This window comes from Saccharopolyspora oryzae, assembly GCF_027853915.1.
Lineage (GTDB): Bacteria > Actinomycetota > Actinomycetes > Mycobacteriales > Pseudonocardiaceae > Saccharopolyspora > Saccharopolyspora oryzae.
The window spans coordinates 1-57,671 of the sequence record NZ_JAQGLA010000005.1; the positions used below are offsets into that span (position 1 = coordinate 1).

Sequence of the window (57,671 nt, forward strand, 5' to 3'; positions counted from 1 at the left end):
ACCGGCTCCGCTGCCAACGCGTTCCAGCACACGCCCGCGACTGCCCAGGTGCGACCGTTGCACCAGGTTGCACGGCTGCTTCATCAACGACGTTTGCCGTTCTCGTCGTGGTGGGTGCGCACCTGGGCATCGGTGCTGCGGGCACGGCGGTCGGCGTCGGTCTGCGGCGCGTCGACCAGCGCGCGAGGGTGCAGGCGTTCCTTGAGCACCACGTTCAGCTGTGCACCCAGCAGGGTGATGACGCTTTGCAGGTAGAACCACCACAGCATGGTGATCACGGTGGCGAAGGGGCCGTAAGTGCTCTGAGCGGTGTGCAAGAACCGGCTGATGATCAGCGACGACGCGGTTTGCAGCACGAAGAACAGCACCCCGCACAGCGCCGCGCCGGGCAGGACGTCGCGGGTGGTGACCTGCCGGTGGGTGAGGAGCCGGAACGCGGCCACGAACAACCCCAGGTCCAGAACGATCGCGATCGCGTAACCGAGCACGCGACCGACCCAGCCCAGATCGATCCCCTCCGCAGCGCCGGAGACGAATCCGTTGACCAGGGTGCTCACCACCAGTCCCACGCCGATGGTGGCCAACACGGCCAAACCGCGCACGGTCTGCTGGACGATCGTGGGATGCCGGGTGAACGGCAGTCCCCAGACCGAGTTGAGCGCTGCTTGGGCGACGCGAACCACCCGCAGACCGCTCCACAGCGCGGTGACCGCACCTAGGCCCAGCGCCCACCATTCGCCGCTGAGCCCCTGGACCGTTGCGGGGTCCAGCAGCGGCAACATCGTCGCCACGTTGCTGAGCACCTGGTCCTTCATGCTGACCGGCAGCAGGAAGCCGAGCAGCGTGACCAGCACCAGAAGCAGGGGGAAGATCGAGAAGAACGCCCAGAAGGCGAGCATGCTCGCCAAGTTCGCGGACCGGTCCTCGGCGAACTTCCGGAACACGGCCACCGCCACGCCCAACGAACGGTGGTGCTGCTGGAAGCTGTCCACCCGTTGCACCGGAATCTTCAGCGCTCTCCGGCGCCGAGTGCCGGACGTGCGGTCACGGGTGTGCTCACGCATGGCGGAACTCCGAACCGGCAGTGCATGCCATGGGTCGGCCTGAGCATCGAATACCCAGCGGCGGGATCGATGATGCGCAGGTCGGTGCGGCGGCTCACAGCTGCGGTCGTGATTCCTTTCGCCGCGCCCGCATCTCGGGAATCCCGGTCAGAGCGGGCCACACTACGACGGCACCGATGGTCAGGTACCCGACGTAGCCCGGCATCCTGGTGAGCAACGCGCACAGGCCCCACGCCGCCGCGATGACCAGGGAGCCCAGCAGCCGAACTCGAGTCCAGCGCTTCGAAGGCGGCAGCTCACTCCAGGGTTGCATGATCCTCTTCCCCACGAGGGCAGCGTGGCAGAGGCTAAGCCGACCGCGGTCCGGTTTCGGAAAACCCAGACGGCCTGCCCCCTCAGAACTGGTAGTAGAGGAACGGGCTGAAGGAGCCGGTGGCGACGAGGAGGCCGGAGTAGCCGAGGCCGAGGGTCAGGACGCCGATGCGCAGTGCGTAGGCCTGGCGGGTGCGGACCGACTCCAGGAACGGGCCGGTGCCCGAGTTCGCCGGGAGGAACAGCACGACCAGCGCCAGCAGCAGGAACACCAGGCGCTGGTTGGTCACCGAGGCCGACACGATGTCGGTGACGCCGGAGAAGTCCGGCAGCAGCATGTGGCCCAGCATCACGAACGCGCTGCCCAGGTCCGGCGAGCGGAAGAACACCCAGCCGATCACCACCAGCAGCAACGTCAGCGCGCGCCGGGCGATCCGGGCGCGGGTGCCGGCCGGCGAGTGGGCCCAGCCGAAGGCGCGCTCGACCACCAGCAGCAGGCCGTGGAACAAGCCCCACACCAGGTAGGTCCAGGCCGCGCCGTGCCAGAAACCGGTCAGCACGAAGATGATCGCCAGGTTCCGGTAGGTGCGGACCTGCCCGTGCCGGTTGCCGCCGAGCGGGATGTAGACGTAGTCGCGGAACCAGCGCGACAGCGACATGTGCCAGCGCCGCCAGAACTCCGTGACGGTCACCGACGAGTAGGGCCGCGCGAAGTTCTCCGGCAGCCGGAACCCCAGCATCCGCCCCAGACCGATGGCCATGTCCGAGTAGCCGGAGAAGTCGAAGTACAGCTGCACCGCGTAGCCGATCGCGCCGAGCCAGGCGATCGCGAACGTCATGTCCTCGTCCGGCGTCGCGAAGCACGCGTCCACCATCGGCGCCAGGGTGTCGGCGATGACGACCTTCTTCGTCAGCCCCCAGGCGAAGCGCGGGAAACCGGCCGCGATGTCGTCCAGCCGGTGCGTGCGCTGCTGCGGCAGCTGGTCGGCGATCTCCCGGTAGCGCACGATCGGACCGGCCACGAGCTGCGGGAACATCGCGATGTAGGTGACGAACGAGACCGGGTCGCGCAGCGCCGGGCGCTCACCGCGGTAGATGTCCACCACGTAGGAGATGTGGTGGAACGTGTAGAAGGAGATGCCGATCGGCAGCGCCAGGTGCAGCACCGGGAAGTCGCCGCCGAACCAGCTGCTGAGCACCGCCAGCTGCTCGGTGGCGAACCCGGCGTACTTCCACACCGCCAGGATCGCCAGGTTGAACGACACGGCGCCGATCAGCACCCACCGCCGCCGGTTCTGCTCGAAACCCCACTCCACCGGCTCCAGCCGCAGCCCGGCCAGGTAGTTCACCACGATGCACGCCAGCAGCAGCAACGTCGTGCCGCCCGCGCCGCTGGCGTAGAACAGCAGGCTCGCCACCGCGATCACCGCGTTGCGCCCGCGGCGCGGCGCGATCAGCACTGCCGCCAGCACAACCGGCAGGAAGTACCACAGGAACAGGGGGCTTGCGAACGACATCGGGGCCTCGGGTCGCGGGAGGCCCTCGCCTCCCCTTGGAGCACGGCGGGATTGCTGTCCGGACTTTAGCCGAGCCCGGAACGCCACCGAGCCGAAACGCATCGGGTTCACCGCCTGCCGTTTGATCCGCTTTGTCCTGACCAGGCAAAACGAGTTCGCGAACAGGCTCCGGAAATGGCGGACAGCCCCCGCGCCGATCACTTAGCCTGGGCCCCATGAACGCTCCCGCGCCAGGCTGGTACCCCGACCAGGCGGACCCGCGCTACGTCCGCTGGTGGGACGGCCGCCAGTGGACGCAACACGTGCAGCCGGCCCAGGCCCCGGCCCCGCAGCCGCAAGGCGACGCCAACGCCGCGGAGCTGTCCGTGGGCGGGACCGGCAACGCCGCGTCGATCCAGCAGCAGGTGCAGCAGCGCGCCGGAGTCGGCGGGCCGGTCGCCGGCGGCGGGGGCACCCTGTTCACCGAACCGGTGCTGGTGATCAACCAGCAGGCCAAGCTGATCGAGATGTCGAACCAGTACGCCATCTACGACCAGCACGGGCGGCAGCTCGGTTCGGTCGTGCAGGTCGGGCAGAACGGCGCGCAGAAGGCGCTGCGCGCGTTCACCAAGCTCGACTCGCTGATGACGGTCAAGCTCGAGATCCGGGACATCACCGGTCGCCCGGTCCTGCTGCTGACCCGTCCCGCGACGCTCTGGAAGGGCACGGTCCACGTGCAGCGCCCGGACCAGTCGCTGATCGGCGAGATCCGGTTGGCGAACTTCTGGGGCAAGGCGCGCTTCAACTTCGAGATCGGCGGCCAGCGCATCGGCGGTCTGCAGGCCGAGAACCTGCGAGCCTGGGACATCAAGGTCCTCGACCAGGCGGACCAGCCGGTCGGCCAGATCAGCAAGACCTGGCAGGGCCTGGCGAAGGCGGCGTTCACCACGGCGGACAACTACGTCCTGCAGCTCCACCGGCCCCTCCAGGACCCCCTCCTCAGCATGGTCCTGGCCTCGTCCCTGGCCTTCGACACGATCTTCAGCCAGCACCAGTGACGACCCCACCCGACGCGGTGGACCACAGTTTCAATTGAAACTGCGCTCCGCCGTGCCTGGGTTTTACAGTTTCAATTGAAACTGCACACCCGGGCGTGTCGGGACCCCGGCGTGTCGGGACCTGCGGACCCCGACACGCCGACACCTGTGGACAAGTCGTCCTGGCTGTGGAGAACTTCCGCAAATTCAATGGAAATCGGACCTTCGATTTCCATTGAATTTGCGTCAGGTCGGGAGCCCGGGCGCCGTCAGCGGGTACGGCGACGGCGGGCGACCTCGGAGAGGACCACGCCGGCCGCCACCGAGGCGTTGAGGGACTCGACGCCACCGGCCATCGGGATCGAGACCGTCTGGTCGCAGGTCTCCCGGACCAGGCGGGACAGGCCGCGGCCCTCGGAGCCCACGACGACGACCAGCGGACCGGTCGCCAGTTCCAGCTCGTCCGAGGTGACGTCGGCGTCGGCGTCGAGGCCGATCACCATCAGGCCCTCGTTCTTGAGGTCCTTGAGCGTGCGGGTCAGGTTGACCGCCTTCGCCACCGGCAGCTTGGCCGCCGTGCCTGCGCTGGTCCGCCAGGCCACCGCCGTGATCCCGGCGCTGCGGCGCTGCGGCACGATCACGCCGTGCGCGCCGAAGGCCGCCGCCGAGCGGATGACCGCACCGAGGTTGCGCGGGTCGGTGACGCCGTCGAGCGCCACGATCAGCGGCGGCATGCCGGAGTCGTGCGCCGCCTTCAGCACGTCCTCCGGGTGCGCGTACTTGAACTGCGGCACCTGCAGCGCGAGGCCCTGGTGCATCGCGTTGTTCGTCAACCGGTCCAGCTCGAAGCGCGGGATGTCGACCACCGAGATGCCGCGCGACTTCGCCTCGCGGACCGCCTCGTTGACCCGGTCGTCGATGTCGATGCCCTGCGCGACGTACAGCCCGCTCGCGGGCACGCCGGCGCGGATGCACTCCACCACCGGGTTCCGCCCGCACACCAGCTCGGGCTGCGAATCCGCCGCCGCCTGGCGCTTCGCGCGTTGCTGGTCGGCCTTCGCGCGCTGGTCGGCGCGCTTCTTCGCGGGGTGGCTGACGCGCTCCTCCGCCTTCGGCGTCGGGCCCTTGCCCTTCAGACCCCTGCGTCGCTGCCCGCCGGATCCGACGACCATGCCCTTCTTGTTGGTCTTGCGCATGCCGCCGCGGCGCTTGTCGTTGCCAGCCACGTGTTACCCGTCTTTCAATGTCCACATCGGACCGTCGGGGGTGTCCTCGACGGCAATCCCGCTGGCCTGCAACCGGTCGCGCAGCAGGTCTGCGGTGGCGAAGTCGCGCTCCGCGCGGGCCTGCTTGCGCTGCTCCAGCATGGCCTCGACCAGATCGCCGAGCGCGCGCTGCGCGGCGTCGTCCGCGCCGGAGTCCTCGGCCCACTGCTCGGACAGCGGGTCCAGCCCGAGCACATCGGTCATCGCCCGCACCGACGCCGCAGCGCCGCGGGCGGCTTCGTCGTCACCGCGGTCCAGGGCGGCGTTGCCCTCGCGGACCACGTTGTGCACGACCGCGATCGCCTGCGGCGTCGACAGGTCGTCGTCCATCGCCGCGGCGAACTCCGCGCACACCTCACCGTGCCCGACGGCACCGGCGCGCTGGCCGACCCGCCGCACGAACGACTCGATGCGGCGGTAGGTGGCCACCGCCTCGGCCAGCCCGGCCTCGGAGAACTCGAGGGTGGACCGGTAGTGCGGGGTGACCAGGTAGTACCGCAGCTCGGCCGCGCGGGCCCGCTTCAGCACCTCCGGGATGGACAGCACGTTGCCGAGCGACTTCGACATCTTCTCGCCGCTCATCGTCACCCAGGCGTTGTGCATCCAGTACTGGGCGAACCCGTCGCCGGCCGCGTTGGACTGCGCCATCTCGTTCTCGTGGTGCGGGAAGACCAGGTCCAGCCCGCCGCCGTGGATGTCGAACTCGCTGCCCAGGTAGAAGGTGGCCATCGCCGAGCACTCCAGGTGCCAGCCCGGCCGGCCGCTGCCCCACGGCGTCGGCCAGCTCGGCTCGCCCGGCTTGGCGGCCTTCCACAGCGTGAAGTCGCGCGGGTCGCGCTTGCCGCTGGCCAGCGTCTCGCCCTGCTGCACCTCGTCGAGGCGCTGCCCGGACAGCTTGCCGTACTGGTCGGCGTAGGAGTCGACGGAGAAGTAGACGTCGCCGCCCGCAGCGTAGGCGTGGCCCTTGTCGATCAGGCGCTGGATGAGGTCGACCATCTGCGTGACGTGCCCGGTCGCGCGGGGCAGCACCGACGGCGGCAGGCAGCCGAGCTGGTCGTAGGCCCGTTCGAAGGCGCGCTCGTGCGTGGCGGCCCACTCCCACCAGGGCCGGCCGGCCTCGGCCGCCTTGGTGAGGATCTTGTCGTCGATGTCGGTGACGTTGCGGACCAGGCGCGCGTCGTAGCCGTGGTGCTGCAACCAGCGGCGGAGCACGTCGAAGTTGAGGCCGCTGCGGACGTGGCCGACGTGGGGGACGCCCTGCACGGTGGCACCACACACGTAGATCGACGCCACTCCGTCGCAGCGCGGGTGGAATTCGCGCGTCGTTCGGGTCGCGGTGTCATGCAGGTGCAGGCTCACAACCCCGATGGTACGGGGGCCGGTCCGCGCCCAATCACGACAGGGGCGGTCACGTCAAGGCCGTAGTGACGGTCAGCGCAGCAGATCGGCCACGGCCGCCAGCAGCGCGTCCGGTCGCTGCGCGGTGGGCACCGGTTCGACGATCGCGACCTGGCATCCGACCACCGCAGCGGCACCGTCGGCTTCCTCGCTGTCGCCGATCATCAGCGCTTCCTCCGGCGCAACGCCGAGGCGTTCGCAGGCGCGCAGGAAGATCTTCGCGTCCGGCTTGATCACGCCTTCCAGGTAGGACAGCAGGAACTCGTCCACGTATCGGGCGATGCCGATCCGCTCGAAAGCGGGACGGATGTCGAAGGCGATGTTGCTGATCACGCCGATCTTCACCCCGGACTCGTGCAGCCGGCGCATCGTCTCGGCGGCGTCCGGGTACGCGGTCCAGTAGTCGGGATCGACCACGCGCGCGTAGAGCGACTCGGCCTGACCGTCGCGCACGCCGGAGCTGCGCAGCACCTCCGTGTAGACCTTGCGGTGCAGCTCGGGGTCGAGGTCGCGGTTGTCCCACGCGTGCTGGTACTCGGCACCGAGCTCCACGACCTGCGTGGTCGGCGCGGTCATCCGCCGCATGATCTCAGCCTGGGCGGCCAGGTCGAACGGGGCGCCGTCGGCATCGGTGAGATCGGCGTACCAGGACGGATCTTCCTCAAGCCGGAACAGCGTGCCGGAGAAGTCGAAGAGCACCGCGCGCAGAGTCACGAGCCTCAAGGTATGCGCGCGGAACGGCCCCAGCACCGACATGCGGCCAAGCTCACCCGAGGAGCGGACCGCGTTGAATTGCCAGTTCTGCCGGGAACCGCGCCCGGAATGCCCTGGTCGGGCTCACCTGATCCCGCCCGGGACCAGGGCACAGTTCAACACCGGGAACGGTGCTGAATTCCGGGAACGCCTCAGCAGCGAGAGCTCTGCTGACCGCGCATCGGGACGACGATGCCCGCGACGCAGATCGCCGCGCTCATCCACAACAGGAACACCGCCAGCGCCAGGCCGAGCCCGCCGCCCCCGGACCACAGCACGAAGGACACTGGCCACACCACGACCGGCTGCGCAACGAGCAGCCGACGCATCCACCGGTTCCGCTCGACCTCCATGCTTCGAATATCGCGCGCACCGGCCCTGACGTTAAAGACCGCGGACCCTGAGTTTTCCCGGACTCCGCCAGCCCGTAACCCCAGCCACCCGCCCGTTACCGGGCTCGGGTTCAGGCCGTCGGGAAGACGAGGGCGGTGGCGATGGCGGCGATGCCTTCGCCGCGGCCGGTGAGGCCGAGGCCGTCGGAGGTGGTGCCGGAGACCGACACCGGCGCTCCGATCGCTTCCGCGAGCACCTGCTGGGCCTCTTCGCGGCGCTTGCCGATGCGCGGCGCATTGCCGATGACCTGCACCGTCGCATTGCCGATGCGGAATCCGGCCGCCGCGACGCGGTCCCGGACCTCGGCCAGGAAGTCGACGCCGTGCGCACCCGCCCAGCGGTCGTCGTCGGTGCCGAACACGGCTCCGAGGTCGCCCAGCCCGGCCGCCGACAGCAGCGCGTCGCACAGCGCGTGCGAGGCGACGTCACCGTCGGAGTGACCGGCGCAGCCGTCCGCGCCCTCCCAGAGCAGGCCGGCGACCCAGCAGTCGCGGCCGGATTCCACGGGGTGGACGTCGACGCCCTGCCCGACGCGGGGAAGCAGCTCGGTCACGCGAGTTCTCCAGTGTTCTGCGGCGCGCCCTCGACCAGCACCGATTCGGCGATGGCCAGGTCGAACGCCGTGGTGATCTTCAGCGCGTTCGGGTGACCGGCCACGGTCCGCACCTTGCCGCCGATCCGCTCCACGAGCCCGGCGTCGTCCGTGGCGATGTCGCCAGCGGCCGCGTACGCCTCGCGCAGCACCTCGATGGCGAAGCCCTGCGGGGTCTGGACCGCCCTGAGCTCGGACCGGTCCACGGTCGCCACGACGTCACCGGCCTCGTCGACGCGCTTGATCGTGTCCGAGACCGGCAGCACCGGGATCACCGCGGGAGCGCCCTCCTCGACCGCGCGCACGACGTCCTGGATCACCGAGGAAGGCGTGAAGGCACGCGCGGCGTCGTGCACGAGGACGACCCGCGCATCCGGCGCGACCTGCTCGACGGCGTCGAGCGCGATGCGCACCGAGTCCGTTCGCTCCGCTCCCCCTGGCACCACGTGCGCAGCCGGGAGCTCGGCCAATTCCGCGGCCACCAGCTCGACCTGGTCGGGCGGGGCCGCTACGACGACGTGCTGCACGCAGCCCGCGGCCAACAGGCCGCGGACCGCGCGCAACAACAACGATTCACCGTTCACCGGAACCAGCGCCTTGGGCATCCCCAACCCCAAGCGCACCCCGCGACCAGCCGCGGGGACCAGCGCGACAACGCTCACGCTCGATCGTTCCCGATGATCAAACCGCAGTGGCGAGGACTTCGTCCAAGAGCGTTTCCGCCTTGCCCTCGTCAGTGCCCTCGGCCAGCGCCAACTCGCTCACCAGGATCTGACGGGCCTTCGCCAGCATTCGCTTCTCGCCTGCGGACAGGCCACGATCCTTCTCGCGTCGCCAGAGGTCGCGCACCACTTCGGCCACCTTGTTCACATCGCCGGAGGCGAGCTTCTCCAGGTTGGCCTTGTACCGTCGAGACCAGTTCGTCGGCTCTTCGGTGTGCGGGGCTCGCAGCACGTCGAAGACCCGATCGAGACCCTCCTGGCCGACCACGTCCCGGACACCGACGATCTCGGCGTTGTCCGCGGGAACGCGCACGGTCAGGTCGCCCTGCGCGACCTTGAGGACGAGGTACTGCTTCTCCTCGCCCTTGATCACACGAGTCTCGATTGCTTCGATGAGCGCGGCACCGTGATGCGGGTAGACGACGGTCTCTCCGACCTTGAAAACCATGTGTCCTCTGCCCCTTTCGCTATGCCCACTTTACCACGCCGGGCAACTCGCCTTCGACGGCCCATCAGCCGTATTCGCAGGTCAAGCCATGGACTGGGGTTGACAAAGGGCACCCGAACGTGCAAGGAAGAACCTTTCGGCCCACTGAAATCGTCCACAGTGGACGGCCATTTCGAGCGAATGTTCGGCACCTCGGCGCCCCTCGATGCGTAGCTCGGCAAGACCCTGGGACACCTCCGCGCAGGCGGGGCATTAAGCTCCACGTGGTTGTCCGGCAATCAGGAAGGACGCTGCAACCGTGAGCCGCTCTCAGCACCACAAGGCCCTCCGCCTGCGGTTGATTCCGGCCGCACTCGGGATCGGCGCCATCGTCGCCCTCGGCGGGTGCAGCGCCGGTCAGGTGACCGAGACCGACACGCAGGTCGCCGCCGTGAACGGTGGCAACGGCGAGGTCCAGCAGGTCTCCGTCCGCAACGCGATGTTCACCTTCCCGACCGCTGGCACGTCGTACCCGGCCGGCTCGTCCGCCCCGCTCGAGGCCGTGCTGGCCAACGAGGGCCCGGCCGACAAGCTCGTCCAGGTCACCAGCCCGTACACCACGGCGCCGGCCACCATCGGCGGCGTCACCGACCTGCCGAGCCACACCGCGCTGCACGCCGTCGGCGCCTCCCCGGAGCTGACCAAGAACAGCGGTGAGCGCCGGGTCGAGATCACGCTGAACGGGTTCAAGCAGGACATCACCGCTGGGGTGACCGTCCCGGTGACCTTCGTGTTCGAGAAGGCCGGCCCGGTGACCGTCCAGGTCCCGATCGGCACCGACCACGCGGAGCGCCCGGACCACGGTGGCGACCACGGCAGCGAGCACTGACCCAGAGCTTCACCAGATCGGGCCGTCCGCTTGGAGCGGGCGGCCCGATTCGCATTCCGGCCCCAAGGGCGCGCAGTAGCGGCGTCCGCCTGGGCGGATAGCCTCGGCCTCGTGCCGCCGAAGAACGCCAAAGCCGCTCGTCCTGCTTACCGCTGCGCCGACTGCGGCCACGAGGTCGCCAAGTGGGTCGGGCGCTGCCCGGGCTGCCAGGCGTGGGGCACCATCGAGGAGGCCGCCCCGGCCAGACCCGCGTTGGCCAAGGTCAGCGCCGGTGCGCCGGCCACTCCGGCGCGTCCGATCGCCGAGGTCGACCTGGACTCGGCCCGCGCGGTGTCCACCGGCATCGGCGAGCTGGACCGGGTGCTCGGCGGCGGCATCGTGCCCGGCGCGGTCGTGCTGCTGGCCGGCGAGCCGGGTGTGGGCAAGTCCACACTCCTGCTGGAGGTCGCCCACCGCTGGGCCACCAACTCCGCGCGCGGCCCGTCGCTGTACGTCACGGGCGAGGAATCCGCAGGTCAGGTGCGCCTTCGAGCGGAGCGGACGGATTCGGTGCACCCGCAGCTGTTCCTCGGCGCGGAAAGCGACCTGTCCGCCGTGCTCGGGCACGTCGACGCCGTGCGGCCCGGGCTGCTGATCGTCGACTCGGTGCAGACCGTGCAGTCCCCGGACGCCGAGGGCACGCCCGGCGGCGTCACCCAGGTCCGGGCGGTCACCACCGCGCTGGTGGCGCTGGCCAAGGAGCGCGGGCTGCCGGTGGTGCTGGTCGGGCACGTCACGAAGGACGGCGCGGTCGCCGGTCCGCGCGTGCTCGAGCACCTGGTCGACGTGGTGCTGCACTTCGAGGGCGACCGGCACTCGGCGCTGCGGATGCTGCGCGGTGTGAAGAACCGGTTCGGCCCCGCCGACGAGGTCGGCTGCTTCGAGCAGCGCGACGACGGCATCGCCGAGGTGCCCGACCCGTCCGGGCTGTTCATCAACCGGCAGGAGTCGGTGGTCGACGGCACCGCGGTGACCGTCATGGTCGAGGGCAAGCGGCCGCTGCTGGTCGAGGTCCAGGCGCTGCTGATGCACACCCAGATGGCGATGCCGAGGCGGTCGGTCAGCGGGCTGGACTCGGCGCGGGTGTCGATGACGCTCGCCGTGCTGGGCAAGCACGGCAAGATCCCCACCAGCGAGTACGACGTGTTCGCCGCGACGGTCGGGGGCCAGAAGGTCGGCGAACCCGCCGCGGACCTCGCGGTGGCGCTGGCGATCGCCTCCTCGCGCAAGAGCAAACCGCTGCCGCCGAACCTGGTCGTGGTCGGCGAGGTCGGCCTGGCGGGCGAGATCCGCCGGGTCAACGGGGTCGGGCGGCGGCTGGCCGAGGCCGCGCGGCTCGGCTTCGACCGGGCCCTGGTGCCCCCGGACTCGGGTCCGCTGCCGAAGGGCGTGCGGGCCACGGTCGTGTCGAACATCGGCGACGCGCTCAAGATCGTGAGGTGACGATGAGCCACGAGGCGCTGCGCGCCACGCTGGCCCGGCTAGCTCCCGGCACCGACCTGCGCGACGGCCTGGAGCGCATCCTGCGCGGCCGCACGGGCGGGCTGATCGTGCTCGGCTACGACCCGGCCGTGGAAGCGCTCTGCGACGGCGGTTTCCACCTGGACATCGAGTTCAGCGCCACCCGGCTGCGCGAGCTGTCCAAGATGGACGGTGCGGTGGTGCTGTCCACCGACGCCCGGCGGATCATGCGCGCGAACGTGCACCTGGTGCCCGATGCGAGCACGCCCACCGACGAGTCCGGCACCCGCCACCGCACGGCGGAGCGCACCGCGATCCAGACCGGTTACCCGGTGGTGTCGGTCAGCCAGTCGATGAGCATCATCAGCGTCTACACGCAGGGCCACCGGCACGTGCTGATCGGCTCGCCGGAGATCCTGTCCCGCGCCAACCAGGCCCTGTCCACGCTGGAGCGCTACACCGCGCGCCTGGCCGAGGTCGCGCAGTCGCTGTCGGCGCTGGAGATCGAGGACTACGTGACGCTGCGGGACGCGATGACCGTCGTGCAGCGGATGGAGATGGTGCGGCGGATCGCCGACGAGATCGAGGGCGACGTGATCGAGCTCGGCGGCGACGGTCGGCTGATCCAGCTGCAGCTGGACGAGCTGGTCGGCCCGCTGCGCGATGCCCGCACCAAGCACGGCACGCGCGACGGCGTCGACCTGGACCGCGAGCTGATCGTGCACGAGTACCTGCCGACCAGCGGCGCGATGCCGACGTCGGAGCAGGCGAAGCGGGCTCTGCGCAAGCTGGACGCGACCGAGCTGCTGGACCTGACGGCGATCGCCGGCGCCTTCGGCTACCCGGACACGCCGGAGGCCCTGGACCAGCACCTGAGCCCGCGCGGTTACCGGCTCCTGGCCAGGATCCCCCGCCTGCCCGCAACGGCCCGCCACCAGCTGGTGGAGCACTTCGGCTCCCTGCAACGGCTTCTCGCCGCGACGGTGGAGGAACTCCGCGAGGTGTGCGGGGTCAGCGACGCGCAAGCCCGCATGGTGCGGGAAGGTCTGTCCCGCCTGGCCGAATCGTCCATCGTGGACCCGTTCGCCTGACGCCGGGGGCTCAGGGGGTCAGGCGGAACTCGGCCGGGGCGCTGTTGAGGGACGCGAGCCTGGCCACCACCTGGTACTGGCCCTCCGCCGCCTTGGGCTGGTCGGGGGCGCAGTCCTGGGTGGACGTCAGGCCGGACCACTCGACGTCGTTGCGGACCGACTGGCCGGGCTGGAGCAGCGGCTGCTCGTTGGTCGACTCGGCGTAGCAGTCGTTGCTGGACCACACGTGCTTGCCTGCCTGGGAGGTCACGGTCAGCTCGCGCAGCGTTCGGTTGGTGTCGCGCACGCACGGCCGGTCGCCCGCGTTGGTGATCACCATGCTCATCGGAACCCGGTCACCGGCCTTGAACTCCGGGCGGGGCAGCTCCGCGACCACCCGGATCACTTCGTCCGGGCACTGCGGCGGCGGTTCGTCCGCGGCCACCGCGACCGGCGGCCCCGGCGGCGGTGCCGCCTGCGGCTGGGGTTCCGAACCGCCGAGGAGCGCGATCGCTCCCCAGACGAGCAGGACGAGCGCGAGCAGGGCAGCAGCGATCGCCACCACGCGGCGACGCCAGTACACCGCAGGCGACAACGGCCCGTTCGGATCAAGCACGGATCGACAGTAGCGCGACGACTACTCCATGCAGCCCTATCGACGATCACCCGATAAGGTGCAACTCGCCAAATCCTCCCCCTCCAACGTCGTCACTCGGTAGAGGGAGTTGCGCCAATTTCGTGCGAAATCGGCGTTCACCCGGGTGACGGTCAATTTCGTACGAAATTGGCGCCCGCTCCTTGCTCCCAGCGGGATTTGGGCTGGTCGTCGAGGTTGTTCCGGGTGGAGTTCCGAGCTGAGGCTTTGGTGACTGCGCGTGGTTGGGACGGGCGTGGTTTTTCGCCGGATCCGGGGCCTGGCAGGATCGGTCGTGCCATGAAGACCTCCGCCGCGAACCCCGTTGCCCCGCCGCTGAACCCGATCGAGCTGATCGACTGGTTCGCCGCCACCGCCCGACCGCTGCCGTGGCGCGCCCCCGGCATCACCGGATGGGGCGTGCTGGTCAGCGAGACGATGCTGCAGCAGACGCCGGTCAACCGGGTCCAGCCGATCTGGGAGGAGTGGATGCGCCGCTGGCCGCTCCCCTCCGACCTGGCCGCCGAACCGCAGGGCGAGGTCGTGCGCGCCTGGGGCAAGCTCGGCTACCCGCGCCGGGCGCTGCGCCTGCACGAAGCCGCCGGGATCATCGCGGCCGAGCACGGCGACGTCGTCCCCTCGGACGTCAACACCCTGCTGGCGCTGCCGGGCATCGGCGCCTACACCGCGCGTGCGGTGGCCGCCTTCGCCTACGGCAAGCGCGCTCCGGTGGTCGACACGAACGTCCGGCGCGTGGTGGCCCGAGCCGTGCACGGCGCCGGTGACGCGGGGCCGCCGTCGACCAAGCGCGACCTCGACGACGTCGACGCCCTCCTCCCCGACGACGACGCGTCCGCCGCGCGGCTCTCCGCGGCCCTGATGGAGCTCGGACAGGTGGTGTGCACGGTGCGCTCGCCGCTGTGCGAGTCGTGCCCGATCGCGCACGACTGCGCCTGGCAGCACGCCGGACGACCGGCCTACGCGGGCCCACCGAAGAAGGTGCAGAAGTTCGCGGGCACCGACCGCCAGGTGCGCGGCAAGCTGCTCGACGTGCTGCGCGGGGCCACCGGTCCGGTGCAGCGCGAGCAGCTGGACGCGGTGTGGTCCGACGCCGGGCAGCGCGACCGCTGCCTGGACTCGCTGCTGGTGGACGGGCTCGTCGAGCAGACCGACGACGGCCGCTTCGCGCTGCCGGGAGAGCACTGATGGCGCACGCGCTGGTGTTCTTCTTCGACGACCGCACGGAGTCGGAGATCCGCGGCCTGTGGCAGCGGCTGGACGCCGCGGGTGTGCCGAGCCCGAACGGCAAGCAGCGTCCGCACGTGACCTTGGCGGCGGCCGGGAGCATCCCGCCTGCCGCGCGCAAGGCGGTCCGCTCCGAGCTGGACCTGCTGTCCATCCCGGACCTCTGGCTGCACACCCTCGGCACGTTCCCCGGCGAGGACCGGACGCTGCTGCTGGGCGCCGTGGTGGACGCCGAGCTGCTCGCGGTGCACTCCGCGGTCCACGACGCCCTGGCCGGCCGGGTCCAGAACCCCTCGGCGTACTACTTCCCGGGCGGCTGGATCCCGCACTGCACCCTCGCCCAGGGCCTCACCGAGGACCAACTCTCCGCGGGCTTCCGCACCCTGCAACCCCCGGAGGCGGTGCGCGCCGCGATCAGCGAAGTCGCCATCGTCGACACCCGCACCGGAGACGCCGAAACCGTCCTCACCCGCTGACCCGAACCCGCAGTTTCAATTGAAACTGCGCTCCGCCGTGCCTGGGTTTTACAGTTTCAATTGAAACTGCACACCCGGGCGTGTCGGGACCCCGGCGTGTCGGGACTTGTGGACAAGTTCCGGGTCCTGTGGACAACTTCCGCAATTTCAATGGAAATCAGAGGTCCGATTTCCATTGAAATTGCGTGTCGCGCGGGGAGCGGGGGACTTCTGGTCCATAGTGGACGCTGTTTGGCTGATCACGAGTTGCCGAGCGGTGGGCGAGGCACCAGGTTGGTGATCGGCAGTCCGCGCGTGGCAGGAGGACGCATGTACGTCGACGGCGTGAGCATCGTCGGCCGCGGGATCGCCGCCAAGGGGCCGGAAGGCGTCGTGTTCGCCAACCTCGACCTGGAGGTCTCCTCCGGATCCCTCGCCGTGGTGGCCGGTCCCGGCGGAACCGGTCGGACCTCGTTGCTGCTCGCGCTGTCCGGTCGTCTCCCGCTGATCACCGGGTACCTCGACGTCTCCGGGCACGTGCTGCCCGCGCAGGCCAAGGCGGTGCGGCAGCTGGTCAGACCGGCGCGGCTGCGACCCGGCTACGAGCTCGAGGAGCAGCACCGGGTGCGCGAGGCCATCCGGGAGCGCCACCTGATCAGCGGCGCATCCCTCCGCGACATCGACGCCGCGCTCTCCCTCGTCGGACTCGCCCCCGACCGGTCCGCGCTGGTCGGCGAACTGCACGCCGCCGACCAGCTGCTGCTCGCGATCGCGCTGACCGTCGCGTCCTTCCCCGCCGGGATCCTCGTCGACGACGTCGACGTCGGCCTGCCGATGGCGTCGCGGGCGCAGGTGTGGGCCGCGCTGCACGAGGTCACCCGGACCGGGATGACCGTGCTGGCCAGCGCCACCGACGCGCCGTCCGGGGACGTCGAGGTGATCCACCTCCCCGCGCGCGAGCCGGAGGAACTGCCCACCGATGTGTTCGACCTGCTGGAGGAGGACACGCAGTGAAAGCGTTCAACCTGGCCTGGCTGGAGCTGCGCCGCTTCCGCGGACCGCTGCGCCGCCTGGTTCCGCTGGTGCTGGTGCTGGTCCCCCTGCTGTACGGCTCGCTGTACCTGTGGTCGAACTGGGATCCCTACGGCAAGTTGGGCCAGGTCCCGGTCGCGGTGGTGAACTCCGACCGGCCGGTGGACAGCCGCGGCGAGCACATCAACGCCGGTGAGCAGTTCGTCCAGCAGATCAAGGCGACCGACACCTTCGACTGGCACTTCGTGGACGCCGCCGACGCCCGGCGCGGCCTGGTGGAGGGCACCTACTACTTCACCATCGAGGTGCCCGCGGACTTCAGCGCCAGGCTGGCCACCGCGGCGGACCGCAACCCGCAGCGGGCCGGGCTCAACATCGTCAAGAACGACGCGAACGGCTTCATCGTCGGGATCATGGCCGACACGGTGAAGACCGAGCTGCAGAACCAGATCAACGCCGCCGCGCACGCCACCTACGCCCGCGCGCTCTACGGCGAGCTGGACCAGGCGCGGGAGAAGCTGCAGCTGGCGTCGGAGGCGTCCAAGCAGCTGGTCGAGGGCACCGAGCTGAGCAAGCAGGGCACGGAGGCGCTGACCACCGGTCTCGGCGGGGTGCGGGACGGAACCGGCGAGATCGCGCGCGGTGTGCAGAGCATCGCGGACGCCAGCGCCCAGCTGGACCAGCAGCTCAACGCCGTCACCGACTTCACCGCCGAGCGGCTGCCCGGCGCGGTGAACGCGCTGGTCAACGCGAGCAACACGGCGGTCAGCAACCTGAGCGCGATCAAGACCACCACCGGATTCCTCAGCCAGCGGGCCGGTGAGGGGCGCGCGGCCGTCGAGGAGCTCGGCCAGCGGCACCCCGACCTCTCGCAGGACCCCGTCTACCAGCGGGCGTTGGACACCTCCCGCAAGATCGCCGACTCCGCGTCCACCGCCGACGGCGATGCTCAGAAGGCGCTGACGACCGCGCAGGACGCCAACCGGCAGGCGCTCGACCTGCAGAACAACCTCGGTCCGCTGCAGAGCAAGGTCCGCGCGATCACCGCGCCGGCCGACACGCTGCGCGCGGGCACGTCGGAGCTGTCCGGTGGCACCAACGGCGTCACCAACGGGTTGAACACGCTGGTCGCCAGCAGCGGCGTGCTGCACACCGGCGCTGGGCAGCTCAACGACGGCGCCAAGTCCTTGCAGGGGCTGGTCGACGACACGCTGGGCAAGATCCCGCCGACCAACCCGACCGAGGTCGCCCAGGCCGCCGACGTGCTGGGCTCGCCGACCGAGATCCACGACGAGAACATCAACCCGGCGCACGTCTACGGGCGCGGGCTGGCGCCGTTCTTCTTCGCGATCGCGCTGTGGGTGTTCGGCCTGTTCGCGTACCTGCTGCTCAAGCCGGTGAACCAGCGGGCGATGGCGGACCGGGTGAACGCGTGGACGATCGCGCTGGCCGGGTTCCTGCCCGCCGCCGGGCTGGGCGTGATCGGCGGGTTCGTGCTGTACGCGGTGGTCGACTTCGGGCTCGGGCTGGATCCGGTGCACCTGGGGTTGACGCTCGGGCTGATCTCGCTGGCCGCGCTGGCGTTCGTGGCGATCGACCACTTCCTGCGCACCGCGCTGGGCGCGGTCGGCGACCTGCTGTCGCTGGTGCTGCTGATCATCCAGCTCACCGCCTCCGGCGGCCTGTACCCGATGGAGACCGCGCCGGTGCCGTTCCAGGCGGTGCACCCGTTCCTGCCGATGAGCTACCTGGTCGACGGGCTGCGCGTGACGATCTCCGGCGGCGAGATGGAGCACCTGCTCAAGGACGCCGTGGTGCTCGCCGGATTCCTGGTGATCTTCCTGCTGCTGACCACCTTGGTCGTCCAGCGCCAGCGCACCTGGTCGGTGGCCCGCCTGCACCCCCAGATCGAGCTGTAGCGCGCGGTCGCCGATCACCCTGTTGGGCTCGTAGGCTGGCTACATGGCTGTTGTGAAGATCAATGCGATCGAGGTTCCTGAAGGTGCCGGCCCGGAGCTGGAGAAGCGGTTCGCTTCGCGGCACGGTTCGGTGGACAGCGCGCCGGGCTTCCTCGGGTTCGAGCTGCTGCGCCCGGTGAAGGGCGACAACCGCTACTTCGTCTACACGAAGTGGGAGTCCGAGGAGGCGTTCCAGGCGTGGGCGTCGGGCCCGGCGAAGGCCGCGCACGCCGGCGAGGCGAAGAACCCGGTCGCCTCCGGCTCCAGCCTGCTGGAGTTCGAGCTGGTCCAGGAGTCCTACCCGGAGAAGTGACGGACCCGTGAGTCCTTTGGGCTGCTCCAGCGACCCGAAGGACTCACGGGCTCACTTGACCACGAGGGTCGCGAGGATCGCGCGGTGGTCCGCGCCGCTCACCGGGAAGACGTCGAAGGACTGCGGAGCGATCTCCGGCGTGGTGAGGACGTGGTCGAGCGCCACCGGCGGCGGGAACCAGCCCGCCGGCCAGGTGGCGCGCAGGCCCGAGCCGGTGGCCGCTGCGGCGTCGGTGTAGCCGGTGCCGATCAGGGAGCGGAGCCGGGCGTGGTCGAGCGTCGCGTTGAAGTCGCCCGCGAGCACGCGGGGTGTACCGGTCAGCCGCAGCTGCCCCAGGTCGATCATCTCCTGCCGCCACCTGCTGTAGGTGTCGGCGCCCATCGGGTACAGCGTGTGCACCGCGGCGATCTCGACCGGCGGGCTGCCCGGGCGCTGCAGCAGCGCCGTCGGCTGGGCGAGCGTCGACTTCGGCAGCAGGTCCAACTCGCGCAGCGGGTAGCGCGCCGCGATCCCGGAACCGTCCGCCATCGGGCCCGCGTGGAACACCCGGTGCGGCAGCTCCGCGCCCAGCCCGGCGGCGTCGAGCCGACCGACCAGTTCCGGGGTGAGCTCCTGCAGGCTGAGCACGTCGACCTCGTGCTGGCGCACCAGATCCACGATCGCCGCCGCGTCCGCCTGGCCGAAGTAGGTGTTGATCGACAGCACGCGCAGCGCGACGCCCTGCGCCGGTGCCGTGCTCGAAACGGCCCGCGGCACGACGGAGAACGCCAGCGCCACCGTCACCAGACCGACGATCAGCAGCGTCAACCAGCGGCGCAGCAGGAGCGCGAGCAGCGCGATCACCGCACCGGTCAGCAGCGCGTACGGGGTCAGCGCCACCAGCGCCACGGTGTAGCGGTCGAACTCCATCCCGGCCAGCCGCAGCGCGGCCCAGGCGAGGAAACCGAGGCTCACCAGCGCCAGCAGCGCGGTGACCACCCCGCCACCGGGCTTGCGCCGTTCCAGCCGCTCTTCTTCCGGCTCGGCCAAGGTCCGGGTCACTGAGACCTCCTGTCGTTCAGCTCCCCAAGCCTGTCAGCGAGCTGTGCGCGTCCTGTCAGCGCCCTCGCGGACATTCGGACTCGCAAGCCCTCTGGGAGGTTCCATGTCATACGCGATCCAGGCAGAAGGCCTGGTCAAACGCTTCGGCTCCACCACCGCGCTGGCCGGGGTCGACCTCGCCGCGCCCGCCGGGACGATTCTCGGCGTGCTCGGCCCGAACGGCGCGGGCAAGACCACCGCGGTGCGCGTCCTGGCCACCCTGCTGCGGCCGGACGCCGGGACCGCCACCGTCGCGGGCTACGACGTGCTCCGCCAACCGGTGGCGGTGCGCAGCCGCATCGGGTTGACCGGCCAGTACGCCTCGGTCGACGAGGAGCTGACCGGGGTGGAGAACCTGGTGCTGATCGGCCGCCTGCTGGAGATGCCGCGAGGCGACGCGAAGGCGCGCGCCGCCGAACTGCTGGAGCGCTTCGACCTGACCGACGCGGGCGGACGCGCGATCAAGACCTACTCCGGCGGGATGCGCCGCCGCCTGGACCTGGCGGCCAGCCTGGTGGGCCGTCCCGAAATCCTCTACCTGGACGAGCCGACCACCGGGCTGGACCCGCGCAGCCGCAACCAGGTCTGGGACATGGTCCGCGGCCTGACCGGCGAAGGCGTGACGGTGCTGCTGACCACCCAGTACCTGGAGGAGGCCGATCAGCTGGCGGACCGGATCAGCGTGATCGACCACGGCCGGGTCGTGGCGGACGGCCGCGCCGACGAGCTCAAGCGCCGGACCGGCGGGCAGACCCTCCAGGTGCGCCCGACCGACCTGGCGGACGTGCCCGCGGTGCGCCGGATCCTGGCCGAGCTGACCGGCGCCGAACCGGCCACGAACGACGAGAGCGGCCTGCTCACCGCGCCGGTGGACGACCCGGTGCTGCTGTCCACCCTGGTGCGCCGCCTGGACGACGCGTCGATCACCGCCGACGAGCTCGCGCTCCGGCTACCGAGCCTGGACGAGGTCTTCCTGGCCATCACCGGCAAACCCACCGAGGAGGCGGCGTGACTGCAACGTTGGAACGTACGCCCGCCGCGCCGGCGGCGGCGCCGGAGCACATCGGCCCGGTCCGGGCGATTCGGCAGGGGTTGACGCTGGCCGGGCGGAGCGTCCTGAAGATCCGGAAGTCGCCCGAGGGCCTGGTCGACGTCACCATCCAGCCGATCCTGTTCCTGGTCATGTTCGTGTACCTCTTCGGCGGCGCGATCGCCGGGGACACCGCCTCCTACCTGCAGGTCACGCTGCCCGGGGTGATGGCCATGAACATGGTCTTCGCCAGCCTCGGCACCGGGATCGCGCTCAACACCGACATCAACAAGGGCGTCTTCGACCGGTTCCGCAGCTTGCCGGTGGCGCGGTCGGCGCCGCTGATCGGCGCGGTGCTCGGTGACGTCGTGCGCTACCTGGTGTCGTTGGCGGTGCTGCTGGTGTTCGCCGCAATCATGGGCTTCCGGGTCCAGACCGATCCGCTGTCCGCGCTGCTCGCCGTCGTGGTGGTGATCGCCTTCGCGCTGTCGATGTGCTGGATCTCGGTGTTCCTCGGGATGCTGATCAAGAACCAGCAGGCGCTGCCCGGTGTGGCGATGGCGTTCATGTTCCCGCTCACCATGGGCAGCAACGTGTTCGTGCCGACCGAGACCATGCCGGGCTGGTTGCAGGCGTGGGTGGGGATCAACCCGGTCACGCAGCTCGCGGACACCGCGCGCGGCCTGATGATCGGTGGGCCGGTCGCCGGCCCGCTGACGGCCACCCTGGTCTGGTTGGTGGCGATCGTGGCGGTGTTCTTCCCGCTGGCGATGTGGGCCTACCGGCGCCGGGTGTGAGACGTCCTCGTGAGTGGCGATGGTGGTTCTTGCGACCATCGCCACTCACGAGGCAAGTGCAGCGCGCAGCTCCTCGAACGCGGCTTCGCGGGAGAGCGACGCGCCTCTGTCGCGCGCCGCGCTGTGGTTCTCACCCAAGGCGTGCAGCAGGTCTCGGACTTCCGGATCTCCTTCGTCGAGCTGGCCGCGCAGCGCGATCGCGATGCCGAGCAGGCGCGCCGCCGACTCCGGCCGCTCCTGGGTGAACTCCAGGCACGCTACCTGCTCGGCGATGCCGGCGGTCATCGGCATGTCGCGGATGTCCATGCCGAGGACCAGCGCTCGGGCCAGCGCCGCCCGCGCGGCGTCGAACCGGCCTTCGGCAGCGCACAACCGGGCTTCGCAGATCTCCGCGAGCTGCCGCAGGGGATGCGGGGTCATGTTCGCGTCGCTGATGATCTCGCGCATCTCGGCCAGGTACTTCCAAGCCTCGGCGTGGTTCCCGGCGAAGCGGGCCACCTCGACCAGCCCGCTCAGCGCGCCGATGCGGTGGTGCGGGAAGACGTTCCGGCCGAGTTCGTCGGCTCGGAGCAGCTCCGCTTCCGCGCCCTCGGCGTCGCCCGCGCGCAACAGCTCGAGGCCGACCCGCGCCTTCGTGGACACCAGGTCGTCGGTGCTGCGCAGCTCGCGCAGGGTGGCGGCGGATTCCTGCAACGCCTCGATCGCGCCCTCGTGGTCGCCGCGCCGGGAACGCAGATCGGCCAGGCTGTGGATCGTGCTCGCCGTGCCCCACCGGTCACCGATCGCGCGGAACTCGGCCAGCGCGGCCAGCATGTCCTTCTCCGCCGCCCCGGGATTGCCGGAGTGCTCGAAACCCCAGGACCGGCTGAACAGGCCGGCCGCGCGCGCCCACCGGGCCGGGTTCTGCAACGCCACCTCGACCGCTCTGTCCATTTCGGACTGTTCGCCGCTGAACATCCAGGCCGCCGGTTCCATCACCGCCACGTACAGGTACCGGGACTGCGCGCCGGTGTCGCGGACCGCGGTCACCGCGGCGCGCAGGCGGGTGGACCAGTCCTGGTCGTCGGAGACCATCTGCCGCATCAGCTCGACCACCGCCCGGCTCTCCGGTGGGGCCGAGCCCGGCAGTTCGAGGACCGCGTTCAACCGAGCGTTGAGCTCCTCGTGCTGCGCCGCCATCGACCAGTACCAGCACAGCGCCGCCACCAGCCTGATCCCGCGGTCCGCGTCACCGGACGAGATCGCCCGGTGCAGGGCAGCGATGATGTTGTCGTGGTCGGCGTCCAGCCGGTCCATCCAGTCGATCTGGTCCGCGCCGTGCAGGTTCGGCGCGGCGCTCTCGGCGAAATCGACGTAGTGCGCCGCGTGCGAGATCTGAAGCGCGTCCCGCTCCCCCGCGGCATCGAGCTGCTCGGCGCAGAACGCGCGCACCGTCTCCAGCATCCGGTAGCGCATCCCCAGGCCCGAATCCACCGCCTCCACCAGGGATTTCTCCACCAGAGACAGGAGCACGTAGAACGCGTCGCCGCTGGTGAGCTCGGCATCGGCGCACACCCCGGAGATCGCCTCCGGCGTGGCGCTGCCGGCGAACACCGACATCCGCCGGGCCAGCGTCCGCTCCTGCTCGGTGAGCAGGTCCCAACTCCACTCCACGACCGCGCGCAGCGTCCGGTGGCGGGGCATCGAGGTGCGGTTCCCGTTGGTGAGCAAGCGGAACCGGTCGTCCAACCGGTCGGCGATCTGCCGCGCGCTCATCGCCCGCAGCCGCGCCGCGGCGAGTTCGATCGCCAGCGGCATGCCGTCCAGCCGGCGGCAGATCTCCACCACGTCACCGATGTTGTCCTCGTCCAGCGAGAACCCGGGGCGCGCGGATGCCGCCCGGTCCGCGAAGAGCCGCACTGCCGCGGATTCCCTTGCTGCGGCAGCAGATTCCGGCAGCTCCAGCGGTCCGACGGGCAGCAGCGTCTCCCCGGCCACCGCGAGCGGTTCCCGGCTAGTGGCCAGCACCCGGAGCTGCGGCGACCAGCCGAGGACTTCCTGGGCGAACTCGGCGACGGAGCCGATCACGTGCTCGCAGTTGTCCAGCACCAGCAACGTCGGTTCCGCCGCGAGCAGCTCCTTCACCCGGCTCAAGGCGTGCGTCTTCGGCGCCTCCAGCAGCCGGTTCTCGCGGACGCCCAGCGCGGTCAACACAGCAGCGGTCAAGTCCTGGTCGTCGCGCAGCGGCGCGAGCTCCACGAACCACACCCGCCGATCCTGCGTGCCGGCCGCGGTTTCCGCCGCCAACCGGGTCTTCCCCGCACCGCCCGGCCCGAACAGCGTGACCAACCGCGAGTCGGCGAGTTCCGCCCGCGTGCGCTCGACCTCGCGCTCGCGGCCGACGAAACTGCTCAACCGAGTTGGCAGCGCGGCCGGGTGCGACGTCCGGCGCGGCATCAGCGAAGGATCGCCGCGCAGCACCGCGAGCTGCAGGTCCTTCAACTCCTGCGACGGCTCCACGCCGAACTCGTCGTCCAGCCGACGGCGCAACTCCTCGAACGCCGCGAGCGCATCCGGTTGCCGCCCGCACGCGTAGAGCGCTCGGATCCGCAGCGAGGTGAGCCGCTCGCGCAGCGGATGACGTGCGCACAGACCTTGCAGCTCGGGCACCAGATCGACCTGCCGACCAGCGCGCAGATCCGCCTCGACCCGGTCTTCGAGCGCCGTGAGCCGCAACTCGTCCAGCCGCGCCACCTGCGCTTCCGCGAACGGCGCGTCGAGGAAGTCGGCGAGCGCACCGCCGCGCCACAGCGCCAGCGCCTCGCGGAGCGTCGCAGCGGCAGCGTCGACGCGATCATCGCGGAGCAGGCGGCGGCCTTCGGCCGCGAGCCGCGCGAAGCGGTCGGCGTCGACGTCGTCGGGATCGACCAGGAGGGCGTAGCCCGACGGGTCGGAGCGCACCTGCAGGGAGCCGTCGAGCGCGCGGCGCGCGCGGGAGACGAGCGACTGGAGCGCGTTGAGCGCGCCGGCCGGCTGGGCGGAGCCCCAGAGGTCGGCGATGAGCACCTCGGTGGCGACGGTGCGGCCGGCTTCGAGCGCGAGCCGTGCGAGCAGCGTGCGCACCCGGAGGCCGCCGACGTCGACCGTCCGGCCGTCGGAGGTGTTCAGCCGGAATGGCCCCAGGAGCGCGACACGCACCCGCCCAGCTTCTCAAAAACCCCTGACCCGGTGCTCGGGAATATCAAGAGCTCGTGAGTGCGTAACAGTGTTCGAACACTGTTACGCACTCACGACCGACTTCAGCGCCCGTTCCTGCGCAGCACGGAGACTGCGCTGGCTGTGGCGTACCCGCGCCACTCCAGGGACGCGGCGTCCGAGTAGCTGGTGAAGTCCACCGCCCACCCGCCGTCCTGGAGCTGCCCCCGCTCCAGCCGGTCGAGGTCCGCGGAGACCGCTTCGGGGTCGAGCAGGTCGCGGACCGGGCGTCCGGGTTCGGGCGCGTAGTCGAGGAGGTGGAGCGTCTCGCCCTCCGCTCCGCCGACGACGGCGACCGCTCCGTCGGCCGGGACGAACCGACCGAGGTGGTCGAGCAGTTCGCGGGCCTCCGGGTGGGTCTCGGAGACGATGTCGAGGAGCTGGAGCGCGAAGGAGAGGACGTAGGCGAAGGGGGCCTCGTCGATCCGCCGGACCGCGTCGAAGCAGTACCGCATCGCCGTTTTCAGCCACGGGTGGTCGCGGATGGACTCGTCCCAGCGCGCGGCGCGGTGCGCCTGAGCCGCCACCGCGGCGGTGATCTGCAGCGACGACTCCGCCGGGTCCGCCTGGACCCAGAACGGAGCGCACGCTGCGGGGTCGCTGATCGGCAGCGCGAAGGGCAGGCCGCCGTCGGCGAGCGTCACCGCGTTCAGCCAGTCGAGGAGCGCCGTGGTGTGCGGGGAGCCCGCTTCAGCGTCCGCGAGCGCTTCGAACGCGTGCAACGCTCCTCCGGGCTGGCTCTCCGGCGCGCGGAGGTCCGGTTCGAGCCCCCATCCGTAGCCGCCGTCCGGATTCCGGTAGGCGTCCAGCCCTCGGACGATCGCCTGCCGAGCGGCATCGCCGCCGGTGGTCAGGACGTCGAAACGCCGCCGGTCGAGGATTCTCGCGTGCGAGGTCATGAACGTCCTCGCACGTCCCAGGTCGATGCTCATGCGAGGAGCCTGCTACCCGGCGGCCCGGCCCGGCTTGGACGAATCGGCCACGAGCTCAGCGGGGGTCCGCCCCGCGAGCCGCTTGGCCTCGCGGTTGAAGTGGGCCTGGTCGACGTAGCCCGCGGTCGCGGCGGCAACGCTCAACGACTGCCCCGATCGCGCGAGGTGGAGTGCGCGCTGGAAGCGGTGGATCTGCACGAGCGTCTTCGGGCCGTAGCCGAAGAGCCGGTTGCTGAGCCTGCGCAACGACCGCTCCGGGAGTCCGTGGAGGTCCGCCGTCGCTTGGACGCTCAAGCCGTCGCGAGCTGCTCGGTCCAGCGAGGCTGCGAACCGCAGGGCGGAGGAGTCCGGATCGGCCCTCGCCCACATGTCGAGGAAGACCTGCTCGAGCGCATCACCGGGGTCGGCCTCGAACGACCGGCGCTTCGGGAGCGCGACGACCTCGGACAGCTCGACCCGCTGGTCGGTCAGCTCGTGGACGGGCACGCCCAGCAGCGCGTGCGCCACACCCGGGGCGAGCTGGAGACCCCACGTCACCTCGTCCGGTCTGGTCTCCACGACCACCGCACGGGTGTCGGCCCCCGCCACCACCAGGCGGTTCCGGAACCACATCAGGTCCAGCACGCCGTCGGGGACGACCTGCTTGCGCGGGCCGTCCGGCCGCACGCGCCAGATCGTCGCCCCGGTCCGGGTGCCGCGCCGTGCCGCGTAGCTCGCCACGCCGGTCCACCTCCATCCCGAGCGCCCATCGCAGGGCCGCGCCTCCCGCGGGGATTGCGCTCGGGAGTGTCGCAGATCACCGGCCGCGTGGCCGAAGTACTCCGAACGGCTGGAATCATGGAGTGAAACGGACATATTTCCGATCACCGTTCCGCTATTGCCGCGACCCCGACACGGAGCCGCTCGAATGGATCTGACGACGCAAGCCGCCACCTCCGCCGAACCGACCGGCTTCACCGCTTGGGTGATCTCCGTGATGGAAGCGCTCGGCGGCCCCGGTGCCGGGGCCATCGTCGCGCTGGAGAACCTGTTCCCACCGATCCCGTCCGAGGTGATCCTGCCGCTGGCCGGGTTCGCAGCCAGCCAGGGCGAGATGACGATCTTCAGCGCGGTCCTGTGGACCACGCTCGGCTCGCTGATCGGCGCGCTCGCGCTCTACGGCATCGGCGCCACGCTGGGCCGCGACCGCACCCGCGCCATCGCCGCGAAGCTCCCGCTGGTCAAGATCGCCGACATCGACCGGACCGAGGCGTGGTTCGCCAAGCACGGGGTCAAGGCGGTGTTCTTCGGCCGCATGATCCCGCTGTTCCGCAGCTTCATCTCGCTACCGGCCGGCGTCGAACGCATGCGCCTGAGCACGTTCGCCCTGTTCACCACCCTCGGCAGCCTGATCTGGAACACGGTCTTCGTGATCGCGGGCTACCTCCTCGGCGAGAGCTGGTACCTCGTCGAGCAGTACGCGGGCCTCTTCTCCAAGGCGGTCCTGGTCCTGGCGGTCCTGGCGGTGATCGCCTTCGTGGCGGTCCGCATCCGCAACAACCGCCGCGAACCCGAGGCGGCGGCCGAGGAAGCCCCCACGGTCCAGTTCGCCCGGATCTCCGCAGAAGCCCCCACCGAGAAGATCCACCGCCTGCGCTGACCGGCGAAGCCCCCGACGGCATGCGGAAGGCCCCGCTCCCTGGTGGGGGCGGGGCCTTCTGCGTGCAGTCGGATCAGGCGGACTCGTCCGTGCCCTCCTGCTTCTCGTCGGAGCTCGCCGTGACGGCGACCGGCGGGGTGTCCGGGACCAGCGACGGCTTCGCCTCACCGCGGAAGGTGAAGTGGGCCTTGTCGTCGGCGCCTTCGCCATCCCAGCCCTCGACGTCCACGATCACGATCTGGCCCGGCTGGATCTCGCCGAACAGGATCTTCTCGGACAGCTTGTCCTCGATCTCCCGCTGGATCGTCCGGCGCAGCGGCCGCGCACCCAGCACCGGGTCGAACCCGCGCTTGGCCAGCAGCTTCTTCGCCCTCTCGGTCAGCTCCAGGGCCATGTCCTTGCCCTTGAGCGCCTTCTCCACGCGGCCCGACAGCAGGTCGACCATCTGGATGATCTCCTGCTCGGTGAGCTGGTGGAAGACGATGACGTCGTCGATCCGGTTCAGGAACTCCGGCCGGAAGTGCTTCTTCATCTCCTCGTGGACCTTGGACTTCATCCGCTCGTAGTTGGACTCAGCGCCCTGACCACTGGAGAAGCCGAGGCCGACGGCCTTGGAGATGTCCTGCGTGCCGAGGTTCGAGGTGAAGATCAGCACCGTGTTCTTGAAGTCCACCGTGCGGCCCTGGCCGTCGGTGAGGCGGCCGTCCTCCAACACCTGCAGCAGCGTGTTGTAGATCTCCTGGTGGGCCTTCTCGATCTCGTCGAACAGGACCACGGAGAACGGCTTGCGGCGGACCTTCTCGGTGAGCTGGCCGCCCTCCTCGTAGCCGACGTACCCGGGCGGGGCGCCGAACAGCCGCGAGGCGGTGTAGCGGTCGTGGAACTCACCCATGTCGATCTGCACGAGCGCGTCGTCGTCGCCGAACAGGAACTCTGCCAGCGCCTTGGACAGCTCGGTCTTACCGACACCGGACGGACCGGCGAAGATGAACGAACCGGACGGGCGCTTCGGGTCCTTCAGGCCGGCGCGGGTGCGGCGGATCGCCTGGGACACGGCCTTGACCGCGTCGTCCTGGCCGATGATCCGCTTGTGCAGCTCCTGCTCCATGCGGAGCAGACGGGTGGTCTCCTCCTCGGTGAGCTTGAAGACCGGGATGCCGGTCCAGTTCGCCAGCACCTCGGCGATCTGCTCGTCGTCGACCTCCGCGACGACGTCCAGGTCACCGGCCTTCCACTGCTTCTCCCGCTCCTCCTTCTGGCCGAGGAGCTGCTTCTCCTCGTCCCGCAGGCGGGCGGCCCGCTCGAAGTCCTGCGCGTCGATCGCGGACTCCTTCTCGCGGCGGACGTCGGCGATCTTCTCGTCGAACTCGCGCAGGTCCGGCGGCGCGGTCATGCGGCGGATGCGCATCCGGGCGCCGGCCTCGTCGATCAGGTCGATCGCCTTGTCCGGCAGGAAGCGGTCGTTGATGTAGCGGTCGGCCAGGCTGGCCGCGGCCACCAGCGCGGAGTCGGTGATCGACACCCGGTGGTGCGCCTCGTAGCGGTCCCGCAGACCCTTGAGGATCTCGACGGTGTGCTCCAGCGACGGCTCGCCGACCTGGATCGGCTGGAAGCGGCGCTCCAGGGCCGGGTCCTTCTCGACGTACTTGCGGTACTCCTCGAGCGTGGTCGCACCGATGGTCTGCAGCTCACCGCGGGCCAGCATCGGCTTGAGGATGCTCGCCGCGTCGATCGCGCCCTCGGCGGCGCCCGCGCCGACCAGGGTGTGGATCTCGTCGATGAACAGGATGATGTCGCCGCGGGTCTTGATCTCCTTGAGCACCTTCTTCAGGCGCTCCTCGAAGTCACCGCGGTACCGGGAGCCGGCGACCAGCGAGCCCAGGTCCAGCGTGTAGAGCTGCTTGTCCTTCAGCGTCTCGGGCACCTCGCCCTTGACGACCTTCTGGGCCAGGCCCTCCACGACGGCGGTCTTGCCGACGCCCGCCTCGCCGATGAGCACCGGGTTGTTCTTGGTGCGCCGCGAGAGGACCTGCATGATCCGCTCGATTTCCTTCTCCCGGCCGATGACCGGGTCGAGCTTGTTCTCGCGCGCGCTCTGCGTCAGGTTGCGGCCGAACTGGTCCAGCACCAGCGACGACGACGGCGTGCCCTCGCCGCGACCGCCGGCCTCCGCGGGCTCCTTGCCCTGGTAGCCGGACAGCAGCTGCAGGACCTGCTGGCGCACCCGGTTGAGGTCCGCGCCGAGCTTGACGAGCACCTGCGCGGCGACGCCCTCGCCCTCGCGGATCAGCCCGAGCAGGATGTGCTCGGTGCCGATGTAGTTGTGGCCGAGCTGCAGCGCCTCGCGCAGCGACAGCTCCAGCACCTTCTTGGCCCGCGGGGTGAACGGGATGTGTCCGCTGGGGGCCTGCTGTCCCTGGCCGATGATCTCCTCGACCTGTTGGCGCACGCCCTCCAGCGCGATCCCCAGCGACTCCAGCGCCTTGGCGGCGACACCCTCACCCTCGTGGATCAAGCCCAGGAGAATGTGCTCGGTGCCGATGTAGTTGTGGTTGAGCATCCGGGCCTCTTCTTGGGCCAGGACGACCACCCGCCTCGCGCGGTCGGTGAACCTCTCGAACATTCGCACTCCCTGACTGCTGCGCCGGCGGTCTCGTTGGCGGGACACGGCTCCTGCATCGCCGATGCCCACGACGGGTTCAGCACTCTTGAGGACCACTGTAGTAGTCCCACCCGGTCGCGGTCCGTGCCCGCTACGGCCTGCTGCCCACATTCTTGTCCGGCACCCCGACCAACGGCTCGCTGGCCTGCGGGATTCCCGTTTTCGACCGATCGGATGGATGTGTCCGCTGAGCGCGAACACGCATGTCGGAGAGCCGTCCGGCTAGCTCTCCGTAGCGGCTAGGCGGGCCGGTCGGTCTTCCCGGCACCGCGTCCACCGATCGGCACCACCATCGGGGTACCCGCCACCGGATCAGCAATCACGCGCGCGTTGAGGCCGAAGACCTCGGCCAGCAGCTGCTCGGTGAGCACGTCGGACGGGTCTCCCTCGGCGACGACGGCGCCGTCCTTCATCGCCACCAGCCGGTCGGCGTAGCGGGCGGCGAGGTTGAGGTCGTGCAGCACCATCACCACGGTGCGGCCGCTCTCGTCGTGCAGCCGGCCGACCAGCTCCAGCACGTCCACCTGGTGGGACAGGTCGAGGTAGGTGGTCGGCTCGTCGAGCAGCAGCAGGTCGGTGCCCTGGGCCAGCGCCATGGACAGCCAGGCCCGCTGCCGCTGCCCGCCGGAGAGCTCGTCCAGGGTGCGGTCGGCGAGGTCGCTGATGCCGGTCATGCCCAGCGCCTCGGCGACGGCGGACTCGTCGTCGGAAGACCACTGCCGGTACCAGGACTGGTGCGGGTGCCGCCCGCGCGCGACCAGGTCGGCGACGGTCAGGCCCTCGGGCGCGACCGGCGACTGCGGCAGCAGGCCGAGCACCTTCGCGACTTCCCGGGTCGGCATCTTGTGGATCTGCTTGCCGTCCAGTAGCACGCTGCCGCGCTGCGGCTGCAGCAGCCGTCCGAGGGCGCGCAGCAGGGTCGACTTGCCGCAGCCGTTGGGGCCGATCACCGCGGTGATCGTGCCGTCCACGACGTCGAAGTCCAGGCCGTCGGCGATGACCCGGTCGCCGTAGGCGAGCTTCAGGTCGGTGGCGTGCAGCCGCTGCCGGGACGCGGCGGCGGTCCCCTCGCTGGACGTGGCGGACGCGGTCATACCCTGTCCCGCCTCTCCGCGATTTTCAGTGGTGGTTGCGTTCGGGAGTGATCTTGCGTTTTGGGGGCTTCTCGTGGCTGGGTTGCATCACGGTCCCCTGAGGTGCGGTTGAGCAGGGCTCGGGTTGGCATAAGAGGTGTCATGCACGAACCTCCCGGTAACGACGGACGAGCAGGTAGATCAGGTACGGCGCACCCAAGATTGCGGTGACGATGCCGACGGGCAGCTCCAGGGTGCCGAACGCGGTCCGCGAGATCACGTCCGCGCCGACCACCAGCGCGGCCCCGAACACCATCGAGGCGACCAGCGGCGGGCGCGAGGAGTGCGCCAGGCGAAGCGCGATCTGCGGCGTGGCCAGCGCGACGAACTGGATCGGCCCGGCAGCCGCGGTCGCGACCGAGGCGAGCACCACCGCGGCCAGCAGCAGCAGGCCGCGCGACAGGTCCGCGCGCACGCCGAGCCCGCGCACGGTGTCGTCGTCGTACTGCAGCGCGCCGAGCGCGTGCGAACCGGCCAGGACCAGCGGGACCAGCACGACCAGCGCGATCGCCGTGGGCACCACGTGCTCCCAGCCGCGCGCGTTGAGGCTGCCGGTCAGCCACACCAGCGCCCGGCCCGCCTCGTTGACGTCGCCGACGGTCAGCAGCCAGTAGGTGGTGTTGCCGGCCAGGGCACTGACCCCGACGCCGACCAGCACCAACCGGTAGGAGTCCACGCCGCGCCGGTTGGACAGCGCGTAGACCGCCAAGCCGGTGAGCAGCCCGCCCGCGAGCGCGACGAGCGGGAGGCCGTAGTCGGCCAGCGCGCCGGCGAGGCTGCCCGCGGTGCCGCCGAGCACGATCACCACGGTCGCCGCGGTGCCCGCGCCCGCGGTGATGCCGAGCATGTCCGGGCTGGCCAGCGGGTTGCGGGCGAGGGTCTGCATGAGCGCGCCGGACAGGCCCAGCGCGGCGCCGACCAGCAGCGCGGTCAGCGACCTGGGCATCCGCAGCTCCCAGACGATGATCTGCTGCGCCCGGTCGCCGTCGCCGACCAGCGTCCGCAGCACCTCGGCCGGGCTGATCTGGTACTCGCCGAGCCCGACGTTGAGCACGAACACCGCCAGCAGCAGCACCAGCCCGCCGAGCAGCGCCACCAGCGGCCGCCAGCGCAGCACCCCGGAGAACGGGCCGAGCCGCGCCGGACGCCGCCCGGCGATCGGTCCTTCCACCACCTGGGTCACAACCGCACCATCTTCCTGCGGCGCACGAGCGCGATGAAGAACGGGGCGCCGACCATCGCCAGCATCACCCCGACCTGCACCTCGGACGGCCGCGCCACGAGGCGCCCGAGCACGTCGGCCAGCAGCACCAGCGAGGCGCCCAGCAGCCCGGCGAAGGGCAGCAGCCAGCGGTAGTCGGCACCGGTGAAGAACCTGGCCACGTGCGGCACGATCAGCCCGACGAAGCCGATCGGCCCGCAGATCGCAACCGCGCTGCCGACCAGCACCGCGATCCCCGCGATCCCGGCCCGGCGCGACCACTGCACCCGGTGCCCCAGCGAGCGGGCGACGTCCTCGCCGAGCGACAGCGCGTTCAGCCCGCTGGCGTTGGTCAGCGCCAGCACGATCCCGACCAGCACGAACGGCAGCACCTGCGGGATCACGGCGGGGTCGTTGACCGCGATCGAACCGACCTTCCAGAACCGGTAGGTGTCCATCGTCTGCTGGTCGGTGAGCACCAGCGCCGAGGTGATCGCCTGCAGCAGGAAGCTGATCGCGGTACCGGCCAGCGCCAAGGTCACCGGGGTGGGCCCGCCGCGGCCGAGCGAGCCGATCGCGAACACGGCGAGCGCGCCCAGCACCGCGCCGGCGAAGCCGAACCAGATGAAGCCGAGCAGCGTCGTGACGCCGAAGGTGTAGACGGCCAGGACCACGGCCAGCGCCGCGCCCTGGGTGATGCCGAGGATGCCGGGGTCGGCGATCGGGTTGCGGGTGTGGCCCTGCATCAGCGCCCCGGCCAGGCCCAGCGCAGCACCGGCCAGCACGCCGACGACGGTGCGCGGCACCCGGAGCTCGCGGATGATCAGGTCGTTCTCGGTGCCGGTCGGCGCGAACAGCCCGCTCCACACCTCGCCCAGCGGGATCGTCTTGGCACCGACCACAACGCTGAGCACGCAGCTGACCAGCAGGGCTGCCAGCAGGACGGCGATGCCGAGGAGCCGACGGCGGCGGCGTTCGCGCATCCGGGCACCGCCCGCGGCGGCCTGGTCGGCCGCGCGTGGACCGTCGACGGCCAAGCTGCCACTCACGTCCCGCTCCCTCGTCCCGGATCACCTGATCGGTAGTCAGGTTAGGCGCACCTAAGCTTCTAGCCCAGAGCGGGTCGAGATGTCCGCCGTCACACCGGCCGGGAGGCGGTCCGCGGGAAAAGCCCGCCGAAATGATCATCCCGCTTTTCGGCGGGATTTGCGTTGAATAGCGTTATCCGAACGCAACGAGGGGCGTTCACCCGGTGCTTTGCCGGGTAAACGCCCCTCGCGTTGCTGAGTGCGGCGCGCCGCGGAAACGAATTCGCTTCTGCGTCAGTTCGCCTGGTGGTACTGCTCGACGATGTCCGCCGGGATACGACCACGGTCGGAGACCTTCAGGCCGCGCTTGCGCGCCCATTCCCGAATGGCCTGGTTCTGCTCGCGATCAGCACTCGTGGAACCGCCGGCGGCAGCGCGCCCGCCACCAGAACCCGGACGCGGACCCGGCTTCTTGCGACCGCCCGCGCGACGCGCGTTGGAGACGTAGTTCGCCAGCGCGTCCCGCAGCTCACCGGCATTGTCCGCGGAAAGGTCGATCTGGTACGCCACACCGTCCAAACCGAACTCGACGGTTTCGTCGGCCTGACCGCCGTCCAGATCGTCGACAAGGGTGACAGTGACCTTCTGCGCCATCTTCGAAGTCCTCCCCGGAAGAGCAAAATGTGCCAGGAACGGGACAGCACGAACTGCTGGGAGCGGGAACTCCCCCGCGAGTACTCCAAAAGCCGTCACCGAAACATTCTGAGGTCAGGTTAGCGCAGCAACTCCAGCAATGCACTCATCTCAGCCGGAAAATTCGCCACCGCCACCCTGATCGGGTCATTCGGGGCGGACCAGCGGGAACAGGATCGTCTCCCGGATACCGAGGCCGGTCAACGCCATCAACAACCGGTCGATACCCATTCCGACGCCACCGCTCGGCGGCATTCCGTACTCGAGCGCGCGCAGAAAGTCCTCGTCGATCGGCATCGCCTCGTCGTCGCCGGCGGCGGCCAGCGCGGCCTGTTCCTCCAGGCGAGCGCGCTCCACCACCGGGTCGACGAGTTCCGAGTAGCCGGTGGCCAGCTCGAACCCGCGGACGTAGAGGTCCCACTTCTCCGCCATGCCCGGCTGCTCCCGGTGCTGGCGGGTCAGCGGCGAGGTCTCCACCGGGAAGTCGCGCACGAACGTGGGAGCGGTCAAATGATCGCCGACCAAGTGCTCCCACAGCTCTTCCACGAGCTTTCCGTGACCGTTCGCCGGATCGGTCTGCAATCCGTGCGAGTCGGCGTGCTTGCGCAGCACCTCGACCGGAGTTTCCGGGGTGATCTCCGAATCGAGCGCTTCGGACAGCGAGTCGTACATCCGCAAGGACGTCCACTCACCGGAGAGGTCGTACTCCGTTCCGTCGAACCAGGTGACGACCTGCGAACCGGTGACCTTCTCCGCCGCTTCCTGGATCACCGCGCGGGTCAGGTCGGCCATGTCGTTGTAATCGGCGTACGCCTGGTAGAACTCCAACATGGCGAACTCCGGGGAGTGGGAAGAATCACTCCCCTCGTTGCGGAAGTTCCGGTTGATCTCGAAAACCTTCTCGATCCCGCCGACCACGCAACGCTTCAGGTACAACTCCGGCGCGATCCGCAGGAACAGATCCATGTCGAAGGCGTTCGAATGCGTCACGAACGGACGAGCCGCGGCACCGCCCTGCAAGGTCTGCAGCATCGGGGTTTCCACCTCGATGTAACCGCGCCCTTCGAAGGAATCCCGCAACGAGCGCTGCACCGCGGCACGGGTGCGCACGGTCTCCGCGGCCTGCTTTCGGACGATCAGGTCGACATAGCGCTGCCGAACCCGCATTTCCTCGCCGAGTTCCTTGTGCATGACCGGGAGCGGGCGCAGCGACTTCGACGCCATTCGCCATTCATCGGCCATCACGGACAACTCGCCGCGGCGGGAGGTGATCACCTCGCCGCGCACGAAGACGAAGTCGCCGAGGTCCACCTCGGCCTTCCAGGTCGCCAGCGCGTCCTCGCCGACCTGCTTGAGGCTGAGCATCGCCTGCAGCTCGGTGCCGTCGCCCGCCCGCAGCGTGGCGAAGCAGAGCTTGCCGGTGTTGCGCAGGAACATCACGCGGCCGACGACGCCGACCTGCTCGCCGGTGGCGGTGTCCGGCTCCAGCCCCTGGTGGGCGGCGCGGACCTCGGCCAGGCCGTGCGTGATGGGCAAGGTCACCGGGTAGGGGTCGATTCCGGCGTCGAGCAAGCGCTCGCGCTTCTCCCGCCGGACCCGCATCTGCTCCGGCAGGTCGTCGACGCCGTCATCGCTGGTTGCCGGGGGAATGGAACGATCCTCAGTCACGAGCACCAAGGGTACGGTTCGCGGTTCTCCCCCGGATGAGGAGGGCTCGTACCGTGCCAGTTCGCGCTTTTCAGCCGAAGTTGCGGTCGTAGACCAGGCGGAGCCCCAGCAGGGTCAGGTCCGGGACGTGGTGGGTGATGGTGCTCGATTCCGCCACCACCAGCGGCGCCAGACCTCCGGTGGCCAGGACCGTGGTGGGGCCGCCGTGGGTGGCCTCGAGCTCCGCGATGATGCGGCGGACCAGGCCGTCGACCTGGCCGACGAAGCCGTAGAGGATGCCGGACTGCAGGCATTCCACGGTGTTCTTGCCGATCACCGAGCGCGGGCGGACCAGCTCCACCTTGCGCAGCTGCGCGGCGCGGGAGGCCAGCGCGTCCAGGGAGATCTCGATGCCGGGCGCGAACGCCCCGCCCAGGAACTCGCCCTTCGCCGAGATCACGTCGATGTTGGTCGACGTGCCGAAGTCGACCACCACGCAGTTCGTGGCGTGCAGGTGGTGCGCGGCGAGGGTGTTGATCACCCGGTCCGCGCCGACCTCCTTCGGGTTGTCCACCAGCAGCGGAACCCCGGTGCGCACGCCCGGTTCCACCACCACGCGCGGCACGTCGTTCCAGTACTTGGCGAGCATGACGCGCAGCTCGCGCAGCAGGGCGGGCACCGTGGACAGCGCCGCGATGCCGGTGATCCGGTCCGCGTGCTCGCCGAGCAGACCGCGCATGGTCAGCGCCATCTCGTCCGCAGTCATCCGCGGTTCGGTGCGCATCCGCCAGTCGTGGACCAGGCTCGAGGCGATGTCGGGACTCGCCGACTCCACGTCGTAGAGGCCCAGCACGATGTTCGTGTTCCCGACGTCGATGGCCAGCAGCACCGTCTCAGTCCGTTCCTTCCGGGTTCCCGGTCGATCAGTGCTCGGGCTGCTGCAGGAGGGCGTCGAGCTTGGCCGCGTCGTCGGTCTCGGCGGGCGCCTCCGCCGGAACCGCCGCGCTGATCAGGCCGGAGCCCTCCGGTGCGACGCCCGGCTGGTCGCCGGACTCGAGGATCTTGTTGTCGGCGTCCACGAAGATCACCTTCGGCCGGATCGAGCGCGCTTCCAGCTCGTCCATCACGCCGTAGGAGATCAGGATCACGAGGTCACCGGGCTCGATCAGGTGCGCGGCGGCGCCGTTGATGCCGATCACGCCGGACCCGCGCTCACCGGTGATCACGTAGGTCTCCAGGCGGGCGCCGTTGGTGACGTCCACGATCGCCACCTGCTCGCCCTCGAGCAGGTCGGCGGCGTCCATCAGGTCGGCGTCCACGGTCACCGAGCCGACGTAGTGCAGGTCGGCCTGGGTCACCGTGGCGCGGTGGATCTTGGACTTCAACATGGTGCGGAACATCGCAGAACCTCCTACTGCCGATACCGCATCGTCCCGACGTATCTTGCGCGATGCCGAGGCACCCGCGCCGTCGGCCTGTCAGTTCTGCTTGTTCAGCAGCACCAGCGCGTTGTCGATCAGCCTGGTGGTGCCGACGCGGGCCGCCACCAGCAGCCGCGCCTCGCCCTCGTCCGGGACCGGGCCGAGCTCGGTGCCGCGCAGCTCCAGGTAGTCGAGCTCCACCGACGGCTCGGTGGCCAGGACCTCGCGCGCGGCCTGCAGCACCGCGTCGGGCCCGTTGGAAGCGGCGAACGTCGCGGCGGTCAGGGCCGCCGAGATCACCAGCGCGGCGTCGCGCTGCTCGTCGCTGAGGTAGGCGTTGCGGGAGGACAGCGCCAGGCCGTCCGCTTCCCGCACGGTGGGGATGCCCTGGATCAGTGGTTCCAGGTTCAGCTCGCGCGCCATCCGGCGGATCAGCACCAGCTGCTGGTAGTCCTTCTCGCCGAAGAACGCGATGTCCGGGCGCACGATGTTGAGCAGCTTCAGGACCACGGTGAGCATGCCGTCGAAGTGCCCCGGCCGGGCGGCGCCCTCCAGCTCCTCGCCGAGCGGTCCGGAGTGGACGGTGATCTGCGGGTCGTCGCCGTACATCGTCTCGACCGACGGCGCGAAGACCAGCTCGACCCCGGCCTCCCGGCACAGCGCCAGGTCGTTGTCGAAGCTGCGCGGGTAGCGGTCGAAGTCCTCGTTCGGGCCGAACTGCAGCGGGTTCACGAAGATCGACACGACCACCACGCCGTTGATGTCGCGGCGGGCCCGCTCGATCAGCTCCATGTGCCCGCGGTGCAGCGCGCCCATCGTCGGCACCAGGTAGACCGTGCGGCCGGTGGCGCGCAGCGCGCGGGTGACCCGTGTCAGGTCGGCGGGCTCGCGGTGCACGGTCAGCGCGCCGCGTTCGAAACCTGCGTTCATCACGACTCCATCGTTCTCGCTCGCCGTGATCACGACGGCTCCTCGTCCAGTGCTTCGCGGACCTCGGCGGCTCCGTCGGCGCGCAGGATGCCCGCGCGCTCGGCCCGCTCCGCGGTCCGCCGGGCCATTTCCCGGTAGCCCGGGAGGACGGCCGGATTCGCCTCGTCCAGGGCGGCGAGGTGCGCGCGGACCGTGCCCGCATCGCCGCGCATGACCGGGCCGGTGATCGCGCGGTCGCCCAGGCGCAGCGCGTTGTCCAGCGACGCGGACAGGATCGGCGCCATGACCCGGTCGGCGTTGTCGACACCGGCGCTGCGCAGCAGCTCCGCGCACTCGTTGACCAGGGTGATCAGGTGGTTCGAGCCGTGGGTGAGCGCAGCGTGGTACAGGCGCCGGGACTCCTCCGGCACCCGCACCGGCTCCATGCCGAGCTCCAGCGCCAGCGCCTCCGCCACGTGCCAACCGGCCTCGTCCGCGGAGGACGCGGTGACCGCCATGCAGGCGTTGCTGAGGCGCTCGACGTCCTCCGGGCGTCCGGTGAAGGTCATCGCGGGGTGCAGCGCCAGCGCGAGCACCCCGGCCTCGGCCGCAGCGGCGAGCGCGGACACGCCGTGCGCGCCGGAGGTGTGCGCCAGGATCTGACCGGCGCGCAGGGATTCGGTCGCGACCAGACCCCGGACCAGCCCCGCGATGGTGTCGTCCGGGACCGCCAGCAGCAGCAGATCTGCCTGCTTGGCGACTTCGTCGGGCGGCAGCACGGCCACCCCGGGCAGCAGTTCCTCCGCGCGGCGCAGCGACGCGTCGGACACCGCGGAAACCGCGACCACCTGGTGCCCAGCTCGCTGCAACGCCGCGCCCAGCACGGCACCCACCCGGCCCGCGGAGATGACTCCAACGCGCAGCCGAGGGCCCGTGCGACCAGCAGACATCGCCACGTCGTCCTCCATACCGTTCCAGTCCCAACCACCGGGTACCGGACAGCAGCGCGAGACTAGCCCGCCGGCGGCCCGCAAACCCTCCCAGGTGGCGAGAACCACGCCATCCCCGGCACCACCCCCGATCGCCCAGCCGCCCGCACCAACGCAAATTCAATGGAAATCGAACGTCCGATTTCCATTGAATTTGCGGAAGTTCTCCACAGACGCCGGAACCTGTCCACACCCGTCGGCATGTCGGAACCGGACACTCCCCGGCGTGTCGGCCCCGCACCCTCGGCGGAGCACCTCTCCGGGGTTCGGTTCGGGTCCTGATCCGGTGTTCGTCGCCAGGTGTAGATTTACAGTTTCAATTGAAACTGTAAATCCCACCCACGGCGGATCACAGTTTCAATTGAAACTGCGGGGCTCGGTGCGCGAAGGATCCGCGGCACTCGAGCGGACGGCCTGCCCACCTCGGTTGGAACTGCGCTCGTCAGTCGCGGGTGCGTTGGGGCGGGGTTTTGGGAATCGGGCGCCTGAGGTTGTGCTGGGTCAGCTCGTCGAGCTTGATTCGGGCCGTTTTGATCGCCTGCTGGGTGCCCGCCGCCGAGCGCCTCGCCTGCTTGAGGTCCTCGATCAGCTCCTCGCGGCGGGACCGGCGGGCCGCGCTGGTGGTGCGGCCCTCGGACGCCCGGTGCTGCAGGAACGCCAGCTCAGTGACCGCGATCTGGTAGTCGCGGACCGCCTTGGCCGCCTCGTGCCCCGCCCTGCGGCGCACCTTGCGCAGCCAGCCCTTCCGGCCGGCCAGCGTGGCCAGCATGTCCATCTCGCTGCGCGCGATCAGCCCGGCCCGCTCCAGCACCGGCAGCTGCTCGATGACGATCCGCTGCTCGCGCTTGCGCTGCCACACCACCAGCCCGAAGGTGCCCAGGAAGATCGGCACCATGATCAGGAAGTAGACGTTGAGGAACTCCGCGCCGCCGAGCAGCGTCGCCGCGTTCCACACCGCGTGCAGCAGGAACGCCGCCGCGAACCCGCCCAGCAGGTAGACCGGGCGCAGCCGCTTGTCGTCGGTGCGCGCGGCCAGACCGATGCCGATGCCGAACATCGCGCTGAACAGCGGGTGCGAGAACGGCGCCAGCACGCCGCGCATGATGAACACCGCCACCACGCCGCCGCCGAAGCTGCCCATGCCGTCGATCGCGAACGCCTTGCCGAAGTACAGGATGTTCTCGGTGAAGGCGAAGCCCGCCGCGGTCAGCGCCGCGTAGACGATGCCGTCGACCATCCCGTTGAACTCCGAGCGGCGCTTGAACCACAGCGCGACCACGAACAGCGCCTTCGCGCCCTCCTCCACCAGCGGCCCCATCACCGCGGTCAGGAGGAACTTCTGGTCGCCGCCGCCGAACAGGGTGTCGACGAGCTGGATGACGGTGTCGTTGAGCAGCAGCGAGCAGGCGGTCGCCCCGCCCACGCCCCACAGGAACGCACCGAGCAGCAGCATCGGCGGTTCCGGTTCCCACCGGTCGATCCAGATGATCGCGGCGAACACGACGCCGACCGGCAGCAGAGCGGCTATGGCGCCGACCAGCGCGGGCAGCAGACCGACCCGGGACGTGGTGACACCGGCCATCACCAATCCGCAGATCCCGAGCACGATCAGGCCGGCGACCGGCCAACCGACGGCGTGGTGCTTGCGGGTCTGGAGCTTGCGCGCGCCGGAGAGATCGGGCGCGGGCCTCCGGAGATCAGGACTCGACACGGGACAAAACCCTATTGAAGGGAGTCCGGCGCCGCCCGGACAGTCACCTTCTCAGGCGCGTCGCCGCCTCCGCCGCTGCGTGTCGGAGGCGTTCCCGTACGCCGCGAGCAGGTCGTTCACCGAGGTCCCCTCGGCGTGCGCGCCCTCCGGATCCGGCGCCGGAGCCGGGGCGGGCGCGGGAGAGACGACCGCAGGTGCGGGCGCCGGAGCCGGCGCCTTCGGGGGCTCCGGGGCGCGCTGCGGCGGCTCGTGGTTGGCCCTCTCCGGCGGGCGGACCGGGCGCGGGCGCGACGGGTGCGCCTGCGCGGCTTGCGGTTTGAGGCGCGGGTGCGGCTTCGGGTGCTGCTTCGGCCGCGGTTCCTCGCGCGGCGGCTCCTCGCCGGAGAGCCTGCTGATCAGCTCGGTGTTCTGGGGCTGCGCGGCGGGCAGCTCCCGGCCCTGCGGGGCCTGGACGAGCTGGCCTTCGAACTTGCTGCTGTTCTCGCCCAACGACCGGACGCGGGTGGATTCGGCGCGCAGCGCGACCCGCTCGAACAGCACGTCACCGCCGAGCACCTGCTCCAGGCTGGTCCGCAGCCGCTGCAGCTCCGCTTGCAGCGCCTTCAGCTCGCCGTCGGACTCCTCGGCCGCCTTCCGGCGGGCCTCGGCCTCCACCTCCAGCTCGAACTCGCGGCGCGCAGCGATCTCCCGCTCCAGTTCGAGCTCGTAGATCCGCTGCCGGTCCTCGGCGAGCTTCTCGTCCTGGGCGACCCGGTTGCGCAACCGGGCGACCGCGAACGCTCCGATCAGCGCCGACCACAGCGCGGCGACCAGTCCCAACCGCAGCAGGCGGGCGTCGCTGCTGATGACCAGCACTGCGGTGGCGGCCGCGGCGAGCACGAGCGCGCCGACCCACAAGGCGGTCGAGCCGCCTGCGCGGGATTCGGTCTCGGTACTGCCGCGGTCGGACATGCCCACCACGGTACCGGGCGGTTATCAGTTCGAGACCTGAAGGCGAGCAACGCGACTCCACATTGGTCGCAGTGGCGCACGCCACCCGCCTCCGAACGGCCGAACCCGAGCCCGCTAAAGCACGCCAAACCCGCTGGGAGAGGGCACTTTCACCCCGATCCGACGCCCCGCTCCCGCGGTCAGCGGGACGTCCAGCACGACACACCGGAGCGCGTCGGCAACGCTCAGTCCTCGTCGTCGTAAGGCTCTTCGGGCTCGTCGGGATTGCGCAGGCAGTGCTCCAGCCACAAGCCCGCCGCGATCAGCGCAGCCGCGCTCACCAGGCCGATCACCGCGGCGACCATGTCGCCCTGCGCCGCCTCCACGATGCCGACGATCGGCAGCAGGTAGGCGCCGAGCCCGATCCACACCCCGGCCATGATCGCGCCCGCCATCGAGGACGCCTTGGCCAGCGCCACCGCGCGCGCCGCCGTCGGCCCGTCCAGCGGCTCGGTGCCCGGCCGGCGCTTCACGCGCGGACGCATGACCAGCGCCAGGACCAGGTCGACCAGCGCGATCAGCAGCAGGGTCGCCCCGGCCAGCTGCGGCAACCGCGGCAGGTCCCCGTAGGTGATCCGGGTGAGCAGGAAGATCACGACCGCCGCCGCCACTCCGTTGGCGATCAGCTGACCGGGTTTGGTGAAGGTCATGCGCTCTGCTCCTCGCGGTGCCACGGCTCCAGGATCCCACCTGATCGCCACCGCAGGAGTTCCGGGCGAAAATCGCCTTGAGTCTCCCCCGACAGGAGGGTCGAAGGTGGACGACGTGAACGACACCGCGCGCTACACGATCGGCGAACTGGCCCGTCGCACCGGACTGACGGTGAAGACGATCCGGTTCTACTCCGACACCGGCGTGGTGCCGCCCACCGACCGCACCGCGGCCGGTTACCGCCAGTACGACGTGACCGCCGTCAGCCGCCTGGAACTGGTTCGCACGCTGCGCGAACTGGGCGCCGGGCTGGACGAGGTGAAGCGGGTGCTCGCCCGCGAGACGACGCTCGCTCAGCTGGCCAGCGCCCACCTCGGGCTGTTGGAGGAGCAGATGCGCGTGCTGCGGACCCGGCGGGCCGTGCTGCGGGCGGTGGTCAAGCTCGACCGTTCGACCGAGGAGGTACGACTCATGCAGGAACTGGCGAAGATGCCCGACGAGGAGCGCAACCGGCTCATCGACGAGTTCTGGGACGAGGTCAGCGCGGAGCTGAACGTGACCCCGGGCTTCACCGAGTGGATGCGCTCGGCGAAGCCGAACCTGCCCGACGACCCGAGCACCGAGCAGCTGGAGGCCTGGCTCGAACTCGCCGAACTGGTGCAGGACCAGGACTTCCGGCGCGCGGTGCGGGCGCTCTACCAGGAGCACGCGAACCGCCGCGAAGCAGGCGAGAAGATGATCGACCACGCCGACGCGCCCAAGTGGTGGGCGATCACCGACGAGGCGAAGGCCTCCGCCGAGTCCGGGACCGCGCCGGACAGCGCCGAGGCCGAGGCGCTGACCGATCGGCTGATGGGGCTGGCCACCGAGGAGTGGGGAAAGCCGGACACGCCGGAGTTCCGCCGCGAGATGGCCGCCTACTACGAGGAGCACGACGGGCGGATGTCCCGCTACTGGGAGCTCCTGGCCATCATCAACGGCTGGCCGCAGCACCCGGTCACCGACGAGGCGACCCGCTGGCTGGCCACCGCCCTCCGCGCGTCCGCCCGGTAGCGGAACGTCCGCGCTGCTCAAGCCCCGTGAGCACTTTCTGGCGCTATAGGCCCAGAAAGTGCTCACGGGAAGCTAGCAGGCCGGGCTTCAGGTGAGGGTGAGGTCCTCGCGGAGGTGGACGTCGGCGATCTCGTCGTCCGGCAGGGCTTTCAGGAGTTCGGCGACCCGGCCGTGCCCCGGGAGCTCCGCGTCGGGATCGATCGCCAGCCACGGGATCAGCACCGTCGCGCGGCTCGGCGTTCCCGGGTGCGGGAGCAGGAGTTCCGGGTCCTCGCTGCGGACACCGTCCACAGTGACCACGTCGACGTCCAGGGTGCGCGGGCCCCAGCGCTGCTCGCGCCGCCGTTCCGCCTGCTGCTCCAGCTGCTGGCCGCGGCGCAGCCAGCCCCACTCGTCGAACTCCGGGGACTCCACGACCAGGACCGCGTTGAGGAAGTCCGGCTGGTCGGTGACGCCCCACGGCGCGGTCTCGTACACCGGCGAGGCCGCGACCAGCACGTCGGCGAACCCGTCGACGGCGAGCTTGAGGAAGCTGAGCCGATCCCCGAGGTTCGACCCCAGCGAGAGCACCGCCCTGCTCATCCCGCTCACTCCCCGACCGCGCGACCGCGGCCGCCCCGGCGGGAGCGGCGGATGGTCACCGCCACGTCGGCGAAGGTCAGCGGGATCGGCGCGCTCGGCTTGTGGATGGTGACCTCCGCGGCGTGCACCCGCTCGTCGGTCATCACGTCGTCGGCGATCTCGCCCGCCACCGCTTCGATCAGGTCCTTCGACGGCCCGGCCACGATCGCCGCCGCGCGCTCGGCCAGCTCGCCGTAGTGCATCGTCTTCGCCAGGTCGTCGGTGGCCGCGGCCTCGCCGAGGTCGATCCAGACCGTGATGTCGACGAAGAAGTCCTGCCCGTCGCGCTTCTCGTGGTCGAAGACCCCGTGGTTGCCGCGAACCTTCAGGCCGGTCAACGTGATCCGGTCAGCCACCGAACTCCCCTCCGCTGCGCCACGCGGCGGTCACCGCGACGGCGTCCAACGATTGCCGCACGTCGTGCACCCGGACGCCCCAGGCCCCGCGGTCGGCGGCCAGCGCCGACACCACCGCGGTCGCGGTCTCGCGCCCGGCGGGCGGGCGCGGGGTGCCGTCGTCGTCGGCCAGCAGCCGTCCCAGGAACCGCTTGCGGGAAGCCCCGACCAGCACCGGGAAGCCCAGCTCGACGAAGACCTCCAGCCGCTGCAGGAGCTGCCAGTCGTGCTGCCCGGTCTTGGCGAAGCCCAGGCCCGGGTCCAGCACGATCGCTTCCTCGGCGACGCCCGCCCCCAACGCGACGTCGACCTGCCGCAGCAGTTCGTCGCGCACCTCTCCGACCACGTCGGAGTAGACCGCGAGGTCGTTCATGCCCTTGCTGTGGCCGCGCCAGTGCATCAGCACCCACGGCAGCCCGGTGTCGGCGGCGACGTGCGCCATGTCCGGATCGGCCAACCCGCCGGACACGTCGTTGATCACCGCGGCACCGGCTTCCGCGGTCGCCGCGGCGACCTTGGCGCGGGTGGTGTCGACGCTGACCGGGACGCCTGCACCGACCAGCTCGCGGACCACGGGCAGCACCCGCTCGATCTCGGTCGCCGGGTCGACGCGCTCGGATCCGGGCCGGGTCGATTCCCCGCCCACGTCGATGATGTCGGCGCCCATCCGGTGCATCTCGACGCCGTGCGCGATGGCCGCGTCGCGGTCCAGGTAGCGCCCGCCGTCGGAGAACGAATCCGGCGTCACGTTCAGCACGCCCATCACCGCGCAGCGCGGCGGGTTCGGCAACCGCGGATGCATCAGCGTCCCCTGATCAGCGACAACGCCTCGGAGCGCGAGGACGCCGAGTCGCGGAACTGGCCGCGCACCGCGGACGTCGTGGTGGTGGAACCGGCCTTGCGGACGCCGCGCATGCCCATGCACAGGTGCTCGGCGTCGATCACCACGATCACCCCGCGCGGCTCCAGCCTGCGCACCAGCGCGTCGGCGACCTGCGAGGTCAGCCGCTCCTGCACCTGCGGGCGCTTGGCGTAGAGGTCGACCAGCCGCGCCAGCTTGGACAGCCCGGTCACCCGTCCCCGCTCGTTCGGGATGTACCCGACGTGCGCGTACCCGTGGAACGGCAGCAGGTGGTGCTCGCACTGCGAGTACACCGGGATGTCGCGGACCAGGACGAGTTCCTCGTGGGCCTCGTCGAAGGTCTTGTCCAGGACCTCGTCCGGGTTCGTGTAGAGCCCGGCGAACAGCTCGCGGTAGGCGCGGGCGACTCGGGCGGGGGTGTCGCGGAGACCTTCCCGGTCCGGGTCCTCACCTGCTGCGAGGAGCAGTTCCCGCACCGCGGCTTCAGCGCGGTCCTGGTCGAACTGGGGGATGTGGAAAGAGCCGTCGGGACGGGAGTCGCCTCCCGCCCCGATCGGCTCGTCGACCGAACTGGTCAATTCTGCTTTCCTCCACTGGCTGGAGAGCCAGTATCAGCGGTTGGTGCCGCTGCCGTTGTCCTGGGCCGAATCCGGCCCCTCCGAGCGCGGAGCCTCCTCGGCCTGCTGCTCGCCGTGCTCCGGCGCCGCCGGGGGCTCGGGCTGCTGCGAGCCGCGCTCCCAGGACGGCGTCCAGTTGTACTGGCTCTGACCGCCGGAGTAGCTGGAGCCCGACGGCGTCGTCGCCGGGGTCCACCCGGGCGGGGCGCCGTAGTTCGGCGGCACCGCCTGCGGGGCCTGGCCCTGCTGCTGCGGGGGCTGCGGCTGCTGGATCTGCACCGTGCCCTGGTTCGCACCGGCGCCGGCCGGGGTCGGCTCCTGCTGACCGTGGCTCGGCTGGGCGCCGTTCTGGTCGCCCGCACCGATCGCCGACGGCGCCGGGGTCGGCTCCTCCTTGACCGGGGGCCACGGCTCGCCGCGCTCCTTGGCCAGCTCGCCGGGGGTCTTGATCGGCGGCTTGTCCGACGGGGTGCGACCGGCGAAGTCGTTGAACGCGGTGATCCTGGGCCGCTTCTCCACGCGGGCGAAGATCCGCTCCAGGTCCTTGCGGTTCAGCGTCTCCTTGTCGATGAGCTCCAGCACGAGGTCGTCGAGCACGTCGCGGTAGGTGTTGAGCACCTCCCACGCCTCGGTGTGCGCGGCCTCGATGAGGCGGCGCACCTCCTCGTCGATCTCGTGCGCGACCTCGAGCGAGTAGTTCGGCTGCTGGCCGGCGGTGCGCCCGAGGAACGGGTCGCCCTCCTCCTTGCCGTACTTCACCGCGCCCAGGCGGGCGGTCATGCCGTACTCGGTGACCATCGCGCGGGCGATCTTGGTGGCCTGCTCGATGTCGCTGGACGCACCGGTGGTCGGCTCGTGGAAGACCAGCTCCTCGGCGGAGCGGCCACCCAGCGCGAACACCAGTCGGGCGATCATCTCCGAGCGGGTCATCATGTCCTTGTCGTCCTCGGGGACGACGAGGGCGTGCCCGCCGGTGCGACCGCGCGGCAGGATCGTCAGCTTGTAGACCGGCTCCAGGTCGGACATCGCCCACGCGGCGAGCGCGTGCCCGCCCTCGTGGTAGGCGGTGATCTTCTTGTCCCGTTCGGAGACGATCTTGCTCTTGCGGCGCGGACCACCGACCACGCGGTCGACGGCTTCCTCCATCGCCGCGGCGGTGATCAGCTGGCCGTTCTCGCGGGCGGTGAGCAGCGCGGCCTCGTTGACCACGTTCTCCAGGTCGGCACCGGAGAAGCCGACGGTGCGCTTGGCCAGGCTCTCCATGTCGACGTCCTGGGCCAGCGGCTTGCCCTTGGAGTGCACGCCGAGGATCGCGCGGCGACCGCGCAGGTCCGGCGCGGACACCGGGATCTGCCGGTCGAAGCGGCCCGGGCGCAGCAGCGCCGGGTCCAGGATGTCCGGGCGGTTGGTGGCGGCGATCAGGATGATGCCGCCGCGCGAGTCGAAGCCGTCCATCTCGACCAGCAGCTGGTTGAGGGTCTGCTCCCGCTCGTCGTGACCGCCGCCGAGACCGGCGCCCCGCTGACGGCCGACCGCGTCGATCTCGTCGACGAAGATGATGCACGGCGCGTTCTGCTTGGCCTGCTCGAACAGATCGCGCACGCGGGAGGCACCGACACCGACGAACATCTCGACGAAGTCGGAACCGGAGATCGAGTAGAACGGCACGCCGGCCTCACCGGCGACAGCGCGCGCGAGCAGCGTCTTACCGGTACCGGGCGGGCCGTAGAGCAGGACGCCCTTCGGGATCTTCGCGCCGAGGGCCTGGTAGCGGCCGGGGTTCTGCAGGAAGTCCTTGATCTCGTGCAGTTCCTCGACGGCCTCGTCGGCACCCGCGACGTCGGTGAACAGCGTCTTGGGCATGTCCTTGGTGAGCTGCTTGGCCTTGGACTTGCCGAAGTTCAGGACGCGGTTGCCGCCGCCCTGGACGTTGTTCATCATCCACATCAGCAGCAGCACGAGCAGGCCGATGGGCACCAGGTAGAACAGCATCTGCACCCAGAACGAGTCCTGGGAGACCTTGGTGTTCCAGGTCGGGACGTGCGCGTTGCGGATCTCGTTGACCACCTGGTCGGTGGCCCCGGCCGGGTACTGCGCGATCAGCTGGGAGCTGCCGTCGAAGTTCTGGCCGTCATTCAGGGTCAGCCGGACCCGCTGCTCCTTGTCCTCGATCGTCGCTTCCTTGACCTTGCCCTGAGCGATCTGCTCGAGCGCCTGCGACGTGGAGACTTCGCGGTAGGCGCGCGTCTCGTCGAAGAGCACGTTGAAGGACAAGATCAACAAGAATGCGATGAGGATCCACAGCAGCGGGTTGCGGAGCAGGCGCTTTCGGTCCATTCACTTGCGGCCGACGGGCGGCCTCGACCCTCCCTGACTGTCACTTCGGGCGACGACTGCTCGGCAGGCACAGTTAGCCCTGGCCGTCAACCCCTTCAGACCAGCGTACCGGCCGATGTGCGGGCCCGACCACGCCGCGCCCGACACAGGATGAACAGCGTATCCGGTCGCCCCGCCCGCGTGGGCCAGGAGGGGCGAACCGGACAGGCGTGTTCCAGGCGTCAGACGCCCGAGGTGTAGACCTTGGGATCGAGCGAGCCGATGTAAGGAAGGTCTCGGTAGCGCTCGGCGTAGTCGAGGCCGTAGCCGACGACGAACTCGTTGGGGATGTCGAAGCCGACGTACTTGACCGGCAGGTCGACCTGGACCGCGTCGGGCTTGCGCAGCAGCGTGCACACCTCCAGGGATGCGGGGTTGCGCGAGCTCAGGTTCTTGAGCAGCCAGGACAGCGTCAGACCCGAGTCGATGATGTCCTCGACGATCAGCACGTGCCGGTTGGCGATGTCGCGGTCCAGGTCCTTGAGGATCCGCACCACGCCGGACGACGAGGTCGAGGAACCGTACGAGCTGACCGCCATGAACTCGAGCTGGGCGGGCTGCGGCAGGGCCCGGGCGAAGTCGGTCATGAACATGACCGCGCCCTTGAGGACTCCCACCAGCAGCAGATCGCCACCGACGTCCTGGTAGTCCTCGTCGACCTGCTTGGCCAGCTCGGTGACCTTGTCCTTGATCTGCTGCTCGCTGATGAGCACTGACGCAATGTCGCCGTCGTACACGGCCCGGCTTCCCCTCTTCGGCGATGAGACAGTTCCCCCGGCGCTGCACGCCCCGGTCTCGACAACGCGGCGCCCGTCAGCCATTCGGCGGCTTGCGACCCGCGGCTACGACTTGAAGCGTGCCATGCGCACGGCGAAGCACAAAGTCACCCGGCAACCTCGGCCCGCCCTGTCCGCGCCAATCGGTGAGCAGCGCGTCGGCCGCCCGGAGGTGCGCGTCGGTGAGCTCCGGGACGCCCCGGTCCAGCAGCCACTCCTTCACCACGCGACGGCGCAGCGCGGCCGGAATTTCCCGCAGTGCCAACGCATCCAGCCCATCACCGACCTCCACCCGGCGGCGCTCGGCGGCGGCCAGCTCGTCCAGCGCGTCGGCGTCCTCGCGCAGCTGCTGCGCGGTCCGGGTTAACGCCTCGCGAACGCCGCCTTGCAGGACGTCGTCCATCAGCGGAAGAACTTCTGTGCGCAACCGCACACGGGTGAACCGGGCATCGGCGTTGTGCGGATCCCGCCAGGGTTCGAGCCCGAGCTCCCGGCACACCTCCTCGGTGGTCGCCCGCCGCACGCCCAGGAACGGCCGCGCCCACGGCGGATCCACCGGCCGCATCCCGGCGATCGACCGCGCCCCGGAACCCCGCCCCAACCCGAGCAGCACGGTTTCCGCCTGGTCGTCGAGGGTGTGCCCGAGCAGGACGAGCGAACCGGGAGGACGACGTTCGCGCAGCGCCCGGTAGCGCGCGCGACGCGCGGCGGCCTCGGGACCGCCGGAGCCCTCCACCTCGACCTCGATCACCTCTGCGACGGCACCGAGCTCGGTGAGCTGCTCGGCAGCGCGAGCGGCGACGTCGGCGGAGCCGACCTGGAGCCCGTGATCCACCACCAGGCCGTGCAACGGGACGCCCGCGTGGCGGGCGGCGTGCGAGGCGGCAGCGGCGAGCGCCAGCGAGTCGGCGCCGCCGGAGCACGCGACGACCAGCGGAGCGCCCCGGAACGGCGCGGCCTCGGCGGAGCCGAGCAAGCGCCGGACGGCGCCTCGGACGGCGCTGACGGCGGGAGGCGGCGGCACGCCGCCATTCTCCCGCCGGAGGCGACGGACCCGCGGAGCGGGCGGCGTCAGCCGTGGATCCGGCGGATCCAGGCGGCGGGGTCGCTGATCTCGGCGCGGGTCGGCAGGTGGTCCGGCGAGGTCCAGACCGCGTTGAAGCCGGTCATGCCGACCTCGTCCACCACGTGGCGGGTGAACGCCGCGCCCTGGGCGTACTGGCGGATCTTGGCGTCCACGCCGAGGAGGCTGCGCAGCAGGCGGTCCAGCAGGCCGCCGCCCTTGCGGCGTTCGGTGAAGCGGTTGCGGATCGTCGCCACGCTCGGCACCACCTGCGGGCCCACCGCGTCCATCACGTGGTCGGCGTGGCCCTCCAGCAGCGTGGAGATCGCGATGATCCGGTCCAGCGCGAGCCGCTGCTGCGGCGTCTGGAGCAGCTCGATCACGCCGAGCACGCCCGGGCTGGAATCACTGGAGCGGGCCGCGCGCGCTTCCCGCAGGATCGTCGGCAACCTGCTCAGCAGCTCGCCGGTGGTGCCCTCCATCTCGGAGAGCAGGATGCCCAGGCTCTCGGTGAAGTGCTCGCGCAGCCACGGGACCGCGTTGAACTGCAGGCGGTGCGTGGACTCGTGCAGGCACACCCACATCGAGAAGTCATCGGCCGGAACGCCGAGGGAGCGCTGCGCCGCGACGATGTTCGGCGCCACCAGCAGCAGGCTGCCGCGCTGGCCGGCGACTCCGGACTCGCCGTACGGGTCGAACTGCCCCAGCACCTTGCCGCCGAGGTAAGCCAGCACGAGCCCGGCCTGCACCCCGGCGCCGCGCGCGCTCAACCCGCCGAACAAGTCGCTGGCGCGCTGCATGCGGGCGTCGGCGGAGGACAGCGCGGCGTCGGTCAGGGTGGCCAGGCCGTGCGCGGCCCCGCGCACCCAAGCCGGGCGGTCCACGACGTCACCGGCGATGATCGGCAGGTCCTGGCCGAGACCGGTCAGCTCGCGGACGTGGCTCTCGGCGTCGACGCTGAACCGCCGCAACGAGCGGACCGCGTGCTCGGCCTCCGCCCGCGGCACCTCCGGACCAGGCTTCATCAACCGGACCGCGGTCGCGACGGCGACGTTCCAGTCCAGCGCCCGATGCTCCGCAGCCGAGCTGTTGGAAACGGGCAAGGTGGAGGGTCGCGCGTTCACACGACCGACCGTACCCGCCGACCAGGCCGCTAGATACCTCACTTTCGGGCAGTCAGCCGCAGCCGCATTCACGGAGCGCACCGGTGACCCCGTCCAGGGCTCGGCGGCCGTCTTCGGCCGAGCTCGGGCCGTTGGACATCAGCGCGAACACCAGCAGCCTGCCGTCCTTGGTCACGACCGTGCCCGCCAGGCTGTTGACCCCGTCGAGGGTGCCGGTCTTCGCCCGCACCCAGCCGCGGCCGTCGCTGCCGGTGTAGCGGTCCCGCAGGCTTCCGGTGCCGCCCGCGATCGGCATGCCCGACAGCAGGCCCCGCAGCTTCGCGGCGTCCGGGGGCAGCCCGCCCTCCGGGCTGGCCGTGGTGGTCGCCGAGCTCAGCAGCTCGCCGAGCAGCTTCGGCGTGGTCCTGTCGTGCACCGACAGCCCGCTGCCGTCGGACATGGTGGTGCCGTTGAGGTCGAAGCCGTGCTTCGCCAGCACGTCGTGCACCGCCTTCGTCGCCCCCTCGAACGACGGATCAGCGCCGGTGGCGACGGCCACCTCGCGCGCGAGCACCTCGGCGAGCATGTTGTCCGAGTGCAGCATCGCGGTGTCGACCATCTGCTGCACCGTCGGCGACTCGACGTGGCCGAGGACCTCCGCGTTCGGCGGCGCCGACCCCTTCGACACCTGCGTCGCGCCGAGCTTGTCGGCCAACCGCTGCGCGGCCTGCATCGCCGGCTCGTTGGTGCGCGGGCTGTAGTCCTGGGTCGGGTCGTTGCGGCCGCCGTTGAGCATCACCGGCTCCATCGGCGCCATCATGCCCATGCCCACGTCCTCCGGGAGCCAGCCCGGGGCGAGGGCCGGACCGGTGTACCGGCTGGTGTCGACCTGCACCGACGTCACGTTCCCGCCGGTCGCGGCCCGCACCTGGTCGATCAGGTCGTCGAACCGGGCGGCCCCGGGGTACACCGACTCCTGACCGGGCGGCAGCGTCGACAGCGTCACGTCACCGCCGCCGACCAGCACCACGCTGCCCGGCTGGCTGCCGCGCACCACCTTGGTGGTCAGCCGCTGGTCGTGGTCGAGGACGAGCAGCGCGGCGCTCCTCGCGAGCAGCTTGCCGGTCGACGCCGGGACCAGCGCCTGGCCGGTGTTCCGCTCCCACAGCACCTGCCCGGTCCGGGCGTCCTTCACGACACCGGCGAGGGTGCCCAGCGCGGGGTTGCCCAGCGGGCCGGCGAGCGCGGCGTCGAGCCCGGACCTGGTGGGCTCCGGCGCGTCCTGGCCGAGCGGCTTGATCTGCGGGTTGAGCCGGACCGGCGGTGGCGCGTCGGCGATCTGCGCCTTCATCAGCGCGTCGACCACCTGCGGGCCGAAGCCGATGCCCGCGCCGAGCAGCACGACGAGCACCGCCGCGACCGCGATCAGGCCCTTGCGGCTCCGCTTCGGCGGCGCTGCGGCCCGCGGCGGCTCCGGGACTGGCCCGATGTGCTGCGGCTGGGCGCGCGGTGCGGTGAGGCCCGCGAAGTCCTCCGGCGAAGCCGTGGGCTCGATGCGCTCGGGCTCCGCCCGCGGCGCGGTCATCCCGGCGAAGTCGTCGGGCGAAGCGGCGGGCGGGGTCAGGCCCTGCGACGGCTTGGCGTGCGGGGCCGTGAGACCGGCGAAGTCCTCCGGCGAAGCGGCCGGGACCTCCAGGCCGTTCGTGGGCGCGGTCGGGGCGTTCAGACCGGCGAAGTCCGCGGGGGACGCCGTGCGCGGGGCGTCGAAGTCCGGGCGGGCGAACTGCTGGGTCTGCTCGGCCGGTGCGACCGGCGGCACCACCGGGATCCGCTGCGTCGCCGGACCCGGATCCGCCGGGGCGCGCAGGTCGGAGAGCTCGAGGCGGGTGGTCCGCTCCACCTCCGACTCGGCGGGGATCTTGGCGATCTTCTGGGTGGACTCGACCGGCCGCTCGCCGGGGACGCGCGGGATCTTCTGCGTGCTGTCGACCGCCCCGGGCCCGGCGACGTCGACCCGGCTGATCTGCTGCGTCTGCTCGACGCCGGCGACCGGCGGCGCGTCGGTGATCGGCCGGAACTGCTGGGTCTGCTCGACCGCGGTCTCCGGCGGCGCGGCCGGCTTCTCCTCGGCGCTCTCCGGCTCGGAGTCCGTCTTCTCAGCGCTCTCGGGCTCGGAGTCCGTCTCGTCAGCGCTCTCCGGCTCGGCGCCCTTCTCGTCGGAGCCGTCTTTCTCCGCGTCCTCCGACTTGACGTCTTCCGACTGCTCGTCGGCTTCCGCGTCGTCCTCGGACTTCTCGGCTTCGGGCTCCTCGGCAGGGGCCGATTCGTCCGACGGCCAGGACGGTTCCTGCCCGTCAGCGGTGTCCGAACCCTGCTCATCGGCGGTCGACTGCTCAGCCGACTCCTGCTGGTCCGGAGCCGGCTCGGCGTCCTCCGACGACGACCCCTCCGCGTCATCGGACTTCTCGTCGGCGTTCTCCGGCTCCTCGGCCGCCTTTTCGCCGGAGGACGACTCGGCAGCGGACTCCTCGGCCGGTTCCTCGTCCGCCGCTTCGGGGGCAGCGTCGTCGGACGGTTCGTCGACGGCGGATTCGTCCTGCTCAGCCGACTCCTCCTGCGCATCAGCGGAGGCCTCGGCGTCCGCTTCGTCGCTGAGGTCAACGGTTCCGGTGACGCGCCCGGAAGCCCCGGACGTCACTGCACCCTCGGCATCGCCGTCCTCGGACTCCGAAGCGGTGTCGGACTCCTTCTCAGCCGACGTGCTCTCAGCGCCGGAGGATTCTTCCGCCTCGCTCCCGGCGGCTTCCTCGCCGTCCTGATCAGCCGGGGCGGACTCCGGCTCATCGGCGGTGTTGTCGTCCTGAGCAGCGTCGGATTCGGTCGAATCCGCTGCTTCGGTCTCCTCCGCAGCAGCTTCACCGTCGGCTTCGTCGGGAGCAGCGTCCTGATCAGCGGATTCCGGAGTGCCCTGCTCCTCGGTCGAGCCGTCGTCGCTCGCCGACGTCTCGGATGCGCCCTGATCAGCACTGACGTCATCATCCGATGCCTCATCGGCCCCGGACTTCTCGTCAGCGGCTTCAGTCTCCGCAGGGCCGGACTTCTCGTCGGCTTCAGTCTCCGCAGCGCTGGACTTCTCGTCAGCTTCAGCCTCGGCAGCGTCGGTCTCGGCAGCCGCGCTGTCGTCCTCAGCTGCAGGCTCCGAATCGCCGTCCGGCTGATCGGCCGAGTCGTCAACGTCACCCTGATCAGCCGCGTCGTCGGTAGCCGAGCCGTCCTCGAGATTGCCCGCGACGCGCTTCGATGCGCTCGGTTCGCCGCTCGACTCCGCCTTCTCGACGGTCTTCAACCGAGCCGTCTCGGCTTCCGCCGGAGCTTCGGGTTCCGGGTCGACCAGCGCGCCCGACACGCGCTTCGACGAGGTGGTCGTGCGCTTGGTCTCGGCGTCGTCCGCCGACTCGGTCGACTCCGTCGCCTTCTCGGCATCATCCGAGGTCACAGCTTTGCCATCCGCGGTTCGGTCGGTCTCGGGTGGGGTGGTGTCCGACGCCTCCGGGGCGGGGGCTTCCGCGGGTCGGTTCGGCGACGGCGCAGCGGTTCGGCTCTGGCTCTCGCTGTCCGGTGACGACGCCCCAGCGTCGGATTCGGCCACCTCACCCCGGCTGTTCTGGGGTTCGGGCACGTGCTCCTCCTCGACGGATGGCCAGACTGCCAGATTGCGAGCTCCCGCACTGCGGTGGGGCTCGGTGCGCTGCCGTGGTCCACACTAGACGTGGCCGCGCGCGGGAGCGGGCGGCTGCATCCGACGCAAGACGAGTGAGGAACCGCGTGGACTTCGACGTCACGATCGAGATCCCCAAGGGGAACCGGAACAAGTACGAGGTGGACCACGAGACGGGACGGATCCGTCTCGACCGGACGCTGTTCACCGCCACCCAGTACCCGGCCGACTACGGGTTCATCGAGGACACCCTCGGCGAGGACGGCGACCCGTTGGACGCGCTGGTGCTGGTCCAGGAGCCGACCTTCCCGGGCTGCCTGATCAAGTCGCGCGCCATCGGCATGTTCCGGATGCGGGACGAGAAGGGCGGCGACGACAAGGTCATCTGCGTGCCCTCGGACGACCCGCGCCAGGAGCACCTGCGCGACATCCACCACCTCGCCGAGTTCTACAAGCTGGAGATCCAGCACTTCTTCGAGGTGTACAAGGATCTGGAGCCGGGCAAGAGCGTGGAGGGTGCGACGTGGGTCGGCCGCGTCGAGGCCGAAGCCGAGATCAAGCGCTCCTACGAGCGGGCCAAGGAACACGGCCACTGAACCCCAGCACCAAGAACAAGCCCTCCCCGCAGAAGCGCGTGGGAGGGCTTTTTCGTGGTCTCTTGATTCCGGTGGTCGTTTTGCGTGGCGGTGCGGGTAGCGGAACCTCAGCGCCCGCCTGGACTCCGGGTGCCCGACTTTATGTATGCCAATACACGGCAGTCGGGCCGTCCTCGCCAGGCGAACCCTGAGAACCCGCGGCGGTGCCGGTTGCGAGGGTGGGCTATGCGCCTACGGCGCATGCGACTCTTGCCGTCCAGTGCCGACCATGCTTCGCGGTAGCTGCCTACCGCTGGAAGCGGCTCCGCCGCTTGACTGACGATGGCTTGTTTCTGCTGGTCGGGGGCCGTGAGTACTTTGGGGGGCTATAGCAACCCAAAGTACTCACGGGCTTTGACCAGGCTAAATAGGACTGATCGCTAGTTGTCCACAGGGTTGGGGATAACTGGTGGGTTCTGTGGACAAGTCTGTGGAGCGGGGTCAGTCCAGGCGGACGTCCTTGAGGAACCAGGTCAGGGCGAAGGCCACGACCACCACGCAGCCACCGGTGAAGAAGACCGTGCTCATCGAGCTCGCGAAGCCCTCCAGGACGGGGTGGGCCAGGCGCGGGTCCAGGTGGTGCAGGAACGACGTGTCGTTCAGGTCCATCGGCCGGCCGTCGCGCAGCGCCTGCAGGAAGGCCTGGTTCGCGGGATCCGCGCGGACCGCCGGGTCCTGCGTCGCCGCGACGAAGTCCGGCGCGGACGACGCCGCCCGCATCGCGTCCGCGATCCGGCCGCCGACCGTGCTGAACAGGATCGACAGGAACGCCGCCGCGCCCACCGTGCCGCCGGTCTGGCGGAACAGGTTCACCGACGCCGTCGCCACGCCCAGGTCGCGCGGGGTGGCGTCGGTCTGCACCACCAGGGTCAGGGTCTGCATCAGCATGCCGAGCCCGCCACCCATCATCAGCGCCGTCGCCCCCACCTGGACCAGCGAGGAGTCCACCTCGATCAGGCTGAACAGGAACAGCGAGCAGGCCATCAGCGCCGAGCCGATGATCGGGAACACCTTCAACCGGCCGGTGCGGGCGATCAGCTGCCCCACCGTTCCGCTGGCGATCATGATCCCGGCGGTCATCGGCAGCAGCATCAGACCGGCCTGGGTCGGGTTCAGGCCCTTGACGATCTGCAGGTACAGCGGCACCGAGCTCAGCCCGCCGAACATGCCGACGCCGACCAGGAAGTTGAGGACGTTGCCCATCCGGAACGACGGCAGCCGGAACATCCGCAGCGGCAGCAGCGCCTCCGCCCCCATCCGACGCTCGGCGAGCACGAACAGCACCAGGCCCAGCGCCCCGATGCCGAACATGGTCAGCGACAGCGGCGACAGCCAACCCCACTCGCGCCCCTGCTCGGCGACGGTCAGCAGCGGCACCAGAAGCACGACCAGCGCCGCCGCGCCCAGGTAGTCGATGCGGTGCTGGACGCGCTCGGTGGCGACGTTGAGCACCTTCGTCACGACGGCCAGCGCGGCCAGCCCGACCGGCAGGTTCACCAGGAACACCCAGCGCCAGCCGTCGATGCCGAGGAAGCTGTCCATGCCGGCGAACAGCCCGCCGACCACCGGGCCGATCACGCTGGCGCTGCCGAAGGTCGCCATGAAGTAGCCCTGGTAGCGGCTGCGCTGCCGGGGCGGAACCATGTCCGAGATGATCGTCAGCGCCAGCGACATCAGGCCACCGCCGCCGAGGCCCTGGACCGCGCGGAAGGCGGCCAGCTCGTAGATCGAGTTAGCCATCCCGCACAGCAGCGATCCGGCCAGGAACAGCGAGATCGCGGTCAGGTACAGCGGTTTCCGGCCGTAGATGTCGGAGAGCTTGCCGTACAGCGGGGTCGTGATGGTCGAGGCGATGAGGTAGGCGGTGGTGACCCACGCCTGCGCGGTCTGGCCGTGCAGCTGGTCGGCGATCACCCGGATCGCGGAGCTGACGATGGTCTGGTCCAGCGCGCCCATGAACATCCCCAGCAGGAGTCCGGTGAGCACGGTCAGGATCTGGCGGTGGCTGAGCGCGGAAGCCGCGGGCCGCGCTGACGGCACAGCCGTTTCCGACATCTGTTCTCCTCGTTCGGAGCCGGCGTGCGAATCCGGCTGGAGCGCTGCGGCACCCCGACATCCCCAGATATTTGCTTGCAGCACTCAACTAGTAG

Annotated in this window: 52 protein-coding genes; 14 read left to right on the plus strand and 38 right to left on the minus strand. The window is 70.4% G+C overall.

Annotated features, from left to right (window positions below):
* Positions 1-83: 83 nt before the first annotated feature.
* The 3 genes from OU415_RS04820 to OU415_RS04830 form a co-directional block, all read right to left on the minus strand.
* A complete protein-coding gene (locus OU415_RS04820; protein WP_270947324.1) occupies positions 84-1,064 on the minus strand; it encodes a YihY/virulence factor BrkB family protein in 981 nt (326 codons plus the stop codon).
* Between the two features lie 94 nt (positions 1,065-1,158).
* Complete coding sequence (locus tag OU415_RS04825) at positions 1,159-1,377, minus strand: hypothetical protein (RefSeq protein ID WP_270947325.1); 219 nt, start codon at positions 1,375-1,377, stop codon at positions 1,159-1,161.
* Positions 1,378-1,459: 82 nt separating this feature from the next.
* Complete coding sequence (locus OU415_RS04830; RefSeq protein WP_270947326.1) at positions 1,460-2,893, minus strand: MBOAT family O-acyltransferase; 1,434 nt, start codon at positions 2,891-2,893, stop codon at positions 1,460-1,462.
* Positions 2,894-3,108: 215 nt separating this feature from the next.
* Between OU415_RS04830 and OU415_RS04835 the strand changes: the two genes are divergently transcribed.
* Positions 3,109-3,930 (plus strand): phospholipid scramblase-related protein, encoded by an 822-nt coding sequence (locus tag OU415_RS04835; protein ID WP_270947327.1) that lies wholly within the window; start codon positions 3,109-3,111, stop codon positions 3,928-3,930.
* A gap of 248 nt (positions 3,931-4,178) precedes the next feature.
* Here OU415_RS04835 and rlmB read toward each other — a convergent pair whose 3' ends face one another.
* From rlmB to OU415_RS04870, 7 genes are all read right to left on the minus strand, one after another.
* A complete protein-coding gene (rlmB, locus tag OU415_RS04840) occupies positions 4,179-5,135 on the minus strand; it encodes a 23S rRNA (guanosine(2251)-2'-O)-methyltransferase RlmB (protein ID WP_270947328.1) in 957 nt (318 codons plus the stop codon).
* A 3-nt stretch (positions 5,136-5,138) separates the two neighbouring features.
* Positions 5,139-6,533: a cysteine--tRNA ligase gene (cysS, locus tag OU415_RS04845; RefSeq protein ID WP_270947329.1), complete on the minus strand. Its 1,395-nt coding sequence runs from the start codon at positions 6,531-6,533 to the stop codon at positions 5,139-5,141.
* A gap of 72 nt (positions 6,534-6,605) precedes the next feature.
* Positions 6,606-7,286: an HAD family hydrolase gene (locus OU415_RS04850; protein ID WP_270947330.1), complete on the minus strand. Its 681-nt coding sequence runs from the start codon at positions 7,284-7,286 to the stop codon at positions 6,606-6,608.
* 191 nt (positions 7,287-7,477) lie between these two features.
* Complete coding sequence (locus OU415_RS04855; RefSeq protein WP_270947331.1) at positions 7,478-7,678, minus strand: hypothetical protein; 201 nt, start codon at positions 7,676-7,678, stop codon at positions 7,478-7,480.
* A gap of 110 nt (positions 7,679-7,788) precedes the next feature.
* The gene (gene ispF, locus OU415_RS04860) at positions 7,789-8,271 is read right to left on the minus strand and encodes a 2-C-methyl-D-erythritol 2,4-cyclodiphosphate synthase (protein WP_270947332.1); all 483 of its coding nucleotides are present in this window, start codon (positions 8,269-8,271) and stop codon (positions 7,789-7,791) included.
* A complete protein-coding gene (gene ispD, locus OU415_RS04865; RefSeq protein WP_270947333.1) occupies positions 8,268-8,972 on the minus strand; it encodes a 2-C-methyl-D-erythritol 4-phosphate cytidylyltransferase in 705 nt (234 codons plus the stop codon). Before ispD ends, ispF begins: the two co-directional genes overlap by 4 nt.
* Positions 8,973-8,991: 19 nt before the next feature.
* Positions 8,992-9,480 (minus strand): CarD family transcriptional regulator, encoded by a 489-nt coding sequence (locus tag OU415_RS04870; RefSeq protein WP_009947449.1) that lies wholly within the window; start codon positions 9,478-9,480, stop codon positions 8,992-8,994.
* 298 nt (positions 9,481-9,778) lie between these two features.
* Between OU415_RS04870 and OU415_RS04875 the strand changes: the two genes are divergently transcribed.
* From OU415_RS04875 to disA, 3 genes are all read left to right on the plus strand, one after another.
* The gene (locus OU415_RS04875) at positions 9,779-10,348 is read left to right on the plus strand and encodes a copper chaperone PCu(A)C (RefSeq protein ID WP_270947334.1); all 570 of its coding nucleotides are present in this window, start codon (positions 9,779-9,781) and stop codon (positions 10,346-10,348) included.
* A gap of 111 nt (positions 10,349-10,459) precedes the next feature.
* Positions 10,460-11,830, plus strand: coding sequence for a DNA repair protein RadA (gene radA, locus OU415_RS04880; protein ID WP_270947335.1), 1,371 nt, complete (start codon positions 10,460-10,462; stop codon positions 11,828-11,830).
* A 2-nt stretch (positions 11,831-11,832) separates the two neighbouring features.
* Entirely contained in the window at positions 11,833-12,939 is a 1,107-nt protein-coding gene (gene disA / locus OU415_RS04885) for a DNA integrity scanning diadenylate cyclase DisA (protein WP_270947507.1), read from the plus strand.
* Between the two features lie 10 nt (positions 12,940-12,949).
* Here the strand turns inward: disA and OU415_RS04890 are convergent, their stop codons facing one another.
* Entirely contained in the window at positions 12,950-13,534 is a 585-nt protein-coding gene (locus OU415_RS04890; RefSeq protein ID WP_270947336.1) for a hypothetical protein, read from the minus strand.
* Positions 13,535-13,852: 318 nt separating this feature from the next.
* Between OU415_RS04890 and OU415_RS04895 the strand changes: the two genes are divergently transcribed.
* The 5 genes from OU415_RS04895 (at position 13,853) to OU415_RS04915 (ending at position 18,555) form a co-directional block, all read left to right on the plus strand.
* Positions 13,853-14,758: an HhH-GPD family protein gene (locus OU415_RS04895; protein ID WP_270947337.1), complete on the plus strand. Its 906-nt coding sequence runs from the start codon at positions 13,853-13,855 to the stop codon at positions 14,756-14,758.
* On the plus strand, positions 14,758-15,273 hold the full coding sequence (locus OU415_RS04900) for a 2'-5' RNA ligase family protein (protein WP_270947338.1): 516 nt from the start codon (positions 14,758-14,760) through the stop codon (positions 15,271-15,273). Before OU415_RS04895 ends, OU415_RS04900 begins: the two co-directional genes overlap by 1 nt.
* A gap of 309 nt (positions 15,274-15,582) precedes the next feature.
* Complete coding sequence (locus OU415_RS04905; RefSeq protein ID WP_270947339.1) at positions 15,583-16,266, plus strand: ATP-binding cassette domain-containing protein; 684 nt, start codon at positions 15,583-15,585, stop codon at positions 16,264-16,266.
* Positions 16,263-18,203 (plus strand): YhgE/Pip domain-containing protein, encoded by a 1,941-nt coding sequence (locus tag OU415_RS04910; RefSeq protein WP_270947340.1) that lies wholly within the window; start codon positions 16,263-16,265, stop codon positions 18,201-18,203. Before OU415_RS04905 ends, OU415_RS04910 begins: the two co-directional genes overlap by 4 nt.
* A gap of 43 nt (positions 18,204-18,246) precedes the next feature.
* Complete coding sequence (locus tag OU415_RS04915; RefSeq protein WP_093156509.1) at positions 18,247-18,555, plus strand: antibiotic biosynthesis monooxygenase family protein; 309 nt, start codon at positions 18,247-18,249, stop codon at positions 18,553-18,555.
* 51 nt (positions 18,556-18,606) lie between these two features.
* Here the strand turns inward: OU415_RS04915 and OU415_RS04920 are convergent, their stop codons facing one another.
* Positions 18,607-19,596 (minus strand): endonuclease/exonuclease/phosphatase family protein, encoded by a 990-nt coding sequence (locus OU415_RS04920; RefSeq protein WP_270947341.1) that lies wholly within the window; start codon positions 19,594-19,596, stop codon positions 18,607-18,609.
* A gap of 103 nt (positions 19,597-19,699) precedes the next feature.
* On the opposite strand from OU415_RS04920, the gene OU415_RS04925 reads away from it, so the two are divergent.
* Together OU415_RS04925 and OU415_RS04930 are read left to right on the plus strand one after the other, a co-directional pair.
* The gene (locus OU415_RS04925) at positions 19,700-20,647 is read left to right on the plus strand and encodes an ATP-binding cassette domain-containing protein (RefSeq protein WP_270947342.1); all 948 of its coding nucleotides are present in this window, start codon (positions 19,700-19,702) and stop codon (positions 20,645-20,647) included.
* Positions 20,644-21,462: an ABC transporter permease gene (locus OU415_RS04930; protein ID WP_270947343.1), complete on the plus strand. Its 819-nt coding sequence runs from the start codon at positions 20,644-20,646 to the stop codon at positions 21,460-21,462. Before OU415_RS04925 ends, OU415_RS04930 begins: the two co-directional genes overlap by 4 nt.
* 45 nt (positions 21,463-21,507) lie before the next feature.
* Here OU415_RS04930 and OU415_RS04935 read toward each other — a convergent pair whose 3' ends face one another.
* From OU415_RS04935 to OU415_RS04945, 3 genes are all read right to left on the minus strand, one after another.
* Positions 21,508-24,639 (minus strand): BTAD domain-containing putative transcriptional regulator, encoded by a 3,132-nt coding sequence (locus tag OU415_RS04935; protein ID WP_270947344.1) that lies wholly within the window; start codon positions 24,637-24,639, stop codon positions 21,508-21,510.
* Positions 24,640-24,740: 101 nt separating this feature from the next.
* Positions 24,741-25,628 carry a hypothetical protein gene (locus OU415_RS04940; protein WP_270947345.1) on the minus strand — a complete coding sequence of 296 codons (888 nt, stop codon included), beginning with the start codon at positions 25,626-25,628 and terminating at the stop codon, positions 24,741-24,743.
* Positions 25,629-25,640: 12 nt separating this feature from the next.
* Positions 25,641-26,348, minus strand: a complete 708-nt coding sequence (locus OU415_RS04945; protein ID WP_270947346.1) for a helix-turn-helix domain-containing protein — start codon at positions 26,346-26,348, stop codon at positions 25,641-25,643.
* Positions 26,349-26,535: 187 nt separating this feature from the next.
* Between OU415_RS04945 and OU415_RS04950 the strand changes: the two genes are divergently transcribed.
* The gene (locus OU415_RS04950; protein WP_270947347.1) at positions 26,536-27,267 is read left to right on the plus strand and encodes a DedA family protein; all 732 of its coding nucleotides are present in this window, start codon (positions 26,536-26,538) and stop codon (positions 27,265-27,267) included.
* A 73-nt stretch (positions 27,268-27,340) separates the two neighbouring features.
* On the opposite strand, the gene OU415_RS04955 is transcribed toward OU415_RS04950, so the two are convergent.
* From OU415_RS04955 to OU415_RS05015, 13 genes are all read right to left on the minus strand, one after another.
* Positions 27,341-29,890 (minus strand): ATP-dependent Clp protease ATP-binding subunit, encoded by a 2,550-nt coding sequence (locus OU415_RS04955; RefSeq protein ID WP_270947348.1) that lies wholly within the window; start codon positions 29,888-29,890, stop codon positions 27,341-27,343.
* 278 nt (positions 29,891-30,168) lie between these two features.
* Positions 30,169-31,023 carry an ABC transporter ATP-binding protein gene (locus OU415_RS04960; protein WP_270947349.1) on the minus strand — a complete coding sequence of 285 codons (855 nt, stop codon included), beginning with the start codon at positions 31,021-31,023 and terminating at the stop codon, positions 30,169-30,171.
* Between the two features lie 139 nt (positions 31,024-31,162).
* The gene (locus OU415_RS04965; protein ID WP_270947351.1) at positions 31,163-32,245 is read right to left on the minus strand and encodes a FecCD family ABC transporter permease; all 1,083 of its coding nucleotides are present in this window, start codon (positions 32,243-32,245) and stop codon (positions 31,163-31,165) included.
* Positions 32,242-33,312 (minus strand): FecCD family ABC transporter permease, encoded by a 1,071-nt coding sequence (locus OU415_RS04970; protein WP_270947352.1) that lies wholly within the window; start codon positions 33,310-33,312, stop codon positions 32,242-32,244. Before OU415_RS04970 ends, OU415_RS04965 begins: the two co-directional genes overlap by 4 nt.
* Before the next feature lie 273 nt (positions 33,313-33,585).
* Positions 33,586-33,945: a histone-like nucleoid-structuring protein Lsr2 gene (locus tag OU415_RS04975; RefSeq protein ID WP_270947353.1), complete on the minus strand. Its 360-nt coding sequence runs from the start codon at positions 33,943-33,945 to the stop codon at positions 33,586-33,588.
* 186 nt (positions 33,946-34,131) lie between these two features.
* Complete coding sequence (gene lysS / locus OU415_RS04980) at positions 34,132-35,586, minus strand: lysine--tRNA ligase (RefSeq protein WP_408641791.1); 1,455 nt, start codon at positions 35,584-35,586, stop codon at positions 34,132-34,134.
* A 136-nt stretch (positions 35,587-35,722) separates the two neighbouring features.
* On the minus strand, positions 35,723-36,520 hold the full coding sequence (locus OU415_RS04985; RefSeq protein ID WP_270947355.1) for a type III pantothenate kinase: 798 nt from the start codon (positions 36,518-36,520) through the stop codon (positions 35,723-35,725).
* Positions 36,521-36,554: 34 nt separating this feature from the next.
* Positions 36,555-37,031, minus strand: a complete 477-nt coding sequence (panD, locus tag OU415_RS04990) for an aspartate 1-decarboxylase (protein ID WP_270947356.1) — start codon at positions 37,029-37,031, stop codon at positions 36,555-36,557.
* A gap of 78 nt (positions 37,032-37,109) precedes the next feature.
* A complete protein-coding gene (panC, locus tag OU415_RS04995) occupies positions 37,110-38,012 on the minus strand; it encodes a pantoate--beta-alanine ligase (protein WP_408641792.1) in 903 nt (300 codons plus the stop codon).
* A complete protein-coding gene (locus OU415_RS05000) occupies positions 38,012-38,911 on the minus strand; it encodes a Rossmann-like and DUF2520 domain-containing protein (RefSeq protein ID WP_270947509.1) in 900 nt (299 codons plus the stop codon). The genes panC and OU415_RS05000 overlap by 1 nt, the downstream gene beginning before the upstream one ends.
* 481 nt (positions 38,912-39,392) lie before the next feature.
* Positions 39,393-40,661, minus strand: coding sequence for a PrsW family glutamic-type intramembrane protease (locus OU415_RS05005; RefSeq protein ID WP_270947358.1), 1,269 nt, complete (start codon positions 40,659-40,661; stop codon positions 39,393-39,395).
* 51 nt (positions 40,662-40,712) lie between these two features.
* The gene (locus OU415_RS05010; RefSeq protein WP_270947359.1) at positions 40,713-41,612 is read right to left on the minus strand and encodes a DUF6779 domain-containing protein; all 900 of its coding nucleotides are present in this window, start codon (positions 41,610-41,612) and stop codon (positions 40,713-40,715) included.
* Positions 41,613-41,836: 224 nt separating this feature from the next.
* Complete coding sequence (locus OU415_RS05015) at positions 41,837-42,301, minus strand: DUF3180 domain-containing protein (protein WP_270947360.1); 465 nt, start codon at positions 42,299-42,301, stop codon at positions 41,837-41,839.
* A gap of 115 nt (positions 42,302-42,416) precedes the next feature.
* On the opposite strand from OU415_RS05015, the gene OU415_RS05020 reads away from it, so the two are divergent.
* The gene (locus OU415_RS05020; protein ID WP_270947510.1) at positions 42,417-43,355 is read left to right on the plus strand and encodes a MerR family transcriptional regulator; all 939 of its coding nucleotides are present in this window, start codon (positions 42,417-42,419) and stop codon (positions 43,353-43,355) included.
* An 87-nt stretch (positions 43,356-43,442) separates the two neighbouring features.
* On the opposite strand, the gene folK is transcribed toward OU415_RS05020, so the two are convergent.
* The 9 genes from folK to dacB form a co-directional block, all read right to left on the minus strand.
* Entirely contained in the window at positions 43,443-43,937 is a 495-nt protein-coding gene (gene folK, locus OU415_RS05025) for a 2-amino-4-hydroxy-6-hydroxymethyldihydropteridine diphosphokinase (RefSeq protein WP_270947361.1), read from the minus strand.
* A gap of 5 nt (positions 43,938-43,942) precedes the next feature.
* The gene (gene folB, locus OU415_RS05030) at positions 43,943-44,332 is read right to left on the minus strand and encodes a dihydroneopterin aldolase (RefSeq protein ID WP_270947362.1); all 390 of its coding nucleotides are present in this window, start codon (positions 44,330-44,332) and stop codon (positions 43,943-43,945) included.
* Entirely contained in the window at positions 44,325-45,173 is an 849-nt protein-coding gene (folP, locus tag OU415_RS05035; RefSeq protein ID WP_270947363.1) for a dihydropteroate synthase, read from the minus strand. The genes folB and folP overlap by 8 nt, the downstream gene beginning before the upstream one ends.
* Positions 45,173-45,787 carry a GTP cyclohydrolase I FolE gene (folE, locus tag OU415_RS05040; protein ID WP_270947511.1) on the minus strand — a complete coding sequence of 205 codons (615 nt, stop codon included), beginning with the start codon at positions 45,785-45,787 and terminating at the stop codon, positions 45,173-45,175. Before folE ends, folP begins: the two co-directional genes overlap by 1 nt.
* A gap of 57 nt (positions 45,788-45,844) precedes the next feature.
* The gene (ftsH, locus tag OU415_RS05045; RefSeq protein WP_270947364.1) at positions 45,845-48,187 is read right to left on the minus strand and encodes an ATP-dependent zinc metalloprotease FtsH; all 2,343 of its coding nucleotides are present in this window, start codon (positions 48,185-48,187) and stop codon (positions 45,845-45,847) included.
* Between the two features lie 221 nt (positions 48,188-48,408).
* Positions 48,409-48,963, minus strand: a complete 555-nt coding sequence (gene hpt, locus OU415_RS05050; RefSeq protein WP_270947365.1) for a hypoxanthine phosphoribosyltransferase — start codon at positions 48,961-48,963, stop codon at positions 48,409-48,411.
* Between the two features lie 76 nt (positions 48,964-49,039).
* A complete protein-coding gene (gene tilS, locus OU415_RS05055; RefSeq protein ID WP_270947366.1) occupies positions 49,040-50,026 on the minus strand; it encodes a tRNA lysidine(34) synthetase TilS in 987 nt (328 codons plus the stop codon).
* A gap of 47 nt (positions 50,027-50,073) precedes the next feature.
* Positions 50,074-51,189, minus strand: a complete 1,116-nt coding sequence (locus OU415_RS05060; protein ID WP_270947367.1) for a zinc-dependent metalloprotease — start codon at positions 51,187-51,189, stop codon at positions 50,074-50,076.
* 52 nt (positions 51,190-51,241) lie between these two features.
* Entirely contained in the window at positions 51,242-54,664 is a 3,423-nt protein-coding gene (gene dacB / locus OU415_RS05065) for a D-alanyl-D-alanine carboxypeptidase/D-alanyl-D-alanine endopeptidase (RefSeq protein WP_270947368.1), read from the minus strand.
* Between the two features lie 329 nt (positions 54,665-54,993).
* Between dacB and OU415_RS05070 the strand changes: the two genes are divergently transcribed.
* On the plus strand, positions 54,994-55,482 hold the full coding sequence (locus tag OU415_RS05070; RefSeq protein WP_270947369.1) for an inorganic diphosphatase: 489 nt from the start codon (positions 54,994-54,996) through the stop codon (positions 55,480-55,482).
* Between the two features lie 480 nt (positions 55,483-55,962).
* Here OU415_RS05070 and OU415_RS05075 read toward each other — a convergent pair whose 3' ends face one another.
* A complete protein-coding gene (locus tag OU415_RS05075) occupies positions 55,963-57,576 on the minus strand; it encodes an MDR family MFS transporter (protein WP_270947370.1) in 1,614 nt (537 codons plus the stop codon).
* Between the last annotated feature and the right edge of the window lie 95 nt (positions 57,577-57,671).

Coding starts and splice junctions, on each gene's coding strand:
- OU415_RS04820 (WP_270947324.1), bottom strand. CDS start 1,064: ATGCGTGAGCACACCCGTGACCGCACGTCCGGCACTCGGCGCCGGAGA.
- OU415_RS04825 (WP_270947325.1), bottom strand. CDS start 1,377: ATGCAACCCTGGAGTGAGCTGCCGCCTTCGAAGCGCTGGACTCGAGTT.
- OU415_RS04830 (WP_270947326.1), bottom strand. CDS start 2,893: ATGTCGTTCGCAAGCCCCCTGTTCCTGTGGTACTTCCTGCCGGTTGTG.
- OU415_RS04835 (WP_270947327.1), top strand. CDS start 3,109: ATGAACGCTCCCGCGCCAGGCTGGTACCCCGACCAGGCGGACCCGCGC.
- OU415_RS04855 (WP_270947331.1), bottom strand. CDS start 7,678: ATGGAGGTCGAGCGGAACCGGTGGATGCGTCGGCTGCTCGTTGCGCAG.
- OU415_RS04870 (WP_009947449.1), bottom strand. CDS start 9,480: ATGGTTTTCAAGGTCGGAGAGACCGTCGTCTACCCGCATCACGGTGCC.
- disA (WP_270947507.1), top strand. CDS start 11,833: ATGAGCCACGAGGCGCTGCGCGCCACGCTGGCCCGGCTAGCTCCCGGC.
- OU415_RS04895 (WP_270947337.1), top strand. CDS start 13,853: ATGAAGACCTCCGCCGCGAACCCCGTTGCCCCGCCGCTGAACCCGATC.
- OU415_RS04900 (WP_270947338.1), top strand. CDS start 14,758: ATGGCGCACGCGCTGGTGTTCTTCTTCGACGACCGCACGGAGTCGGAG.
- OU415_RS04905 (WP_270947339.1), top strand. CDS start 15,583: ATGTACGTCGACGGCGTGAGCATCGTCGGCCGCGGGATCGCCGCCAAG.
- OU415_RS04915 (WP_093156509.1), top strand. CDS start 18,247: ATGGCTGTTGTGAAGATCAATGCGATCGAGGTTCCTGAAGGTGCCGGC.
- OU415_RS04925 (WP_270947342.1), top strand. CDS start 19,700: ATGTCATACGCGATCCAGGCAGAAGGCCTGGTCAAACGCTTCGGCTCC.
- OU415_RS04940 (WP_270947345.1), bottom strand. CDS start 25,628: ATGAGCATCGACCTGGGACGTGCGAGGACGTTCATGACCTCGCACGCG.
- OU415_RS04950 (WP_270947347.1), top strand. CDS start 26,536: ATGGATCTGACGACGCAAGCCGCCACCTCCGCCGAACCGACCGGCTTC.
- OU415_RS04955 (WP_270947348.1), bottom strand. CDS start 29,890: ATGTTCGAGAGGTTCACCGACCGCGCGAGGCGGGTGGTCGTCCTGGCC.
- OU415_RS04960 (WP_270947349.1), bottom strand. CDS start 31,023: ATGACCGCGTCCGCCACGTCCAGCGAGGGGACCGCCGCCGCGTCCCGG.
- OU415_RS04975 (WP_270947353.1), bottom strand. CDS start 33,945: ATGGCGCAGAAGGTCACTGTCACCCTTGTCGACGATCTGGACGGCGGT.
- lysS (WP_408641791.1), bottom strand. CDS start 35,586: ATGCGGGTCCGGCGGGAGAAGCGCGAGCGCTTGCTCGACGCCGGAATC.
- panD (WP_270947356.1), bottom strand. CDS start 37,031: ATGTTCCGCACCATGTTGAAGTCCAAGATCCACCGCGCCACGGTGACC.
- OU415_RS05000 (WP_270947509.1), bottom strand. CDS start 38,911: ATGTCTGCTGGTCGCACGGGCCCTCGGCTGCGCGTTGGAGTCATCTCC.
- OU415_RS05010 (WP_270947359.1), bottom strand. CDS start 41,612: ATGTCCGACCGCGGCAGTACCGAGACCGAATCCCGCGCAGGCGGCTCG.
- OU415_RS05015 (WP_270947360.1), bottom strand. CDS start 42,301: ATGACCTTCACCAAACCCGGTCAGCTGATCGCCAACGGAGTGGCGGCG.
- folK (WP_270947361.1), bottom strand. CDS start 43,937: ATGAGCAGGGCGGTGCTCTCGCTGGGGTCGAACCTCGGGGATCGGCTC.
- folP (WP_270947363.1), bottom strand. CDS start 45,173: ATGCATCCGCGGTTGCCGAACCCGCCGCGCTGCGCGGTGATGGGCGTG.
- ftsH (WP_270947364.1), bottom strand. CDS start 48,187: ATGGACCGAAAGCGCCTGCTCCGCAACCCGCTGCTGTGGATCCTCATC.
- OU415_RS05075 (WP_270947370.1), bottom strand. CDS start 57,576: ATGTCGGAAACGGCTGTGCCGTCAGCGCGGCCCGCGGCTTCCGCGCTC.